The following is a 57671-nucleotide window of genomic DNA, read 5'->3' on the forward strand; positions in this document are numbered from 1 at the left end:
TTGCTATAGACCACATTTAAGTTTAAATATGAACACCCCGAATCAGACGTATGAGCAAACTAAAACCGAGCTAATTGCTTAACTCGGTTTGAAGTGGAATACTGTCAATCTATTTCAGGACAAGACACCTTAGAGCCATTCGCGGGTATCATCTGCGACCGGTGTACCTTGAGTCACATGCATGATCATGGCATGGGCAATACTGCCTTTAAATGGAATTTCCGGCAGCTGATCAAATTTAAAGAATTTCGCATCGCTAATTTCTTCTTCCTGCAATTGCAGCTCACCGCCAGCATATTCTGCTTTGAAGGCAATCATCAAATTACTCGGGAAGGGCCACGGCTGACTGGCCAGATACTGGATATTTTTCACTTTCAAGCCGACTTCTTCCAGCGTCTCGCGACGTACCGCTTCTTCAAGCGTTTCCCCAACTTCGACAAATCCGGCAATCAGACCATACATCTGGCTTTTGGTATTACGTGCATTTTTAGCCAGCAAAATTTCATCTTCACCGCGGGTAATCACAGTAATCACACAAGGTTGCACCCTTGGATACTGACGATAATGGCAAGCTGGGCAAACCATGGCATATTCAACAGCATGGGCTTCAGTCGGGGTGCCACAGTGGCTACAGAACTTGTGATTCCGGCGCCATTCCAGTAGTTGCACAGCACGGCTGGCCTGTTCAAATTGCTGAACATTCCAGAACTGTAATAATTGACGGATTGGAACCAGTTGCAAGCCTTCAGGAATTGGCTCATCTGGAAGAAGATCACGGGCAATCACCTGATCACCCGGATTCAGCAGCAAATCGCTTGCCAGAGCTTCAACTTGAGGCAGTTGAAAGTGTTGATCGACCAGCAGCTGTTGCTGCTGGAAAATATAAGCAAGTGATAATTTTTTAGACATTAGGCAACGATTTTCAGTTTCTCACTACTGTCTAATGCTACCTTAAACATGGACTGTAATACAGGCTGTTTGTTCTTTAAGTTGTCGATCATCATGTCGGCACTAGCCAATGCATCCAGCGCATGATGAATTTCTGCCGGTGTTAATGCAACCGACTGTTCAATACGGTTTTTGATAAACAGGGCAGTTGTATTGAATGCAGCTTTCACATGTTCAGCATTCAGGAACAGCATAGCACCGCCAATTTCACAGAACTGGATTGGTACAGGTTCGAGTTTGGTCAGATCTTGATCCTGCAGATAATCAGTCAGAATCTGGCTAGATAGTTCAATCAGTGCCTTGGTTTCATTCAACAAAGCGTTATGTGCTTCGTCCAGACGATCCAGCGAGATATTCATGTTATTCACACGTAGCTGCAAGCGGCTCGAAGTATGATGGCGCTCCAATACACCAATCGAGTTCATCGCGGATAGAATTACATTCATCAATTGTTGGGCAAAAGACTCATCTTTCAGAATATCTGCCTGGCTGAGTGAAGCTGCCTGACGGTTTAAGTCATGATAGGCTTCATTCAGATTCAGAACCTTGAAGATATTGGCCAAGCTATTCAGCTGAGTCTGGAGTTCCTGAGTTTTTTCAGGTGTCATGTGCTGATAGTTATATTCGATATCATTGCGGATCTGGGTCATTTCCGCAGTCACCAGTTCGCTAATGGTATGCATGGTTTCGAAGTCCGGACCATATAGGTGACGGCTGAACACCTGAAGTTGCATATCTGTCAGTAGATCATCACCAATATTCAGCTGGCTACGGATTTGCTGTGCAGTTGCATCTTCCTGACTAATACATAAGCTCAATACATTTGCCAGATCAGACAGAGAGGCTTTGAAGCTGTCGGCTGAACTAAAGTACTGCGCCATGTTGCGTTCAATACTGATTAAAGTACGTAAACGTGGTTCATTGATGAGCAGGTGATCAATATTATCAAAAGCAACATGCACCAGATGCCAGTATTGCTTGCTTGGATGATTTGCTGAAAGGCCTGCCAGATAAGTACCGACCAGTTTGATCGCTTGCAGGTCCATCTCGCTTTCTTCCTGTTTCAGCAGTTTGTTAAGAGACAGCTTGTACAGGCGTTGCACATATTTGGATTTTTCCAGACCTGGTACTTGGGGTAACTGGAAGTCAGGGGTAATCAGGTCAAGCAAAGGTTCAATATGCTGACCTTCAGTGGTTAATGGTTTACCAAGCGCTAGTTCCAGACGGTTCAGGGTATCGAGCAGGAACTGTGGAATTTTCACTTCACGCAAGCAGATAAATTCGATATAGCGTTTCAGCATGGTGGTGCCTTCACTCAATGCGATCACATCCTGAGTGTTGACCTGCGCCGGATTCCCCATAATCTTGCGCATCAGTTCTGCTGAATATTGTGCAATTTGTGCCAGATTCGGCATATCAATCAGTGCCAGTACCTGTGCACATTGTTCGAACTGATTTAATGCATCGTCAATGCCAAAAGGTAAAGTCTGATCTTCTACCAAGGTGCTTACTGCTGATTCGACTAACTTGATCGAGTTATCAACCTCATTTTTTATTATCAGTAAAGCTGTTGGATCAAAATGTATAGAGGTTTGGTAAGACATGGATCTGCACCTTTCCTTGAGTATTATCTATATATGAGCCCCGCTTTATCGGACGGGGCCTCTTTGGAATTACTATAACTGAAGAACTGTATTTTAAAAGCGAAATTACTGCTTGAAATTTAGATTTTATTTGGCAAAAAGGCAAGGCGTTCCATGCTTTTCTTCAAATTGTTTGACCCATTTCTCATGTTCGGCAAGTTCTTCATCTGATGGAAGAATCACAGGCAATTCAATTTCAATTTTTACAGTGCCTGAACTGCCGCCTTGTTCTTCGGTATGTGACAGGGCATCCATATCAAAAGAGACCTGTCCACCGGTCATGGCCAGATAAACATCGGACAGAATTTCCGCATCGAGCAAGGCACCGTGGAAGGTACGGTCACGCTGTGGAATTTCATAACGACGCACGAGGGCATCCAGGGAGTTTTTTTGTCCCGGATGCTTGGATTTGGCCATTGCCAGGGTATCGGTCACTTCACAAACTTCAGAAAGCGCGACAAAACCTGCACGCTTGAACTCCATATCCAGGAAGTTCATATCGAAGGTTGCGTTATGCGCAATAATTTCGGCACCTTGCAGATAGTCAAACAGTACCTGTGAGATTTCTTCAAACAGCGGCTTGTCTTGCAGGAACTCGTCGGTAATACCGTGGACATTCACCGAATCGCCAACCGGTTTTTTCGGATTGATATAAATATGGATTGAGCTGCCGGTAAGTTTCCGGTTAATCATTTCGATCGCACCCACCTCAATGATCCGGTCACCATCCTGATAATAGAAACCGGTGGTTTCAGTATCCAGAATCAATTGACGAGGGCCATGCAGCTCTAAGGTCGGCGGTGTAATCACAATTTGTGGATGTAGTTCGGTTGAATCTGAAGTGACTGAAGCGGATTCATCGGTATTTTCTGTTGTTTCCAAATTTTCAGTTTGTTCCATTTCTTCTTCAGCCATTTCCATGCTCTCTTCGAGTTCTTCTTCACTATCGACAAGATCCAGCCCGAAAGGGTCGTCTAGAAGCCAGTCAGGTTCAGATTTTTTTTTATTTTCAGTGATTGCAGTCACTGATTTGGATTTTTTCAAGGTTTCATCTGCGCCTTGGTTGGCCAGTTGATCGGCCATTTCATTGCCAGGATGTCCGGCATGGCCTTTGACCCAGTGCCATTCAATATCGCGGCCTTGACAGGTGGCATCCAGTTTTTGCCATAGATCCGGATTTTTAACGTCTTTCCAGTTTTTCTTTTTCCAGCCATGAATCCATTCGGTAATGCCTTGTTTGACATAATTGGAATCGGTATAAATGACCAGCTTGGCATCTTTCGGACAGAACTGGATGCCTTCGATCGCCGCGGTCAGCTCCATGCGATTATTGGTGGTATGATCTTCGCCACCACAAATTTTGTGTTCCTGCTGTTCGGTAATTATGTACGCACCCCAACCGCCTAAACCCGGGTTGCCGCGACAGGCGCCATCAACATATAGCGTGATAGTGTGAGACATAAATTAAAATCCGATCAAAAAAGAACTTGCTGATGCGGATATTGTATAACGCAAATACGCTTGATGCGTCTAGATGCACCAGTTTTTTTAATTTCTTGTAACATTTAACGTGAAATCGGGGTAAATTAATGCCTTGTGTCCACGACATGCTTCACTACAATGGCATATCTAAAAAATAAATTTATATACGAATTGTTTGGATTTCTTTATGTATAAACCAACCGCAATTTTGTGGCAGCCCGCATTACCAGCATTTTTAAAATTTTCTGTACTTGGAACGGCACTCGCTTCCTTGGGACTGACGGGCTGTTCATCTACACAAAGTGCGACCCAAAAAGCGTCAAGCAAGCAGGTTGGCTCACAATATCTAGATGCAAGCAGTTTGGATGGGCTGGAAGATTTACTTTCTGCAACGGATATGCGTGCGGTTGAAGGTGACCGTTTACTGATTTTGAAGCATGGTGATATCTGGAAACGGATGACCGTTGGTTTCAAGATGGATCTGAATACTTGGAATCCGCGTATTGATGCACAGCGTGGCTGGTTTATTTCCCGTCAGCCGTATCTGGACCGCCTGAGTGCCCGTGCATCACGTTATCTCTATTATACGGTGAAAGAAGCGGAGCGCCGTGGTATGCCTACGGAACTGGCTTTATTACCGATTATTGAAAGTTCTTATGACCCGGCGGCGACCAGTAGTGCAGCAGCGGCAGGTTTATGGCAGTTTATTCCGAGTACCGGCCGTATTTATGGTTTGAAACAAACCTCACTTTACGATGGCCGTCGTGATGTGGTGGAATCGACCCGTGCGGCTTATGAATTCTTGGGTAGCTTATATAACCAGTTTGGTTCGTGGGAATTGGCTTTGGCCTCTTATAATGCCGGTCCAGGCCGTATCCAGCAGGCGATTAACCGTAATAAGGCTGCAGGTTTACCTACCGATTACTGGTCCTTGAAACTGCCTCAGGAAACCATGAACTATGTACCGCGCTTCCTGGCAGTTGCACAGATTGTGAAAAATCCGGGTACTTATGGCGTGAGTTTGCCACCGATTGCCAACCGTCCTCACTTTCGTGAAGTGACTGTGGGTGCAGCCAATTTAAATGAGATTGCATCGATTACCGGTTTAAGCCGTGCTGAACTGTATCAGCTTAACCCGGGACATCGTGGTGACCGTATTGATCCGGAAAGTCCACGCCGTATTTTGATTCCGGCTGACTTAAGTCCATCGATTGATGAAAAACTGAAAAAACTGCAGTCGAGCTCAAGCGGCTTATGGGCAGGTACTGTCAGTAACTCGCCTAAAACGACCACTACAGTAGCTCCAAAGCCAGCTGTAGCACCAGCATCAACCAGTACCACCATCGTACCTGCCAAGCAGACACCACCGGTGCTTGCCACTACGACTGCTAAGACTGCAACAGCGACCAAAGCTCCAACTGCGACAACAACATCTAAACCAACTACGACTACACCAGCAGCAATTTCTACCACGACGACACCAAATTTAACTGCACAAACCACCAAACGGGTCAGCACACCACGTGGTTCCGAAGCACTTGCTGAATTTGCTGCAAAAAGTGAATTGCCTATCCCAAGTGCGCCACGTATTCCGGTTGCTGTGACGCCAGTTGCTTCGGTGAAGCCTATCCAGGTCGAGCCACCAATTACCGCAGCTGAACGTCAGCAAATCCAGAAAGTGGTGTCAGCAGAAGAAATTAATAAGACCGTGGATGAGCTTTTACAACCTGTGGCGACTGCAGCTGAACAGGCACAGGTCATTGAAGAGCTCAAAGCACTGGCACCTGCAGGTACAGAAATTGTTGACCCTTATGATGGCAAGATCAAACTGACTGCAATTCAGACCAGTCAGTCTATTGCCGAGCAGCAGGGCAAGGAGCTGACCAAAGGATTCTCATATCCGAAAGAAGTCGCTGTAAACACCAGTGCAGATTCAGTTGAAGCTCGACTCAATCAGGGCAAAAACTATGTAAAAACTGATTCAGAAGTCGTGGTTGTGGCACCGAAAGGTAAGCGCAGTACCTATAAGGTTTTACCGGGTGATAACCTGGCATTGATTGCAGCCAAAAATGGCGTGAACTGGCGTGATGTCGCGAAATGGAACCAGATTGATCCAAACTCTACATTATATGTGGGCACCACAATTTATCTCTATGATGCCAAGCCCGTGCAGGAAGCACCGAAAGCTAAAGAGAAACCGGAAAGCTATGTGGTTCAAGCCAATGATTCTTTGACCAGCGTTGCCAGTCAGTTCGGCCTGAGCGTCAAACAGTTGGCTGATTATAATGATCTGAGTACGACCAGCGGTTTATTTGTGGGGCAAAAGCTTTCCCTGAAAGAAAGTACCAGCAAAGCGAAAGTTGAAGACAGCAAAAAAGTCGATACTGCCAAAGTTCAGACCAAGTCCTATACCGTTAAACGTGGTGAGTATCTGAAATTGATTGCAGATCGCTACGCATTGTCGAATGCAGAACTTGCTGCACTAACTCCGGGTTTAACTGCGGGTAGCAGTTTGATGGTCGGACAGAAGATTAATGTTCCTCTTAATGAAGTTGAAGAACTGACTGCGAGCAGTAAGAAAACCGAAAAAGTCGAACAGAAGTTTGAGAACGTTAAGGTTGATCATACGCCAACAGAAAACTATCAGGTCAAACGTGGTGAAACCCTGTACAGCATTGCCAATCAAAGTAAATTGACGGTATCTGAACTGGCTGCGTTAAATGGCCTGTCTGCAAACAGCGGCTTACGCATTGGTCAAACCATCAAGATTCCAGCTGGTAGTCAGGTTCCTGACAGTTATACGGTTCAATCGGGTGATACGCTGACTGGGATTGCAGCAAAATATAATCTGTCGATGGATCAAATTGCCAACCTGAACAATATTTCTCGTAGTGCCAATCTGCGTGTGGGTCAGCATCTGAAATTATCTGGCAGTCCTGAACCTGTGCAGGAAGTGGTCACCGAGACTCAGGAAAAGAATGTTAAATCAGATACTCACATCGTGAAATCTGGTGAAACCTTAAGCTCGATTGCCCGCCAATATCATCTGCAATTACGTTATCTGGCAGACTTGAATGGTTTGAATACCAATAGCAATGTGCGGATTGGACAGCGTTTAAAAATTAATGAAGATATTCAGATCGCCAAAAAAGAGCCGGTAGTGAAAGTCGCAACAAAATCTGCATCTTCTAAGGCGACAGAATCCTATACGGTAAAATCCGGGGAATCTCTGATTGCGATTGCCAATCGTGTAGGAGTACCCGTTACTGATCTGGCGAGCCTGAACAATCTTAGTCCACGTGCCGGTTTACGTGTGGGCCAAACGCTTCAGCTTCCAAAACTTGTCACTGAATACAAGGTGAAGCGTGGCGATACCTTGATCGGCCTGGCATCCCGTTATGGTATGGCAACCAATGAACTGGCAGAAATGAATGAACTGAAACCCAATACTCAATTGCGTATTGGTGATGTGATTAAGGTTCCAAACTAATTTCTGGATCGTGAAATTGTTTAATCCCGTCCATATCTTATGGATTCTTGCTGCCCCCTGGATCATCAGTTCCAGCGGGGCAGCAGTCATTACGACGCCTTATATTGCACTGCATAGTGTACCCAAATATGCACAGGCTAAATCTCTGCCTTATGCCAATCCGCAAGCGCCCAAAGGTGGCATTCTTATTCAGGCAGCCGATGGCAGTTTTAATAATCTGAACAGCATGAATGGTAAGGGCAATGTCACTGAAGGGATTAACTATATTTTTGACAGCCTCATGTCAAAATCCCTGGATGAACCCGGCGTTTATTATCCCTTGCTGGCTGAGAAAGTCAGTTTCGACCCAAAGCAGACTGCTTATATAATTTTCCATTTAAATCCTAAGGCCAGATTCAGTAATGGTCAGTCAGTGACGGCTAAAGATGTAAAATACAGTTTTGATCTGTACCAGACCCAGTCCAATTTTGGCTTACAGATGTATCTGGCAGATATTAAAAAAACCGAAGTCCTGTCACCTTCAAAAGTTAAGATTAGTTTTAAATCTCGCCATAATCCGGAAATGGCGATGATTGTGACGCAAATGCCGATCTATTCTCAGCAGGAGTGGCAAAAGCGCAACTTCAAGGACATTAACCTGAAACCGATCTTGGGTTCTGGGCCCTATGTGATTGAACGTATTGATGCAGGACGCAGTATTTCCTATAAACGTAATCCGCATTATTGGGGTAAAGACCTGCTGGCCAATCGCGGCCGTTATAATTTTGATCGCATACAGTATCGCTATTACCGTAGTCCGGAAATCAAGTTTGAGGCATTTAAATCTGGCCAGTTTACGCTGCATGAAGAAAAACAGATCAACCGCTGGGTAAGTGATTATCGGTTTCCTGCGGTACAACAAGGCCAAATCAAAACCTATCGTTTTCAGCATCACAATCCGATTCCTACACAAAGCCTGATTTTTAATACGCGACGTCAGCCCTTTGCTGATATTCGCTTCCGGCAAGCTTTAACTCTGGCCTATGATTTTGAATGGCTAAATAAAGCCTTGTTTCATGGAGAATATCAGCGTCTGAACAGCTTTTTTAGTAATAGTGAACTGGCATCTACAAGCAAGCCGAGTGCTCAGGAGCTGGAAATATTACAGCCAAATTTATCAAAATTGCATCCGGTGCAACGTCAGGCGGTATTACAGGATTGGCATTATCCGCAATCAGATGCCTCCGGGTTTAACCGCAAAAATTTATTACAGGCGCGACAAATTTTATTGAATGCCGGTTACCGTTATCAGCAGGGGAAACTGGTGACTGCTCAAGGTCAACCTGTACAGATTGAATTTCTGTTGCATCAAGCTGAACAGCAGCGTCATCTGATGCCTTATCTACGGCATTTGAAACGTTTAGGAATTCAGGCTCACATTCGGATGGTGGAAACGGCTCAGTATTATGAGCGACTAAGAAATTATCAGTTTGATATGATTATGGATACCATGCCGCAATCGCTGACACCGGGGCAGGAACAGAAACAGTTTTGGGGCAGTGAGGCGGCACGTCAGCCTGGCAATTATAATTATGCCGGTATTCAAAATCCGGTGATTGATCGGGTGATTGATCAGGTAGTTCAGGCACAAAGCCGGGAGCAGCTGATTTATAGTACCCGAGCTTTAGACCGTTTATTGCGAGCCGGTTATTATCATATTCCGACCTATGGTACGGGTGAATACTGGTATGCTTACTGGAATATGTATCAGCAGCCTAAAATCAAGCCCAAGCTTTCTGCGGGTATTGATTACTGGTGGGTGGATGCAGCTAAAGCCAGAAAAGTGGCACCATACTTAAAATATCGCTAGATTTCCAGCTTCGGGGAGTGCCATGAGCACTTATATCGTCAAACGTTTGCTTCTTATGATTCCGACATTATTGATGGTTCTACTGATCAATTTTGTAGTGATTCAGCTTGCGCCGGGTGGTCCAGTGGAACAGGCCATCTATCAGCCACAGCATGCAAATAATTTGGCGATCGGTGGCTTGCAGTATCAGGGACAGCAAGGCCTGACGCCCGAAATGCTGGAGCAGATCAAAATTCAGTATGGATTTGATCAACCGGTTCATTTACGTTTCTGGGAAATGTTGAAAAGCTATGCCCAGTTCGATTTAGGCCAGAGTTTTTTTAAAGGTCAAGCTGTGACTGAACTGATCTGGGAAAAATTGCCAGTTTCACTGTCTTTAGGTTTCTGGAGTACCTTGCTCATTTATCTGGTCTCTATTCCTCTTGGCATCCAGAAAGCCAAAAAGCATGGCAGCCTGTTTGATCAAACGACGTCTTTGCTGCTGGCTGTGGGCTATGCCATTCCAGCCTTTATCTTTGCCATTTTGCTGATTGTATTTTTTGCAGGTGGTTCCTATCTGCAATGGTTTCCTTTACAAGGGTTAAGCTCGGAAAATTTTGATGAATTATCTTTCTTTGGAAAAATTCAGGATTATTTCTGGCATATGGCTTTGCCATTGCTGGCTATGGTACTCGGTGGTTTTGCACGGCTGACTTATCTGGTGAAATTTTCCTTTATGGAAGAACTCAGTAAACACTATGTACTGGCAGCAAAAGCGAAGGGACTACAGGAAAGGGCAGTACTCTATCGGCATGTACTGCGCAATGCAGTGCTGGTGTTGATCGCTGGATTGCCAGAAGCTTTGCTCGGTATTTTATTTGTCGGGAACCTGTTTATTGAAATCATCTTTAATCTGGATGGTTTGGGCATGCTGGGATTTGAAGCGATTCTGCAGCGGGATTATCCGGTCATTTTTGGAACCTTGTTTATTTTTACCTTATTGGGCTTGGTGCTACGTTTGATCAGTGATGTGCTGTATCGGGTAATTGATCCCCGGATTCATTTCGATTCGCGAGGATTGAAATAATGTCACCAATGCTACGCGCCAGCCTGCAACGTTTTAAAAATAATAAAACCGGATTTGCCTGCTGCATTGCCTTTGTCATTATTTTTATCTTGTCACTTGGTGCTGAGCTGATCGCTAACGATAAGCCTTTACTGATCAAGTATGAGGACTCCTATTATCTGCCAGTAATAAAGTCATATCCTGAAACGACTTTTGGGGGTGTCTTTGAAACTGAAGCCGAGTATCAGGATCCTGCGGTACAGCAGCTGATTAATGCCAAAGGCTGGGCAATCTGGCCGGTGATCCGCTTCGGCTATGACACACCCAATTTGGCACTCGATATTCCAGTACCTTCACCTCCAAGCAGGCAAAATTGGCTAGGAACAGATGATCAGGGACGGGATGTGCTGGCACGGATTCTATATGGCTTGCGTATTTCCTTGCTGTTTGGCTTTGCACTGACTTTGCTGTCGGCAGGATTAGGTGTGCTGGTCGGTGCAGTTCAAGGCTATTATGGTGGCTGGATTGACCTGATCGGGCAACGTGCACTTGAGGTCTGGAGCAGCCTGCCGATGCTGTTTATGGTCATGATTCTGGTCAGTGTGTTTAGTCCGAATATTTACTGGCTATTTGTGATCATGCTATTTTTTGGCTGGACAACACTGGTGTCGATGGTGCGCGCTGAATTTTTACGGGCCAGAAATCTGGAATATGTCTGGGCAGCGAAAAGTATTGGTGCAGGGCATGGCCGGATCATGTTCAGGCATATTTTACCCAATGTGATGGGTTCCAGCCTGTCACAACTACCTTTTATGCTGACTGCCAATATTAGCGCACTAACTGCACTGGACTTTTTAGGTTATGGTTTGCCACCCGAAACCGCTTCTCTAGGTGAATTATTACTGCAGGGTAAAAATAATCTCAATGCGCCGTGGTTGGCTTTATCCGGGTTTCTGACTTTAGCCATTGTCTTGTCTTTACTCATCTATATCGGTGAAGCCATCCGGGATGCTTTCGATCCCAAAATTTAAAATGATTTTTTAAGACTGATTTAATATCTACAAATAAAATTTGTATCCATTTGACAATATGAATTGTCAATTATGGCAAGTTAGGTTATAACACATACAAAATAAGATAAACATTTCAGGAAAGTACATGACACAATTGGCCGATTCCATCCAGATCCGTAATACCCAGTTTAAAAACCGTATCATTAAAGGTGCCATGAGTGAGGCGTTGGCCAATGATGCAGGCCAACCCAATCAGGCCCATTTAAAGTTATATGAAGCTTGGGCCAAAGGTGGTTTAGGCTGTGCGATTACGGGTAATGTCATGGTGGATTTTCGTGCCAAGAATGAACCCGGTGTAGTGGTAGTAGAAACTGAACGTGACCTGGAAAAGTTAAAAGCTTGGGCGAATGTCGGCAAACGTCATGGCATGGTGCAACTGGTACAGTTATCTCATCCTGGACGTCAGTGCCCAAAAGGCTTGAATAAAGAAACCGTAGCACCTTCAGCTGTACCTTTTAGTCCAGCATTGGCGATGAGTTTCGGTACGCCACGTGAACTGCGTGAAGATGAAATTTTAGATATTATCCAGCGCTTTGCGACTTCAGCTGCCATTTGTGAAAAGGCGGGATTTGAAGGCGTACAGCTACATGGTGCACATGGTTATCTGATCAGCCAGTTTTTATCACCACTGACCAATAAACGTCAAGACCAGTGGGGTGGCAGTATTGAAAACCGCAGCCGATTCTTGCTAGAGGCTTATAAGGCAGTGCGTGCAGCAACTTCAGAGAATTTTATCATTTCAGTGAAATTAAACTCGGCAGACTTTCAGCGCGGTGGCATTAGTGAAGAAGACGTTATTTATGTTTTTAAGGCGATGGATGCAGCCGGGATCGATATGATTGAAGTTTCTGGCGGAACCTATGAAGCACCTGCAATGGCCGGGGTAAAAGCAGAGAAACGTAAAGCATCAACGGTTGCCCGCGAAGCCTATTTCCTAGACTTTGCCGAAAAGATCCGTCAGGAAGTTAATTGTTATTTAATGGTGACGGGGGGCTTCCGTACCGCAGTGGGTATGAATGCAGCCCTTGACAGCGGCGCATGTGATTTTGTCGGTATTGCACGTCCATTTGCGGTCGAGCCTGATCTGGGTAACCGTCTGGTGGCTGGACAGGATGTACGTTATGCAGTTGAGAAAATTAAAACCGGTATTCCAATGATCGATAAAATGGCGATTATGGAAATCATCTGGTATGCCGCACAATTTAAAGAAATTGCCAAAGGTAATCGACCAAATCCAAAACTGTCGCCTTTAAAGGTATTTTTAAATTACGTAAAAGGTAATGTGAAAGCTGTGATTAAAGGTCAGATCAATTCACGTAAATCGGCTTAATTTGTATAATGCATTGAAGCAAAAACAGGGCATATAAAATGCCCTGTTTTTTTATGAATGACCTTTTTAAGAATAAGTCATGGCTTGAGTCTGAAAAGGGAAGAGCAACTGAGAAAGCTGACGTGTTGCCCACAAGCCCACTTCCTGATGATGCATATGCGGTGCCACATAAGGAATCAACAGATCAATCTTCTGTTCGGCAGCAGCACAGCGATTCAGACGGCTTTTCAGTTGATGGATCTGTTGCTGGTCGATACGGTTCAACACCGGTTCCATCTGGTTATGTACTTGAGATCTGCTACGTGATGACAGACGAGCAGCAAAAGTCTTACCTTGAATCCAGTCTTTGATAATCTGTTTTTCAGTCGCATTAAATACACCAAACATTTTGCCATCTGGATCATCAATCATTTTCCAGAACCGGCTTTGTTCTACAGGTGCATCTTTTACAATCCAGCCTTTTTCAATCATGACTTTCAAGAAGTCTGCAATCTGTGCCGGATCGGATAACCACTCATTAATGGTCTTGCCACTAAACTGGCATTTCTGGTTATGGATATATTGTCCAATCAGCGCTTTGTTCTGAAATACTTTCAAAGCTAGTTTTTCAGTATCCAGTTGCTTGATGATCTGGGTAGAACTTTTACCAATGTCATTCAGCACATAACCTTTTTTAATCAGGTCTAGATACTGGGCAGGATCTTCAGCGAGTGCATACTGATCTAAATAGGCTTGCAGCGATTTTTGTGCATGACCGTTGTGAGCATTATCAATGGTAATGTGTACATTGAAATAATGTGGATCAATACCGAGTTCAGACAGCTCATAATTGGTAATTAACAGGTGTAAGGGCAGCTGCTCATAACCCAGATTGAAACCAATTACTAACGGCAGATATTCTGGCGGCGCATAGGCCAAAGCCAGCTGCACGGCTGCTTGTTCATAATAGCTGGCATCCAGTTGCTCAGCATAGCTGTTCAGCTCATAATGATTCAACAAGTCCTGATACATGGTGACATGATTGGCACGGGTATGACCCATGCCTAGTTCTTCCAGATAGATATAAATCAGGTCTTTGGTTTCCGGACGATTCCAGTTTTGCACAGTTGAATACAGCCATGAGCCGTCTACCAGTTTTACAGGTGCGACTTTGGCCAGGAACTCAAATGCATGTGACACAGTCGGGAAGTATTCACGTCCTTGCTGCTGTCTACGCCGCTCTACATAGGACTGGAAGATTGCGCAGGTTTGGTGGTGCTGTTCCAGAAAATGTTGCTCTACATGTCTGGGTTGATCCAGCCATTCCAATCCAGCCACATCAACTTGCTGGATTAAATCTCTTAAATAGTTCTCAGCCTGTTCGGTCTTTACTGCCGTCGAAATCTGTTGATCTTGAAAGAAGTTGACCCAATCTTTAAAGTTATTAAATTGATGATTATGATTTTTAATAGATGATTCAGGCGAACTTAACTTTGTACTGACGAACATAATCTGATCCTTGCAGATATATTATGCTTTCTACCTTAACGGCATGCTTATACCACCGGTGTTGATTTTTTGTTCGGATTTATAGTGCGATTGCTGTAAATGAAAATGAATAGATAACGAGTTGAAGAGAAATGTAAAAGAATAAGATTTTTGAATGAATTATTTATAAACAAATAAAATTGCAATCGAGACAATTTGATCAAACGTTAAAAACAGGAATGAAGGAACAAGCAAAAAAACAAATAATAAAAAAGCCCAAGTCATCATGCTTGGGCTTTTTTATGAGAAGTTAATTAAATTAACTATCTCGAATATGGCGTCCCTACGGGGATTCGAACCCCGGTTACCGCCGTGAAAGGGCGATGTCCTAGGCCTCTAGACGATAGGGACAGTGTAGAAGTGATATTTTAAACCAGAACTTTGGATTTGAAGTAATGGCGTCCCTACGGGGATTCGAACCCCGGTTACCGCCGTGAAAGGGCGATGTCCTAGGCCTCTAGACGATAGGGACTTAATAAAATATTACTTCTGAAATTGGCGTCCCTACGGGGATTCGAACCCCGGTTACCGCCGTGAAAGGGCGATGTCCTAGGCCTCTAGACGATAGGGACGTTTCAGAGGTGGGCGTATATTAGGGTGAAAACAGGGGGGTGTCAAACGCTTTTCCAGAGTTTTTTGGAATTTTTCTTTTGAGTGCATAAATTTAAAACAATATTAGTAGAATACTTGAAAAATGCAGGATTTAGGCCGGATTTTTAAGCAATTCCAGAATGGCTTCAACAACCTGTGGATGTAGTAAATAGCCAGTAATGTCATGTGGACGGTGAATATGTGTACGAATGCCATGATTGATGATTTCAGGTTCAAACTTGAATGGCGGTTCGGTAAGCGGAATGGCGGTGAGATAATCATCCGTTGAATAGAAATTGATCCAGTCGCCTTTAATTGCCTTAGGTCGTGCCACCGGCTGTGCCAAGCTGGATTGAATCACCTGAAAGGCTAATGGCGAACCTAAAGTAATAAAACGCTGTACATTCAGTTCAGGGTGCTGGATAAGATGATTATAGGCAATCACACTTCCTAAAGAATGAGCAATGACAATGCAGGGTTTGCGACCACTCAGTTGTCGGGCAATCCGTTCATGTACTTCTCTCATGAAATCAGGGTTATCGAGATAAAGATAAGTTTCAATCAGAAATCTCTGCAATAGAGTGCGATGCAGAGTGGGAAAATAATTGAGTAATAAGGCAAAATCCCGAAGCGCCACATTCTTGCCGAGGGCGGTAAAATAATTGAATTTCTGTCTGAAATCCATGGTATCACTTGGGCTGGGTTGGGCGAAATCGGTAATTGTGGGCCTACGCCAACCAGGACGTGGAACAGGGGGAGGAAGCTGAGGTTGAGCAGGCTTACGAAAAGGAAAGCTAGGCCATTCCTGGAGCATCAGGGTGCCAGCTTCTAGAATATTACGGACGTTATAACGTGAAAGCAGATCGCCATAAAATGGAATACGAATGTGGCGTTTTAAATAACTAAATCTGGCATCTTGTTGATGTTTGCGCATCCCTTTTTGAAGTATATGGAGCCAGCGCTGGCGGATGGAGGCAGCGCTATGATGTTGCTGATTCATTCCATGAATAAAAATAACTTTCATCGACACCCCACTGAGTTCGATAGAATTATATTTACAGTATAGAAAATATTAACGTAGCAAAAGCAGCGCTTTTTGTGGTGTTAATGTGTAAATTATCTTTGATAAAACAATAATTAACAGACATATGTATATTTATAAAAGAGTAATAAATGATCCAGAAAATGAGTAGGTATGGATATAGAATTTGAATCAGCAGAAAAATAGTACAAAGGAAATAGTAAAATTAAATCTGTAAATTAAGATGCTTTTTAGAGCATTTCCAGCAGGGCTTTGATGACTTCCGGATGCTGGACATAGCCATCAATATCATGCGGATGATAAATTGAAGTACAAATCTCCCGATTGATAATTGCCGGCTGAAACTGAAAAGGGGGTTCTGATAATGGAAAGGCAGTTAAAAAGTCATCACTGCAATAAAAATTAATCCAGTCACCTTTAATAGCTTCTGGCCGATGAACAGGCTGGGGCAAATGTTCCTGAATGACCCGGAAAGCCATTGGTGATCCCATGCTGATAAAACGCTGTACATTCAGTTCCGGGTGCAAAAGCAGATAATAATAGGCAATCACACTTCCTAAAGAATGAGCCATCAGGATACAGGGTTTATCGCCATGCAGTTGCTGGCCAATTCGCTGATGCACCTGCTGCATGAATGTGGAATTTGCCAGATAAGAATAGGTTTCAATCAGAAATTTTTTGATCAGCGTATCATGCAGGCGAGGGAAATGATTCAGTAAAATCACAAAATCCCGTAATAGAGTATTCCGGCTTAATATACTAATAAACTTCAGCTTCTGGTTAAAGGTCATGGCATCCTCAACCTTTAGCTCGGGAATTTCACAAATTTCAGGTGAATATTGATTGAGATGGGGTGGTGGCTGGGATTTAACTGGAGACTGGAAAGGAAAGCGAGGCCAGTCTTGCGGCATTAAGGTGCTGGCATTTAGCACATTATGTAAATGATGACGGGACAGTAAGTCGCCATAAAAAGGGATACGGATATGCCGTTTCAGATAAGCAAAATGTGCCTGTTGATGTGACTGTTCCAGACCGCGTTTTAGCAGACTCAGCCAGCGTTGACGCAGGGAGGCAGAGCTGAATTTCTGCTTGTTCATGCCATGAATATAAATAATTTTCATCGACACACCACGCTGGCTGCCTAGAACATTTTCAGTATAAATAAAAAAGAGCAGCCGAAGCTGCTCTTTTGGTCATTTTAATGTTTAAGCATTTTTGTGATAGAACTTGTAGTAGCTGGCATAGCACAGTGCGATAAACAGCAAGCAGCCAAAGAAACTGATACGCATGCTCGGATCAAACACCATACTGATACAGGTAATCAGACAGAACAGAAAACCCAGAATCGGTACGATCGGGAATAATGGCGCAGCAAAATCAAGATCCTTCGCTGTTTTACCCTGTTTGTACCATTCACGGCGGAAGTTGAACATGCTGAGACAGATGCTCATCCAGACCACTACCATGGTAAATGCTGCAATACCTAGCAAGTTAGTGAAGATAGTTTCCGGTGCGAACTGTTCAGACAGCAAACCAGGCATACCGCCAATCATGGTGACAATGACTGCAATATAAGGTACACCACGCGCATTTAGGCGTGAAAATACCGCTGGTAACTGTTTGCTGTAAGACAATGACCACATCATACGGGATGCAGCAAATAGACCTGAGTTAGCAGCAGATAGCAATGCTGTGATAATCACAAAGCGGATAATATCTTCGGCATAAGGAATACCGATATGCTGGAATACTGTCACGAATGGGCTGCTACTGACACCTTCAGCTGCCAGACCTGCTTCCTGATGCGGAAGAAGGGAAGTCACCACAATAATCGTACCTACAAAGAAAATCAGTAAGCGGAAAATTGCAGTATTAATCGCTTTTGGTACATTTTTGGCCGGATCTTTTGTTTCACCCGCAGCCACACCAATCAGTTCTGTGCCAGAGAATGCAAAGTTTACAATCAGCATGGTGGTGAAGATTGGGAACAGACCTTCGGGGAACCAGCCTTGAGCTGTCAGGTTACTGAATAGCGGAGCAGTTTCCTGTCCTTGGTAGCTTACTACACCAAAAATAGCGAGTAGGCCAAGCAGGATAAAGGTCACGACAGTAACGACTTTCACCAGTGCCAGCCAGAACTCGGACTCTGCAAACCAGCGGGTAGAAATCATATTCAGTGCGAATACGAAAGCACCAAAAATCAGTGTCCACATCCACATAGAGCTATTCGGGAACCATTCCTGCATTAATAAAGCTGCAGCGGTAAATTCAGTTCCCAAGGTCACTGACCAGGTCAGCCAGTATAGCCAGGTAATGGTGTAGCCAGTCCCCGGTCCAATATAGCGTTTGGCATAGGCGCCAAATGAGCCAGATTCGGGCATATGAACGGCAAGTTCACCCAGACATAGCATAACCATGTAAGCGATGATCCCGCCAAGGAGATAAGCAAGAATGGCACCTACAGGCCCCGTTTGTGCAATGACTTCACCCGAACCTAGAAATAGGCCTGTTCCGATTGCGCCACCAAGCGAAATCATGACCAGATGTCGAGTACTCATAGCGCGTTTTAAAGGCGCAGAATTGCCCTGATGCGTAGCATCATTCGGAGATGAGTGCATAGGAGTCAAAAAATAAAAGAATGAAGCGGGTTATTGTAGTGAAAAACTACAAATCTGCAACGTATTAATATGGATTATGTATAAGACTTGATCGTGAGCGATCAGATAATGGCGTCCCTACGGGGATTCGAACCCCGGTTACCGCCGTGAAAGGGCGATGTCCTAGGCCTCTAGACGATAGGGACGTTGCGAGGTGATGGCTATATTAAGGACTAAGCCGGACTTTGTCAAAAGAGTTTTTACTAAAATGTATTTAACAGTTTAAACATTAGGCAAAACAAAAACTTTATTTTATTAAGATATTATTTTCTGAACGGATTTACCTGATATGAAAAAATAAACCCAATCGGAATTGGGTTTATTAAAGAAATTATTTCAGTTCAAAAGTTTAGAACTTAAGCTTTTTGATGATAAAGCCAGTAATAACTTGCATAACATGCTGCCATAAACAATAAACAGCCAATAAAACCAGAGAGCATTTCAGGGTCAGCTGCCATACTCAGACCGGTTGCAGTACAAGTTACAAAACCTAGAGTGGGAACTAAGGGGAACCAAGGTGTACGGAATTTTAGTTCAGAGACGCTATGACCAGACTTCAGCCATTGGCGACGGAAATTAAACTGGCTCCAGCAGATACTCATCCAGACAATCACCATGGTAAAAGCGGCCACGCCCATCAGGTTTTTAAAGATGACATCTGCACCAAATTGTTCAGAGAGCAGACCAGGCAAGCCGCCAATCATGGTGACCCAAACTGCTACATAAGGTACGCCGGATTTGCTGACTTTGGCAAATAGTCGCGGTAACTGGTTTTGTGAAGACAATGCCCACATCATACGTGAAGCTGCATAGAGTCCAGAGTTTGCAGTAGAGAGCAGCGCAGTGATAATTACGAAACGAATGAAATCTTCGGCATAAGGAATACCCATCTGGGTAAACACGGATACAAACGGACTGCTGCTTAAGCCCCCATGACCACCGACCTGTAGACCGGCATCGGTATAAGTCAGTAACGAGCTGATCACAATGATGGTGCCAACAAAGAAAATCATCAGACGCCATACCGCAGCATGAATTGCTTTCGGTACATTTTTCTCAGGATTTTCGGTTTCACCGGCAGCGATCCCGATCATCTCGGTACCATTAAAGGCAAAGTTCACGATTAGTAATGTGGTGAATAACGGAATTAAACCATTTGGCAGCCAGCCATGTTCAGTCAGATTGCTGAACAGCGGTGCGGATTCATAACCTTGGAATGGAATAAAGCCAAAGATACAGCCAAAGCCCAGAATAATGAAAATCAGTACAGTCGCAACTTTAACCAGTGACAGCCAGAATTCTGATTCGGCAAAGGTACGGGTTGAGCTTAAATTGGAGAGCAGTACACCTGCAGCAAAGATCAATGTCCATAACCAGATCGAAGTTTGCGGGAACCATTCCTGCATTAGAATCGCAGCTGCAGTGAATTCGGTACCCAAAGTGGCTGACCAGCCGAGCCAGTACATCCAGGACACCATATAGCCTGTACCCGGCCCAATATAATGGGTTGCAAAGGCACCAAAAGAACCAGACACGGGTAAATGTACGGCCAGTTCACCGAGGCAGAGCATTACCATATAGGCGATCAAGCCACCAATAATATAGGCCAGTACTGCGCCCAAAGGTCCAGCTTGTGAAATCACTTCACCGGAACCCATAAACAGGCCGGTACCAATAGCGCCACCAAGGGAAAGCATGATCAGATGACGTGTGCCCATGGCACGTTTTAACGACGGAGTTTGACCCTCAACAGACGAATGCTGTGAAGGTGGAGAGGGAGATTGCATAGCTCAATTAAAAGGAGAGATTTAAAAAAAGTATTTTAGTTTTAATTATGTGAAATATCACATAAATTGGAATTTCCTCATAAAGTTCTTCTTTTAATTTAAAAAATAAATATTTGCAAAGCCTCTTAAAAACTAGTGATCGGGAGTCTGGTATTGCTCAGTCGGTGTTTTTTCAGCAGGCGTAGTTTCTGCTCGGTTCTCAGCAGTTTTATCATCGCGACTGATCACATAAATATAAAGCGCTGAAGGTGCCAGAATAAGTAAAACAAGCAGGATTTTCTTTAGCATGGGAAAATTGATCAAAACCTAACATCAACTTGATTATAGCCTAAGCAAACGAGAAAGGGCACCAAACTCAGTCATGCGAAATTTATAACAATAGTATTGAAAGCAATAATAAGAAAAAGAGTTTTCTTGGAAAAAATGAAAGAAGAAGGGGATAAATAAGATGGCGTCCCTACGGGGATTCGAACCCCGGTTACCGCCGTGAAAGGGCGATGTCCTAGGCCTCTAGACGATAGGGACGTTTAGAAGATGGCGGTATCTTATTGATCCGCCACCAAAGTGTCAAGCAGGTGAGGTGCGAGTTTGTTTAAAATATAGCAAAACAGTTCCGCAGTCTTTTGCGTATCGTATAACGCAGAGTGTGCTTCTTTGCCATCAAACTCAATACCGGCCTGAATACAAGATTTAGCCAGAACCGTTTGACCAAACATCACCGCACTTAACGTCACGGTATCAAACACAGAAAAACTGTGGAACGGGTTCTGGTTTTTGGTTCCGGTACGGGCAATTGCTGCCTGTACAAAGCCCAAATCAAAATGCGCATTGTGACCGACCAAAACGGCATGCGTACAGTTTTGCTGACGACGCACTTCATTGACCGATTTAAAAATACGTTTTAACGCGGTTTTTTCATCTTCAGCCATTGCGATCCGCATCGGATTTGACGGGTCAATCCCGATAAATTCCAAAGAGCGGCGATCCAGGTTGGCACCTTCGAAAGGATTGATATGTGCGTGGTAAGCTTCACCGGGCACAAACTGGCCATCTTCATTATAAACAATAGGAATGGCCGCAATTTCTAACAAGGCATCAGTCTGTGCATTAAAGCCTGCTGTTTCAACATCGACAACAACAGGCAAAAATCCACGGAAACGCTGACCAATGACTGGAAGAGTTTCATTTGTCACATTTTTCTCCATTGAATGGTTTTTCCTGCATATAGCGGAACGATTTGTTCACCATCCAAGTAGTCTAGACTTTCAGGAATCACTTGATCTTCTTTGACCAGCGTAATGGTTTTGGTATTACGTGGGAGGCCGTAGAAATCTGCACCAAAGTGGCTGGCAAAACCTTCTAGGCGGTCGATTTTACCTACTTGATCAAAGGCCTGAGCATATAACTCAATTGCAGTCGGAGCACTATAGCATCCTGCGCAGCCACACGCATTTTCTTTGGCATTTTTTGAGTGCGGTGCACTGTCGGTGCCTAAGAAAAATTTAGGATTACCGCTCGTTGCCACTTCAAGCAACGTTTGCTGATGCGTCTGACGTTTTAAAATTGGCAGACAATAGAAGTGCGGCTTGATCCCACCAACCAGCATATCATTACGGTTAAACAGTAAATGCTGTGGGGTAATAGTCGCAGCCACATTACGATCCTGTTCCAGTACGAAATTAGCTGCCTCGCTGGTAGTAATGTGTTCCAGAACCAGTTTCAGTTTCGGGAACTGTTTTAGTAATGGTGCTAAGACTTCATCAAGGAAACGTTTTTCACGGTCAAAAATATCGACATGATTATGCGTCACTTCACCGTGCAGCAATAAAGGCACCTGATGCTCTTCAAGCTGTTCAATGACTGAATATACTTTACGAATGTCGCTTACACCGCTATCCGAGTTGGTGGTTGCGCCAGCAGGGTAAAGTTTAATAGCATTGACATGCTCAGAATCTTTAATCTTTTTGACTTCACTTGGAGAGGTATTATCTGTGAAATACAGCACCATGCGTGGATCAAAATCGCTACCTTCAGGAACATGCGCCATAATACGTTCACGGTAGCTTAATGCTTCTTCCACAGTTTTAACCGGTGGAACAAGGTTCGGCATACAGATGGCGCGGGAAAACTGTTTAGCTAGATCAGGAACGGTGCGTTGCAGAGCGTGACCATCACGCAGGTGGGCATGCCAGTCGTCTGGCTGGAGAAGGGTAATCGTATTCAAGGCGAATTCAATCGGAGAAATAAAACAAATGATAATGCATCTATGCCTAAAATGGTAACGAGAAATATATACAAAATAAGGGATATCTATAAATTAATTTATAAAAGTATGATATTTTAAAATTAATAAAAAAATTACATAAATACTTGGCAATGGAATACAAGTACAATCTAGCAAAATTGCAAGATGAAAAAGAAAAAATAGAAGAATTAATCACACGGCAAAGTCAGCGTGTAGGCTCGGTTTTCCCTCAGAATCTGGAACAGGAGTTCTGGAGCAAAAACCTGGAGCGAGCACGTAAACATGTCGAAAAATATGTCTGGGCAGGTGTACTGACCTATTTTATTTTTCTGCTGGTCATGGTTCCGACCGACTACTGGATTATCGATTCACAATATTTCGTACAAGATTTTGTGCGCTGTATGCTGGGGCTGATCAATGGTAGTCTCGCTTTACTTGCTTTTTATTTCTTCTCCTGTCTGCCTAAAATCAAACACTTTTTTCCGCAGGCTTCCATGCTGCTGATGTTCTGGATGATAGTCTCGACCTCTTATCTGACCATGTCCATTCAAACAGTAAGCTTGCAACATCAGTCGATGGCGATCATCACCATTATCTACATCCTGGGGTATATTCTGACCGGAGTAAAACCTTTACAGATGTTAATCACGGGGTTGTTTGCCGCACTTTGTACGGTCTGGCTGTTATCCATGTTATCGATCGATTTTAATGCACTGGTCTTGGGGCGGATTCTAATTGGCAGTAGCCTATTGGGATGTGTGATTAGTTATATGCTTTTTGCCCGTGAGCGAATGATTTTTCTATACACCATGCGGGCCAGAATCAGTGAGAAAATTCAGCGGATTCATACCACAGAATTACTGCATTTAAGTCAGCATGATGAGCTGACCAAAATCTCCAATCGACGAACTTTTGATGAAACACTGGATATCTTCTTTGAACGTTCTCGTCGTAATCAGCATGCTTTAGCGATTTTATTTATCGATGTCGATCATTTTAAAAACTATAACGATTTCTATGGGCATCAAAAAGGGGACGATGTCATTTCCAGTATTGCCTTTACCATTAAAAATGCGATCCGGCATATGGATTTCGTAGCTCGTTATGGTGGCGAGGAGTTTGTGGTACTGCTTCCAGAAACTGATGCTCATGGTGCTTATGCAGTGGCTTCTAATATTTTTAATGCGATTGAGCGTCTGGAAATTCCGCATGAGAAATCTGGTGTGGCTGATCACATCACCATCAGTTTGGGCATCACTGTGTATCGTGGTGAAGACTTTATTGATAAGGATGCCTTATTGGGAATTGCCGATCAGGCGTTGTATCGGGCCAAACAGTTGGGTCGAAACCAGATTTATTATCAGTCAATCCGCACTGCAAACCCGAACAGCGTGAATACCTAAATTTAATCCATTAAAAAAACCGCTCAAATGAGCGGTTTTTTTGACGTTAAAACAAACTTATTTGTTTTTGTCTTTTAATTGAGGTACTGCAGAACCTGTACCTACTGCAAGTAAGCCAGAATCTGTATAGATACCCAGTTTCGCACGTGTATCTGTGATATCCAGGTTACGCATAGTCAACTGACCGATACGATCCGCTGGAGAGAACATAGAATCACCTTTCTCCATAGTTAAACGCTCAGCTTCATAAGTGAGGTTAGGAGATTCAGTGTTCATGATGGTGTAGTCATTACCACGACGCAGTTCTAAAGTCACAGTACCAGTGATAGCTTTAGCTACCCAACGCTGTGCAGTTTCACGAAGCATCAATGCTTGAGAATCGAACCAGCGACCTTGGTACAGAAGACGACCCAAACGAAGGCCGTTGATACGGTATTGTTCGATCGTATCTTCGTTATGAATACCAGTGACCAGACGTTCATAAGCGATGTGAAGAAGGGCCATACCCGGAGCTTCGTAGATACCACGAGATTTCGCTTCGATGATACGGTTTTCGATCTGATCCGACATACCTAGACCATGACGGCCACCAATACGGTTCGCTTCAAGAATGAACTCAACCGGATCTTCGATACGTTGACCATTGATTGCAACAGGGAAACCTTCTTCAAAAGTAATCGATACTTCTTCAGGTTTGATTTCAACTTCTTCTTTCCAGAATGCAACGCCCATGATTGGATCAACGATTTTGATACCGGCATTCAGGTATTCAAGATCTTTGGCTTCGTGAGTCGCACCCAACATATTTGAGTCAGTTGAGTAAGCTTTCTCTTTTGACATTTTGTAGTCAAAGCCATTGTCGATCAGGAACTGTGACATTTCTGCACGGCCGCCTAGTTCGTCAATGAAAGTCTGGTCTAACCAAGGTTTGTAGATTTTCAGGTTAGGGTTAGTCAACAGACCGTAGCGGTAAAAACGCTCGATGTCGTTACCTTTATAAGTAGAACCGTCACCCCAGATGTTCACGTCATCTTCTTTCATTGCAGTTACCAGCATGGTACCTGTTACTGCACGGCCAAGAGGAGTCGTGTTGAAGTATGGAACGCCACCGGTAGAAATGTGGAACGCGCCACATTGAATTGCAGCAATACCTTCTAATGCAAGCTGTAAACGGCAGTCGATCAAACGTGCTTTTACTGCGCCATAAGCTTCAGCTTTTTTTGGAATCGCATCGTAATCGTCTTCGTCTGGCTGACCCAAGTTTGCTGTATAAGCATAAGGTTCAGCGCCTTTTTGTTTCATCCACAAAAGAGCTGCAGAAGTATCTAGACCGCCAGAAAAGGCAATACCAACTTTTTTGCCTACTGGGACATTCTGCAAGATAGTTGCATTATCAGACATTGTTCATCCTAATGATATGAAATAGGCACGCCAGAAGTGGTGGCCTGAAAAAACACATATTGCGTCAATTGTATCATTATTTTATTTAGGTTTGCTTTAGAAAAGAAAAACTCGTTTCAAAATCTTGATTCAATAGGCTTAAATAATCATAAAATTACCGTATTTTTGACAAACGCTTAAAAAATAGGAAAATCTGGGAAGATTCAATAACATCATTAAGAAAAAACATCTTCAGGATAGCCCTCATGAGCCCGAATATTCCTCCTTTACCTAATCTGCAACCGGTTGCCAAAAATGAAACCCTGTCGATTGTGCATGGAATCTATGCCGGTTTGCTGGTTTTTAGTACGGTTGCATTTTTATATCTGGAATATCAGCAGTCGACGATTTCCATGTTGAGTCTGGGTATTGTGTTGCTACTTTTAGCTGTGCTGATTGTTTTGAACATTCAGGCCTGTCTCAAGGTCAAACAGGGCAATGGTTCAGGACGCACCTTGTCCAGAATTATGGCGATCCTGATGCTGCTCAGTTTTCCCATTGGTACAGTACTCGGCGTAATTGCGTTATGGAAATCCAGTAAAAATCAATGGCAGCAATAAATCCATCACTCAGGTACGGCATGAATATCACAATTGGTATTTGTGCCTGAGAAAGCGGACCTGATAGTCATAAAAAGCCTCTGAAAATCAGTTAAAGTACATTGATAAGATTTAAGCTTTTAGCCAAATAAGAATCAGGGATATTTTATGACAACGACGCGCTATGCAAATATTTTAAAACCATTACATCTGGGTTTCACCACGATTAAAAACCGTGTGGTGATGGGATCAATGCATACGGGCTTGGAAGATCGTTTTTATAATTATCCTAAACTGGCCGCTTATTTTGGTGAACGTGCCAAAGGTGGTGTGGGTCTCCTGATTACTGGCGGGATTTCACCGAATCGTCAGGGCTGGTTATTGCCTGCTGGCGGAACCATGAATACCTTGGGCGATGTTGCACCGCATCGACTGGTTACGCATGCCGTGCATAAGCATGGGGCCAAGATTCTGTTGCAGATTTTGCATGCCGGACGTTATGGCTATCAGCCTTTTGTGGTATCTGCCAGTCCGATCAAATCGCCAATTTCACCTTTTAAACCACGTCAGATGTCTGAAAACCAGATTCTGGATACGATTCAGGACTATGTTAAAACTGCAAAACTGGCTAAAAAAGCGGGTTATGACGGCGTGGAAATCATGGGCTCTGAAGGGTATTTGATTAACCAGTTTTTAAGCCGTCATGTCAATCAGCGTACTGATCGCTGGGGCGGAGAAATTGAAAACCGCATGCGTTTTGCAGTGGAAATTGTTAAAGCGATTCGTGCTGAAATTGGTGAAAGATTTATTATCTGTTTCCGTTTGTCCTTGCTAGATCTGGTGCATGATGGCAATACTATGCAGGAAGTGATTACCGTCGCTAAAGCATTAGAGAAGGCTGGAATAACTTTGCTGAATACCGGTATTGGCTGGCATGAAGCGCGTATTCCGACAATTGTCACTTCTGTTCCTCGTGCTGCATTTGTAGATTACACCGCAGAAGTCAAAAAGCATGTTGCTGTTCCAGTTATTGCATCGAACCGGATCAATATGCCAGAAACGGCTGAAGCGATTTTGGCATCGGGTCAGGCAGATATGGTGCAAATGGCACGCCCGTTATTGGCAGATGCATTCTGGGTGAATAAAACTGCAACGAATCGTGTTGATGAAATTAATACCTGTATCGCCTGTAATCAGGCCTGCCTGGATCATACCTTTAAAAATAAACGCGCTACCTGTCTGGTGAATCCACGTGCCGGCTATGAAACCGAACTGGTCTATGTCAAAACCAAAAAGCCTAAAGGGATTGCCGTAGTAGGTGGTGGAGTGGCAGGTTTATCCGCAGCCACAGTCGCAGCCAGCCGCGGTCATGATGTGACTTTATTTGAAGCCACTAATGAAGTGGGGGGGCAATTTAATCTGGCCAAAGTGATTCCAGGCAAAGAAGAATTCCACGAAACCATTCGCTATTTCAAAGTGCAGCTGGAAAAAACTGGGGTAGATGTCCGTTTAAATACCCGAGTGAATCGGGAACAACTGGAACGCGAAGGTTTTGATGAGGTTATTGTGGCTACGGGCGTTGTTCCGCGTGAATTAAAAATTACCGGTAGTGATGCACCTCAAGTCCTGTCTTACGCTGAAGTATTGCGCGGCGCACCAGTAGGAGATCGTGTCGCGGTCATTGGTGCCGGTGGAATCGGTTTTGACATATCGGAATTTTTATTAAAGCCACCGCATCAGCCGCAACCGCAGCCTGTAGATGAATGGAAACGGGAGTGGGGTGTAGATCTGCATGCAAACTATGTAAGTGAAGGCGGACTGCAGCCAGCAGAAGTGGAGCCACCTGTACGTGAAATTTATCTGTTGCAGCGTAAAACTACTGCTTTAGGAGCAGGCTTAGGTAAAACCACGGGTTGGGTTCATCGTGCCCAATTAAAAAAACATGGCGTACGCATGTTACGCGGTGTGCACTACAAATCGATTACGGATGAAGGTTTGTGGATTGAAGTGGATGGGCATGATCAGTTGCTGCGTGTAGATACGGTCGTCGTTTGTGCTGGTCAGGAGTCAGTCAAAGATGTCATGCCTTCAGAGGATCAAAAGACTTTAGCGAATTACCATATTATTGGTGGAGCAAAGCTGGCTGCTGAACTAGATGCCAAGCGTGCAATTCGTGAAGGGGCAGAATTGGCAGCAAAATTGTAAGGATTTGATGAAACTATATGCAGTTGATGAGATTCACTGTAATTTTCACTTGTCAGTCGCCTAAAAGCTCCGTATTATTGCGCACATGGAAGCGTGGCAGAGCGGTTTAATGCACCGGTCTTGAAAACCGACGAGGGCTTATACCCCTCCGTGAGTTCGAATCTCACCGCTTCCGCCAGATACGAAAAACCCCGATCATTGATCGGGGTTTTTTATTGCCTAAGTTTTATTGAGTGGGAAATTGTCTGATTTTTTAGATAAAGCAGATAGATAACAAGCTAATTGATCTAATTTCTAAGATATTTTCTTATTAAAAAAATAAATGAATAAAAACGAATGCATATAGCTTTAATTTCTAAAATTTAATCTCAGGCAATTAGCTTAAGCCTAAATTCAAAAAGTATGATCCAAATTTTTATCTGACAAGAGGATATAAAAATTTAAAGCTTATTTCATTGCCGTTATCAGTTTATTAAATAGAACATTTTTCATTATTAATTCGCTGAATGACTGAAACAGCTGAAAGTCGACTAGGATAGTAGGATAATTTTTTGTTCTTTTCGGCTTTCATTTATGTCGAATTTTAAAGTGCGAGTTAAAAATGGCAACTGAACCTCTGAACCCTAAACGTCCACTTTATATTCCCTACGCAGGTACTGCATTACTTGAACTCCCATTGCTGAATAAAGGCTCAGCTTTCTCTGTAGAAGAACGTATTCATTTTAATTTACATGGACTTTTGCCCCAAGTAATCGAATCGATTGAGGAACAAAGTCAGCGTTCGTATCAGCAATACTGCTCATTCAATGATGCAATCAATAAGCATATTTACCTACGTAACATCCAGGACACCAACGAGACGCTTTTCTATCATTTGATTGAAAATCACTTAAGCGAAATGATGCCGATCATCTATACGCCAACGGTAGGAGAAGCATGTCAGCATTTTTCCGAGATTTATCGCCGTCATCGCGGGGTTTTTATTTCTTATCCAGATCGGGATCATATTGAGCACATCCTGCATAACGTGAATCGAAGAAATGTCAAAGTGATTGTGATTACGGATGGAGAGCGCATTCTTGGTTTAGGCGATCAGGGCATTGGCGGAATGGGCATTCCGATTGGAAAGCTGGCTTTATATACGGCCTGCGGAGGCATTAGTCCGGCTTATACCTTGCCAATTACTTTGGATGTAGGCACGAACAATGAGCAGTTGTTGAATGATCCGATTTATATGGGATGGCGTCAGCCTCGTATCACCGGTGATGAATATTATGAATTTGTCGAAATGGTGATACAGGCAATTCAGCAAAGATGGCCAGATGCACTGATTCAATTTGAAGATTTTGCCCAGCATAATGCCATGCCTTTACTGGAAAAATATCGCGATCGAGTATGTTGCTTCAATGACGATATTCAGGGTACGGCAGCTGTGGCAGTAGGCAGTTTGATTGCGGCTTCCTATGCGTCAAACAAACAATTAAAAGATCAGACCATTGCTTTCTTGGGAGCAGGTTCAGCCGGTTGTGGGATCGCTGAACAGATTGTGGCAAAAATGGTGGCAGAAGGCCTGACTGATGCTGAAGCGCGTAAGCGGGTTTTTATGGTGGATCGCTTCGGCCTTATTACTCAAAACCAGCCAAACCTATTAAATTTTCAGAGAAAACTGGCTCAAGAACCAGAAAATATTGCTGAATGGGGAAATGCCGAAGAGATTATTTCTCTATTGGATGTCATCAAATATGCAAAACCCACAGTACTGATTGGGGTATCTGGACAGCCGGGATTATTTAGTAAAGAAGTAATCACGACCATGGCTGAAAATTGTGAACATCCGATCATCTTTCCTTTATCGAATCCTACTTCTCGCGTAGAAGCTGTTCCAGCCGATATTATTCAATGGACCAATGGAAAAGCCCTGATTGCTACAGGTAGCCCATTTGCACCCGTTAATTATCAGGAACACATTTATACTATTTCTCAATGTAATAACTCTTATATTTTCCCGGGAATTGGACTAGGCGTGATTGCTTCAGGCGCTACACGAGTCACGGATAATATGCTGATGGCATCAAGTAATGCCTTAGCAGAATGCTCTCCAAAACTTCAAGACCCAACCGCCAATTTGTTGCCAGATCTGGATCAGATTCAGCATATTTCCAAGATTATTGCTCTAAGGGTTGCACAAGCTGCGGTTGAGGATGGCGTCGCTCCAAAAGTTGGTTCTGAGGTGCTGCAGAAAGCCATAGATGCGAATTTCTGGATACCGGAATACCGGGAATATAAGCGTGTGACCTTTTAATATTATTAGGGAAAGGGCAGTTTAAAATTAAGTAAAGCAGAGCGATGACATTGTTATTTCTCTGCTTCTTTGTTTGCAGGAAACGAAAGTACACTAAAATGTAAAAGTTTAACTCACTCAAGCAATATGGATTTATTTTATCAAGTCGTTGAAATTAAATAAAATATAATGAAAATTCTGTAAATAATAAAATAATATTTATAAAGTAATTAAATATATATATAAGAAAACTTGATTATTTTAAATCTTCCTGTATACTGGCCTTAACTAGAAAAAAGTCTTGTTGCAAAAAATCTTCCTTAAGTATCGTCGTTTTATTCATAATCCTTCGTTTTATCCAGATTTTAAGTTCCATTCTTTATTATTTTCAAAGTTACAACTGGTCATTCAGATGACTAAAAATTATTAAAAATTAGTAGGTTTTATTATGTCAAACTCAAATATTGTTAAAGGTACTGTAAAGTGGTTCAACGAAACTAAAGGTTTCGGTTTTATTCAACAAGAATCTGGTCCAGATGTTTTTGCTCATTTCAGTGAAATTGCTAGTTCAGGTTTTAAAACCTTAATGGAAGGTCAGCAAGTTGAATTCAGCGTAGTTCAAGGTCAAAAAGGCCCAAATGCTGTAAATATTACTGCGCTATAAGTCTGTAGAATAAAAAAGCACGCATCAGTGCTTTTTTATTGTTTTAAATAAAAGTTAAAAAGCTTTTTCTAGATTGGAAGAAGTATAAAAATAGGATACAAGTTGTTAAAAATTAATGAATTAATTGCAAAATCTAAAAATGGTACAGAAATTATTGTTTCTTTGATTCCCTTGAATAAAATGCAAAATACACGTCAAGGTTTTAAGGAAATTGAAGTAGGTAAAAGAGTACTGCTTCAATCAGGAATCGAAGTTGACCTGAATCTAGACGGTCGTACATTTTATACATCTTTAAATCAATTATTTAAATTAAATCATAAAGTTATTTAATATTTAAATTATATATTGGCTAACCAATTTCTAGCCGATCTCTCTTATAATCATTACTAAAGGTTTATTTATGCTTAAGCAAAATATTAATGTGAAAGATCAATTCGGTGTTCAATACGTGATTCAGGCTACTGTTGACCCTGATTTTGTTCATACCCAATCGGATTCTAACGTTAAGCATATTACGGTTGAAGGTGAAAATATTCGCCCAAGTTTTGAAATGTTTTTTCAAAGCACCATCAGCGGCAAAATTTTCAAAATTATTTAGTGGTCATATGACATGACCAAAAGTGAATATAAAAAATCCTGGTATCTTGCCAGGATTTTGTCTTTGAAATTATTCACTTCTTAATTAAACCTATTCATCGTCTTATAAATAAACCCTGAATTAATAAGCACATTTTAGTTCACACTTAAATCGACTTAGCCATCATTTCAGTGATCTATATTTTATATCTTCTACTACTTATGCTTTTAGGCATAAAACTATCATGAATCTATAAAAAATCTAATACACATCAAATCAGAAAGCCAATCAGAGTTAAAACCCGTCAAGGTTATTATGAGTTTCGTTGGTATGAACTTAAGTCATATAAATGACTGAGGATATACAGCTGGTTTAAGGTGGTGAGCAAGGGCAGTTCAGTTTTAGTTTTGCTAGGACATTCAGAAGCTAAGTATTTAATCTTTTATTTTTGAATATTTAATACTCTATAGATGATCATAAAGTCAGGAGTTTACTCTATGAATAAATGTATAAAATTACTCGCCAAAAAAAAATTAAGTATTACTTTTCTAGAGAGTGCATCAGCAGGTTACCTGGCTTACCGATTTTCCCAAAATAAATATTCGGGTGATATTTTATATGGCGGACTGGTCTGTTATGACATGGGTGTCAAAGAGAATATTTTAAAAATCAAACCTGAATTTATTAAAAAATATACTCCAGAATCTATGGAAGTCACGCAGGAAATGGTCAGAAAAGCCAAGAAAATGTTTTATTCTGATATTTATATTGCCTGTACAGGACTATTAAAAAGAGGCGGGACAGAAACTAAAGAAAAGCCAGTAGGAACTTTTTTCTATGTGATTTCTTATAAAGATGAGCTCTATAGTTTCCGCTTTCTTTGCAGAGGAAAACCGAGAGAGAAATTAAAAAAACTGGCGAGAAATATTAATCTGAGCTTAATTGAAATCCTTGAAGGCAGTCGAGACAAGAAAAATAAATAGCTATTTATTTAGTTCTCACTGATCGCTAATACACGGATCATGAAAATGTTCTGCTATAAAAAATCCCAGCCGAAGCCGGGATTTTTTTATATTAAATTGGTCAATTAGTAAGGATAGTTAGGGAGAGGGCCGTTTGCTGGAATGGTGAGCCATTGTCCTGTTGCCAGGCGATTTGAACCGCCATCTGGTTGCGCATAGAAATACAAAGGTGCGGTAGGCAGATTAAGCATGGCGACTGAAGCATGTGCGGTTGCAGTTAAAGGCAAGCCATAAAGTGCATAGAAATCTTTAAGATCATAGCCCATGATTTTTGAACTGAGTACATAAATCAGGTCAGGGCGGCTCATGTTTTTCGCATTAAATGCACCTAGTCCCAGTTTATTCTTATCTGCTTGAGAAGCTTTACTTAAATCGATCTGGTTATATAAACGTTGTGCCGTATTCAGTAGGCGTATTAACTCAAATACACCCTGAAGATCAGGTCGCGATTTACCTTGATGTAAACGGGTATAGTTCATGGCCATCTGGATATGGAAAGCCTGCATCGATACATGATAGCCATCTTGCTATAAGCGTTTTTCCATGGCGGCACGTTGTACCTCACCTGACAGACCAAGACTTCGTGTATCCTTGATATTGGCATATAAAGTTGGGTGACGGAAATTGCTGGCATTACTGTCCTGAGCATATAGATGATATTTACGCATCATGCTTAGGCCTGCCAGAATGTTGTTATTACATTCCACTACGCAACCAATAGTTTTCCCGGTTTCAGTGGAAGGGAATACCATGGTTAAGACATCCTGAACAGTATTATGTCCCAGTTCATGCACCCAGCCCCAACCGGTATCAATACCAGTTGACCCATCTGATGGATTTCCTGAGCACAGGAAGCCACAGGTCGCAATCCAGCCCACAAAATGTTGAACACGGGGCACGATGAACTGTGCCGGTACAATCCCAGCCTAATTCATTACAACGCTGTGCCGTACTGCTATCCAGCGGCATGTTGTTATAACCGTTAGCAATGTGGTTACTGTCAAAGATTACGCCCTTAATCTGATCCACATAGGTACGTGCCGATCGATCACCAATGGCTTTTAAAGCATAGTCATTGGTCTGTTGAATTTCACCACCAACAAATTTAAAAGTGTTCCAGCCGAAGTTTCTACTTTGCAGGATGCTGGTGGCCTCGCTAATATCCGCTTCAGTGATCGTTTGAGTAAAATCATAATGCGCATATTTTGCTGCGCCTTTGATTTTTAAGGTCACCACCGAGCCTGCTTTGGCATTGCTGTAATTCAACATCAATGGTCCACCGAACGGGCTGATAAAGTCATTGCTTTGGCTGGCATCTAATTTCACGGCGAAACTATTGGGACGGCGAGGACGTTTATAGCCGCCATCATCAAAGGGATTGCCCCAGGCACGTAAATAGCTGGTCTGGACTGAAAGCTGCGCACCCTGAGCATCAACAATCTCAATACTGACAGGTTTGCCCGGAATGCTGGCACGACCAATTGTGGTAATTCCACTGCCTTGTGGAATGGTCACGGTAATGGTTTCGGCTTGCGCACTGACAGCCATGTTTTGTGCAGATGCTGGCATATAATCGCCAGCACCATTTGGATTCACCAATGTGGTTTTGCGTTTATAGTCCGTCCAGGAATCACTGGCATAAGTACGCATAAAAGTTAGAGCATCGCCATTTTTCGACAGTCCGCTGTAATTCACGCCTGGACGCCAGAGATCTGCCAATAACACCAAGGCTTTTAGAATCTGATTATTATTTTTTGCGCTAAATGCAGTAATGCCTTGTGCATTTAAATTTTGTAGATTGGTAGAAGCTTTATTGATTGTTTGAATCAACGGATTATTGGCATTTAAATCCCCTAAACGTACCGCACCTGGTGACTTGAAATATTCCAGCATTTGGATCGTACTATCAATGTCATTCACTTTATTCCATTGATCTGTGATGGAACGTCCTGAAGACATGAGTAAAGTATCTTGGCCACGCCAGTAATTATTATTGGTTTCAATCTTCAATGCCGAAAAGATTTTTTCCATCGGTGTAGTAACGTTATAACCCATTGCCTGGAAATATATTGGCTTACCTGCCTCCAGATATTCCTGAATCAAGCTGGATTCAAAATTATTGGCGCCAATATTACTGCCTAAAATCATCAGGTCAGCATCTTTCCAGCAGGTATTGGTTTGATCCAGTACATTACATTGTAGAAAGGTAACTTTAACCCCTAAATGCTGGGCAAAATAATTCTCTATCATGCTCAGGTTGGTTTGTGCCAGACCATTTACGGTAAGTTTTAGTTCTTGTTTAGGCTGTGCTTGTGTTTTCCCAGTTAATAGCCAGCGAAAACCATTGTTGAGCACGGGTGCAAAATCTACCATGTCAGGATTATTCGCTGAGATCCCCCCAAGCATATTCTGGCCAAAAGCCAGCGCACGGCCTTTACCGATTTGTGATGCGACTCCCAAACCACAGCCTTTATTCGCCTGCTGACTTAAATTCCAGCCGCAGGCTTGATCTGAAACTGCGATTGGTAGAGCTGCGCTTAAATCATAAGGATAAAGATTAATCGAAGCAGTTGGCGTAAATTGCAGTTGAGGTTGCAAAACTTTGCCATTCGAACTGGTATAGAGTGAGGTAATTAAACCCTTTTGCCATGTTTGTTGTTGCTTGGCGAGCTGCAGGGCCTAGTCTAGCAATGTAGCGGAATCTTGCTGAATCAAAGGTCGGGCATCACCTGTACTCAATGCCTTATTAATCCGGGTGGTTGTTGGCGTTTGTGGATTTAAAGGTGGTGTAATGCCATCAGGTGTTTCTACAGGTGAGGGGGATGATTCCTCGTTATCAGATGGATTAGTTGTTGATGGTGGATTAACAGCAGAATCTGGTGTTTCTGCAGGAGAAGATGGTCCGCTACTGCCATCTCCACCACAGGCAATCAGACTCATCGATAGCGATAAGGCTAGTAAGGCTGTTCTCAACCTCAAATAATTTCTTTCCACAATTTTCCCCAAGGTATAACCAAAAAGACGACATTATTTTTAAAGTTGTCGTAAATATCAGATGAGAATTATAGAAGTAAGTGGCGGTAAAATAGAACTAATATTTAATTTAAGTATATGTTTTTAATGATAAATAATCTTAAATGTGATGTGGGTTGATTTAATTTTTATTTGTTTTAATTAGGCCGCAGTTTAAAAATGGCCTCAACCCGAGCTGAAATTTCATGTTCTATCAGTTTTGACTTTGAACTTGAGCAGAGCCAGCGCAATTCTTTCTACATGTTGATAAGCAGGTTGCTCTAACTCTTCACCAAAAATATCCGGATCAATTTCCTCATAAGACCAGTTAATATTTTGATGCTGTTTCATCAAAGCTTCCAGATGCTGTAAGAAGCGATTGCCATCCTGACAAATAGTGACGCCAGTATATAAAAATAGACGTCCATCTGGACTGAGTCGTTGTAAACCCTGTTTAATAATCTTAAAAGACAATTCATTACCATCCAGTTCATTGCCACCATGACGGTATTGCCGTTGATCTGGATCAATTAAATAAGGGGGATTGGCAAAAATCAGGTCAAACTGACCTTCAAGACCAGAAAATAAATTACTCTGCACAGGATGAATCGAATTAAAACCTGAAAAATCAATATTAATCTGGCTATAGAGAAGGGCTTTCGGATTCAGATCTGCGACAAAGATTTCCTCATGATCTGGAAAATGTTTAGCTATATGAATTGCAGCAGCAGAAGTGCCACAGCATATTTCAGCCGCCCGTTTAAAAGAATTGGCCTGGCAAGATAAATACTGCTTTAAATGATAGGCAAAACGGTAAGTATCAGGACCAAAAAAAACAGCGTCCTGTTGGGTGGTGGGAAAGGCTGAGTGAATAAATAATTCGTCTTCGAGTGAAGCGACTCTGATCAGACTTTTATATGTATTATCCTGAACTTCCAAAAGCTGATGTTCTAACAATAATGAAAAAAGAACAGGATCAAGATCGGTAATTGTAAATTCCAGATTCCAGCCAAAGATATCCTGTAAGGTTTTATATTTATTTTTTTCGCTTCTTTTACGATCCAGAATCCGTTGATGGGAAAGTGGCGTAATGGCGGTAAACTGATATTGCTGCTGTTTTAAAAAGTCTAATAAAAAGTGCAGAGCTTGTTGCTGGCTGCTTTGGATTTCTAAAATCTGGTTCATTAGATGTGCTCTTCGGTTTATTCAGAATAAATGAAAAGGTGCATACACCTGTTTAATCTATACAAGATAATGACCAGAACAGCCATTCGCTATATTGATTCAATCAAAATGGATCAGCTCAATCTTCGCCCAAAATTTACTGTTGTTCGGTAAAAAACTGATGTGAATTGGTTTAATTTGTATAGTGGTATATTGAAGCCCAAATCCTTATAAAGAATGAATCACTTTTATTTTTATATGTTTTCTATAAAAATGCCGACTGATCAAAATGATGAGTCGGCATAGACTGAATATAAATAGAAGTTTTAATGAGTAGCTTCTGGTAAATCAAACCAGATCACCTGAGCATCTTCAATTGCTTTAATTTCTGCGTCATCCATAAAGGCAATCGCACCACCAGCTTCAACTGTATATTCCGAAATTTGTACTGAACCAGAAATCACATGTACATAATTGATATGCTGGGTTGCCTTAATATCTAGACTTTGACCTTGCTGGATCACTGCGGTTTTGACTTCTGCATTTTGACGAATGTGCATGGGTGCATTGTCATTTGGTCCACAAATTAAATGCCATTGATTTGGTTGTTCTTTTGCGTCCAGACGAATTTGCTGATAATTTGGCTGAGCATCATGTTCATTCGGAATGATCCAGATTTGCAGGAGATGCACCTGTTCATCGCCCTGGTTCATTTCACTATGACGTACACCGGTTCCAGCACTCATCAGTTGCCATTCACCTGCTGCAATACCGCCATGATTGCCCATACTGTCCTGATGAGTAATCGTGCCTTTCAATACACAGGTCAGGATTTCCATATTGTCATGCGTATGGGTACCAAAGCCCTGATGTGCATCAATCAGATCATCATTAATAACGCGTAAGGCACTCACGCCCATATAGTTCGGATTGTACCAGTTGCCAAATGAGAAGCTGTGTTTAGACTCCAGCCAGCCCATTTTTACATGACCACGATTTTCACTTGGATGTAGAAAAGCTTTCATGAATTTATCTCACTTTAATTTTTAACTTGAGATCATCATAACGTTGTTTTAATTCTTAAAAAATTATAAACAGGCGACAGATCATTGCATTTTTGCAACGATGTAAGAGAAAGCAGGTATAAAAAAGCCCACTCGTAAGCAGGCTTAGGTATTTAAATAAAGATTATTCAAGGAAACGCACTGTTACACCTGATTTCACTTTAAGGCCTAAATCATTCGCATCCCAGTTAGTCAGACGGATACAACCATGTGACGCAGTTTTAGAGATTGCAGATGGATTTGGCGTACCATGAATACCAAATGATTTTTTGCTTAAACCGATCCAGATATTACCTACAGGACCGTTTGGACCAGGTGGTAAAGAAAGTGGTTTCTTGTTGTTGCCTTGAACAAAGTTAGATGGTGAGTAGCTATACCATGGGTTTTTCGCTACGCCAGTCACTTTATAAGTTCCTGTTGGCGATGGAGTACTCGAACTGCCAATCGTTGCAGGGAAAGAAGCGATCATCTGGTTACGGCTATTGAACAGATAAAGCTGCTTAGCACCTTTATGCGCCACAATTAAATGAATATCTTCAGGAACTTCATTGCGGATATTGGCAACAATCAGCTTTTCCCCAGCTTTTTTGAAGGTAGCTTTTGGATTTAACTTTTTCAAAAAGTCTTCATCCATATGGAATTTTTCACCCAGCATTTCAGTTACGCGAGTGTAATACAGACCTTTCATTTTTGCCTGTAAGGCATAGTCAGAAGGAATAGACTCGGCATAAGGACCTTTCAGGTCTTCTTCAGTGATGGTGTATTCCACAAAAGCAGGCTTAGAACCCTGTTTAGCCAATAGGGCATCCCAAGTTTCCTGAGTCAATGTACCGGTTGGTTTAATACCATTCATTTGCTGGAAAGATGCGATCGCTTTCAAGGTATTTTTACCGCTAGTACCGTCAATCGCACCTGGAGAAGCATGGGCATTATTTAACATGACATGCGCACGTGCATATACCGGAAATTGGCCTTTACCAATATCTTCATACCAGCTTGCATTATTAAGGCCGTCTAAAGTCCAAGATGCTTTCGCAGCAGCAGAATTCGTCGCTGCTTTAGTCGTGGTTGGAGCAGCACCGATATCGGCAGTCTGGTCTTCAGTATCTTGTAATACATCTAATGCTTCAGAAGCTTTCTTCAGATCTTGTTGTTCTTGAGCACTAATTCGAGTTTCTGCTTGTGCTGCCGAAGCTTCAGTTGCTAAAGGATCAATCGGATCCTGAACCGCAACATCAGTGACAACTTGGGGGTTTAATGGTTGTTCAGCAGTAGACGCAGCGAAAACAGTACCTGCGAAAATGCAACCTAGACTCACAGCGAGCATTGTGCGAACTAACATGTAACTCAACCTTAAAAATATTTCGTTAACTATGTGAAAAAACACTATAAGTATTACAGAAAAAATGTGGAGATGCAGTAGTTCTTTTGTGTAATTCCTCACATTTGATCACTTAACATGATCGGTTTTTAAAGTCATGAGAAGTTATTCAAAATGCAGCCATTTTGTTATGATGTGGGCAATATCAAAGATAGATAGGAAAGTGAATGACGACCTTAAAAAATGATCGTTTTCTGCGCGCATTGTTACGTGAACCTGTAGATACTACCCCTGTATGGATGATGCGTCAGGCAGGCCGTTATTTACCAGAATATCGAGAAACACGTGCCAAAGCAGGGGATTTCCTTTCTCTTTGCAAAAATACTGAATTTGCCTGTGAAGTGACTTTGCAGCCTTTACGCCGTTATGAGCTGGATGCAGCCATTTTATTTTCTGACATTCTGACTGTACCAGATGCTTTAGGTCTGGGTCTTTATTTTGAAGCAGGTGAAGGTCCGAAATTCCACAAAACTGTGCGGACTGAACAGGATGTGGCTAATTTATCCAAATTTAATGCCAAGTCTGACCTTGATTATGTAATGAATACAGTATCGACTATTCGTTCGGCTTTGGGGGGGCAAGTACCATTGATCGGCTTCTCCGGCAGCCCGTGGACCTTGGCGACGTATATGGTTGAAGGGGGTTCCAGTAAAGATTTCCGCTTCACTAAAAACATGATGTACGCACAGCCAGAAGTTCTGCATGCTTTATTAGAACGTTTAGCAGATGCTGTGACTGAATATCTGAATGCCCAGATCGATGCCGGTGCTCAGGCAGTGCAGATTTTCGATAGTTGGGGCGGTGCACTTGCGCATCGTGAATATATTGAATTTTCACTCAATTATATGCAGAAAATTGTGGCAGGTTTGCAACGTGAAAAAGATGGCCGCAAGATTCCAGTGATTCTGTTTACCAAAGGTGGTGGCCAATGGCTAGAGCCTATGGTCGCGACCGGTGCAGATGCTTTTGGTCTGGACTGGACCACGCCGCTCAATGTTGCACGCCAGACTGTTGCAGGTCGTGCTGCGCTACAAGGCAACCTGGATCCGGCAACTTTATATGGCATTCCGGACGCGATTGCTAAAGCGACCAAGTTGATGCTGGATGATGCCTATGCCAACGGTGAAAAAACCGGTTATGTAGCCAACTTAGGTCATGGCATTACCCAGTGGGTGGATCCAGCCAATCCTAAAGTATTTATTGATACCGTACATGAGTACAGCGCTAAATATCTTTAGGATGTAAACCTTGATCGACTTTTTTAAATCAGGGTTTGAATTTACCTATAAGGCAGCTTCGGCTGCCTTATTTGGGATTCTGCTCCTGCTTGCTTTTGCACAAACCGCATCAATGGGTAGTGAACTTTTTTATGGTTTCTACCGCTATGACTATCTATTATTTTTTGCTTTACTGATTCAGATGGTATTGCTCTATACCAAACTGGAATCTTGGGCCGAAGCCAAAGTAATTGCCTTGTTCCATATCATGGCGATGGTTATGGAAATTTTCCTGACCCATCCGGCGATTGCATCCTGGCAATATCCACAACCTGCAATTTTTAAAATACTGACGGTGCCTTTATTTGCCGGCTTTATGTATTCGGCTGTCGGCAGTTTTTTTGCACGTTCCTTACGCTTATACCAAGTCTCATTTGAAAAATTGCCGCGCTTTAGCCACATGCTGGCCTTGGCAGTCTTGTCCTACATCAACTTCATGAGCAAATTCTTTATTCCGGACTATCGCTTGCTGTTATTTGTCTGGAGTGTAGTGATGTTCTGGAAAACCAGAATTCGATTTCAGTTGAATCAGCATGCTTTTCAGCTGCCGATGTTGCCTGTCCTGTTGATTTTGGCTTTCATTATCTGGGTGGCTGAGAACATCAGTACCTTTTATCAGATCTGGCTATATCCAAGCCAGGTAGAAAAATGGCATATGGTCGGTTGGGGCAAGCTCGGTTCCTGGTATTTACTTTTATTGCTCAGTCTGGTGCTGGTATTAAAGATTCTAGGACAGCGTAATTCTCAAGGTAACTGGAGTCTAAAAACCCGGTAAAACTATTCTGTTTATCTTTATGTAAATCAGACAGTTTTTTCATTGCGCCAAATTAGACTTCCCGCTACTCTCCTGAATGTGTAATGAAGATTACATCATTAGCGTAATAACAAAAGATGCATGAGAATAACCGGAGAATAAGTATGTTAAAAAAGATTATGCTCGCTGTGGTATTGGCAACGGGTTCTGGTATGGCGATGGCGGATAGAGATGTAGGTTGTGGTATTGGTAGCCAGGTATGGGCAGGCCAGTCAGGCATTATTCCTAAGCTGCTTGCAGGTACAACAAACGTCCTGTTTACTAACCAGTGGCTGGGTATTACTTTCGGTACTTTAGGATGTAGCCAGGGCGGTACAGTAACGGCTCAAGTCGTGACTTTTACCAATGAAAATGCTGAGGCATTGGCACGTGATATGGCCGTAGGTGAAGGTGAAAGCCTGAATGTACTGGCTGAACTGCTAAATATCAAGGCAGAAGACAAAGCACGTTTCTTCACTGTATCTAAGCAGAATTTCTCTGAAATCTATTCAGAAGAAAACCAGAATACTTTACAAGTGTTAAGTACTCTACAAACAGTCATGGCTAAAGATGAAGTATTAAAAGCTTATATCTAAGTATCGCTGTAAAAACCCTGCTGTCCTGGCAGGGTTTTCTTATAAATAAAAACTGAAAAGAACCGTAGACTGAATGAAATATGCTTTTTTGCTCTCAGCCTTGCTGTGGAGTCCGCTAAGTTTTGCATCCGAAATTTCTCCAGATATTCAAGCTTATCTAGAACAAGCCACACAAAAAAAATTGCACCAGACTTCGACCTGGAAGCGTTTGATGTATGCCAATGCTGAAGGAAAAAGTGAAGTCAGTTATGCTGGCTATTTTCTGGCAAAGCCGGGCAAGACAGATCTGCAGCTTGAATTAAAGCAAAATATACAGGCATTGTTTGAGCCCGCAGAACCCAATCAGTCTGTACGATGTAAATTCCCGGCACGTAGTCAGTGGTTAATGCAACAGCTGAATATTTCTGAACAGCAATTGCCTGAAGCGAGTTGCCCGGATTTTGAGCGCTGGATGAATGAAGTCAAGCCTTATCAGGCGACCCTGATTTATGCCACCGATTATATGGGTAATCCCAGCTCCATGTTTGGTCATACTTTGCTGCGTCTGGACCCAAAAGACCAGCAGCAACTTAATCTGGTTTCTTATGCGGTCAATTATGCTGCCACAGTCGACAGCAATGATAACTGGTCCTTTGCCTGGAAAGGGCTGACCGGCCAATATCCGGGTGAATATTCCTTGATGCCGTATTACCGCAAAGTCAAGGAATATGGTGACTTTGAAAGCCGTGATTTATGGGAATATGAACTTAATCTGACGCCTGAAGACACCGGATTTCTGGTGAAGCATCTCTGGGAAATGCAACAGGTAAGTTTCCCTTATTATTTCATTAATGATAACTGTGCCTATCGTCTATTAGGGCTTTTTGATCTGGTGCGTCCTGAACTGAACTTGCAGCAGCAATTCGATACCGCCGCGATTCCGGTCGAAACTTTAAAAGTTGTGGAACAGCAGGGACTGATCAGGAAGAAAATTTATCGTCCGGCGCTGGAAACTCAATTGCTGGCTCAAGCCCGGCAACATGGCAAATCCTTGGCAAAAACTGCGCATCAGGTGGCTTATGCAGAAACCTCTGAAATGGAAGCCATGCTGCAACATTATCCGGCTGAAGACCAAGCCAAGATTCTGGAAATGGCCTACGACCATTTATATCTGGATTTTCTTCGTCAAGAAGTTGATGAATCTTTTGCCCAGCCGCGCTTTCGCAAATTATTGGGCTTAAGAAGTCAGTTGGCGATAGACAAACAGCGTCAGCAGCCAGAGCGTCCAAAAATAGATCCGGTTCAAAGCCATCATGCCCGAAATATCGTTCTTGAAACTGGGCAAGTACAGGGTGAGACTTTTGTGCAGTTGGGGCATCGTCAGGCTTATCACGACCTCATGGATCCGCAAGGCGGGCTTCGTACAGGAACCCAATTATTATTCCTTGATGGTGCATTGCAGTATCGTGATGACCGCGTGAAGCTGGAGCATCTGGATCTACTTACAGTAAATTCCTATAACCCAATTAATGCGTTTAAAGCGCCGTTATCTTGGGGTTTTAGTTTGGGCTGGAAACAGGAAGCACTGGATCAGCATGGCCAGTTTAGTACCGAGCAGCAGCATGGCGTAGCCAATTTTCAGGTCCAGGGGGGCTATAGCTGGGCAAATGAAGCACGTGAACATCTCTGCTATGTGCAGCTACAAAATCATGTGCAGGCCGGAAAGGCGCTAGACAAAGGATGGCGTATCGGTATGGGGCCAACGGTGGGTTGCCAGAATATCTGGACGAATCAGGTTAATAGTCTGGTACAGGTAGAATTACCATACTGGGAAGATTCTCATCAGTGGCAACTGAAGTTGAAAAGCCAGTTGCAATATGCATGGAATACACAAAATGCCATTCGGGCGGGCTGGGAATATCAGCAACAGGACTCGAAAGACTGGGAAAAATGGAGTCTGGGCTTAGTCCATTATTTCTGATTTGGCGAACATAACATCGAATATTGAGTAAATTAATTTTATAGATCAAATGACTTGTATTTGAATGTTTAAAATAAATTCATGTTCGGAGACTTCTACCGATATTATCAAAGATTGTATTCAGTAATTGGGTTAAAATGCCTGAATATTGTTGTATTTGTCACATAATATCACTGCGAATCGCAAAGTATCGGGAAAAGTTATATGAATAATGAGTGTATGGCTATGCTGGCGGAGCAGTGGGAGCAGATCTGTCAAAATTATTCATCAGATGATTTGCTACACGCATTTCAGTTTATTCAAGACCACTCTTTGGTACTGGTAGAAGAATTCTATAAAAATATGCTTCTGGAAGAAGAAGCATCTCAGTATTTTACTGATGAGCTGATTCAGCAGCGTTTACGCGATACTTTACATCAATGGCTTTCAGAAAGTTTTAGTGTAGCGCTGAATAAGCGTTATGCAGAGGCTGTGCAAAAACAGAATATCGTTGGACATGTGCATGCACGCGTCGGGATTCCATCCTGGCTGATTATGCGCGGTGTACGAGAAATTCAGCGCAAAATGTTTGAATTGCTGAGTTTAAATCCGCAGCCGAACATGCTTACTACCTGTAGTTATATTGTACAAATCATGGGATTTGCCACAGAAATTATGTGTCGTTCCTATGAGGCGAAATCCGTCCAGAATCAGGAAATGAAGCACAGTTACCGGGTATTTTCTGCAATGCAAGATGTCGCGGTACAAAAAGATAAACAGCGCAGTTCATTGCTGGATTGGGAAAATGAGCTGATGTTCAAGGTCTTTTCTGGAACTACAGGCATTAGACATCAAATGCTGTCCAAGTCAGAATTTGGCTTATGGTTTATTCATAAGGCGTCTTATGCCTTTACCGGTTCTGATCAGGTCGATTTAATTATCGAGCGAATTTATCAGATCGATACGCTGAATCAGGCAGTGCTGGAATGTACTGAAAAAGATCAGATGCTGAATCTGATTCAAAGTATTCGTGACTTAAACCGTGAAATACAGCACTTGGTCGATCAATTATTCCAGGTTGCAGATTACATCGAATCTGGAAATGACTCTCTAACCCAGTTATTGAATCGCCGTTATTTAAATACCATTATTTCACGTGAAATCAATTTCTCTCGTGATAACCAGACACCATTATCCTTGCTAGCGATTGATGCCGACTTCTTCAAAGCCATTAATGATAAATATGGTCATGCAGCCGGCGATCTGGCCTTAAAATTTATTGCTGATGCCTTACAGAAATATATTCAGGGCAGTGACTATGCGTTCCGTGTCGGTGGGGAAGAATTCCTGCTGCTGCTGGTGGATTCCGATGAAAGACGCGCGCTGAACATTGCTGAAAATATCCGTACATATGTAGAGCATGGCCTGATCAGTACGGCTCAAGGACAGCAATTTAGACTCACGGTTAGTATCGGCTGCGCGTTATTTGATGGTCATCCGGATTACCAAAGATTCCTGGATGCCGCAGATGCTGCACTGTATATGGCTAAAAATACAGGGCGTAACCGGGTCTATCTGGCGCAACCTTCTCAAATTCAGGGCGCACAAAAAGCGTCTGTCTAATTTAAAATTTGCTGCTGAATCGCAGCCTGAAATTGCTGTTTTTGCCGTACATATTCGGGATGGACTTTGGCTTTATCCCATTTTTGTTTAAATATTTTCGCTGCAGCAGCTTTAACCGGATCTTCAGAACTGCGCGGCAATTCCTCACGCCCATGCGCACCACTTAAACTCTTTTTATCATCTGGAACCGGACCATCGTATTTTTTGCCGCCTTTATGATTGGCATAACGTCGGGCGCGGGTATAACCCATTTGTAAAAACTTGCGTGCCATATCGGCCCCGACGAAATCTTCCTGTTTTAAATATTCCAGAAATAGGGCATAAATTTTTTCACTACTGGCTTGGGCTTTTTCAGCATCTGCAAAACGCCAGTGGGGCAGAATTTCCGACTTATAAGGTTCTACTAAAAGCACGCCTTGCTCACCGCGTCCAATCCGGTATAAGTCCGGCCGTTTACGGAAATCAATTTTTTTAAAATCCAGACTATAGTCAAAACTATTTGAATGAACACGTGAAGGGCGTTTAGGCGGATCAGGCTGTTTTCTACTCATGGCTGTTTCCAGAATTTATACACTTGGATCATGCAGCTTTCTAAACAAAAGATCTGTATTTAAACATGGCAGGAAATGTAGTCAGGAAATTAATTATGCAGCATCAATTTGTTTATTTTTAAAACTAGGGAAGTTAAGTTAATGAGACAACTTTTTGAAAAGAATGTAGGGATAAAATTTTAAGAAATTGAATGAATACGTAGAAAAGTTAAGGAATTGATTGCAAAATTCCTTAACTGATGAAGATATTGAATTCGTACTTATCTTTTAACTTTCTACTACGACATAATATTTTTTAACGGCTTCAACCACTTCAAAAGTGCCAATAAAACCGGGTGGAATAATGCCGGCTTCACCTGCCTTGATTTCAACAAAGGATTGTCTTTGAGCATCATGTAAACGGACGATCCCTTCGATTACCTGAAAGAATTCCTGTTTATTCTCGGCAAATACGATATTCCAGGCACCCACTTCACATTGCCAGATTCCGCAATCCATATTGGGATGTTGATAGGCACTCTGGGTCAGGCGTTTAGGATTGCCTTTAACCAGCCGGTCTGGCCGTGGATAATCGATACTTTCTTCAGCCTGGCCTAAACCTTGACCCGCAATCCAAATAGATGACATTTTCGTAACCTCATCGTGTAAAAAAGCCCCAATATCAATTGAGGCTTTCATGTATGAATCTATATTAATAACTTTCTGGTACAGCGCCTAAAAACTCACGGCGGACTTCTTTATCGGTTTTAAAGTCACCGATAAATGACACCGTACGCGTCGTCGATTCCTGTTTGCCAACACCACGCATCATCATACACATATGTGCTGAATCAATCATCACAGCCACACCACGTGCATTGGTGACTTCAGCAACCGCTTCTGCGATTTGCTGGGTCAGATTTTCCTGAATCTGCAAACGACGGGCAAACATTTCAGTAATTCGGGCAAATTTAGACAGCCCCAATACGTTGCCTTCAGGTAAATAGGCAATATGTACACGGCCATAAAATGGCAATAAATGGTGTTCGCAGAGTGAATAAAATTCGATATTTTTCACTAAAACCATTTCACGGTTATCTGATGGAAAAACTGCACTATTGGTTACTTCTTCCAGAGTCTGGCTATAACCTGAGGTTAAATACGAAAACGCTTTCGCAGCACGCACGGGCGTATCTTTGAGACCAGGGCGATTGAGATCTTCACCAACGGCAGTAAGAATGTTTGCGTAAGATTGCTGCATAGTCATATGACGTATTCACTTAAACTGAGAATGAACAAGGACGGCATTGTAGCAGAAATCTTTTACAATGCCTTATTTTGGGGGTAAATCCGCTTACTGTTTAAACTTTGGATTTTTTTCTGCACGTTTTAGCAAAACTAAAACTGCGCCAGTGCCACCCTGTTTTTCAGGCGCACTGACAAAGGCCAGAACATCACGGTGCTGACGTAACCAGCCGTTGACATAAGTTTTTAAAATCGCTTCCGGCCCTTTGCCATGTACGATCTTGATCACGTTCTGGTTTTCATCTTTGGCGATCTGGATAATCTGAAGCACAGCCTGACGTGCCTCTTCGACCGTACAACCATGCAGGTCGACAGCTTCGAACCAGCGCAGATTGCCTGCTTTTAAATCTTCAAAAACCTTATGCTGCAAGGTCGCAATGCGGTAGCTTAAGCTCGCTTGACTGCCAACCGGATTGAGCATGGCTTGAGTATCAGACAGGACGGTTTCATCGGTATGCATGGGGCCTTCGGCAGCAGCACGCTTGGCCAAAGTTTGCGCATCGACTTTTTTCTTGGGAGATTTTTCTATTTTCGCAATATTGCCGGCATCAATTTTTTGTACGCCTTGCATCTGCTTGCGAAATAGATCGAGGTCTTCCTCCTGTTCCTGCTCCGCTGTTTTCACGACAGGGGCAACAGGTTCAGCCTTAGGCTGAGGATGACTAATTTGCTTTTTAAGATCTTTGAGTAAATTGTACTGATCTTTAGAAAGCGAAGAATCGTGTTTGCTCATAATCTGGAAACGGGGGAGATACTGAATTTGGTAAATTATAGTCTTAAATAACTGAAAGGAGAAATGAATTGCACTAAATACAACATATCCCAAACCCAGCATTAATTTCTCAATAGTTTTCTAAGATTGTATAGCTTGATGAACTTTAAATAGAAAATAATTCATGAATATTCTCCTTTTATCATCTTAACAGTTGCCTCGATGGAACATCTCTCTTTAAATATAAATCAATCAAACCTGGAAAATAAAAAAATGAGTTATTCAGGCAGTTGTTTGTGTGGCGATGTCCAGTTCAAAGTAAATACGAATATTCAGGCCATGTATCATTGTCACTGCAGTTTATGTCGTAAACAGAGTGGTACGGCCGCGAATGCAGCAACTTTAGTTCATCAGCAATATTTTGAATGGACCTCAGAACAGACTTCAATTTCCTGCTATCAAAAAGAGACCGGATTTCGTTCTCATTTTTGTCAACACTGTGGCTCGCCTGTACCGAATCAGGTAGGTACAATTGCATTGATCTGGATTCCTTTAGGGCTTCTGGATCAAGCACCCAAAATTCAGCACAGACTGAGTTTTTGTCTGAACTCGAAGGTGGATTGGGCAGATGAAATCAAGGCGGATAAGTCCTATTCTGAACTGCCAGAATTTGAAAAATTAATCTCTTATTTTGATCATTCAACTCAGTATTAAATGAATTTGGTTAATAGAAATAAAAAAAGCCCCATGCTGAGATGGGGCTTTTTTTATACTTAATATTTTAAACCGATTCAGGCTCACCGAATAAATCACGGAAAGCATGATCTGGACGTGGCTGTTTCATGAAACTTTCACCGACCAGGAAGGCATGAATATCATGTTCCTGCATCATCGAAACATCAGCAGGGGTCGCAATACCGCTTTCAGTGACCAGCAGGCGTGAAGGATCCAGTAATTTTTTCAGACGTAGTGATGTATTCAGGTCGACATCAAAAGTTTTTAAATTACGGTTGTTCACACCCAGCAGACAACGATCAGGCAGTTTTAAAGCACGTCCTAATTCTTCTTCATCATGCACTTCAACCAGTACATCCAGATTATGCTCAAATGCGGTTTTAGACATTTCCTCTAACTGCTGATCAGACAGACAGGCCACGATCAGCAAGATACAGTCTGCATGTAGGGCACGCGCTTCAATCACGCCATAAGGATCGATCAGGAAATCTTTACGCAGCGCAGGCAAGTCACAGTATGAACGGGCAATCTGAATATTTTCATCAGCACCCTGAAAAAAATCCACATCAGTCAGTACAGATAAACAGGCAGCGCCGGCATCCTGATATTGTGCCGCAATTTCTGCAGGATTGAAGTTTTCACGAATCACGCCTTTGGACGGAGAAGCCTTTTTAATTTCAGCGATTACACCCGGACGTTTAGACATTAAAGATTGAGCAAAACCACGTACAGGTGTCGCGCCTTGAGCTAACTCTTCTATATCCTTATAGCTTTTCTGCTTCAAACGAAGAGCGAACTCTTCTTTCTTACGATCAACAATTTTACCCAAAATTGTATTTGCAATATTAACCATGATTCAAATTCCTGACCGTATTAAGCTTCATATTGTTTGATGGTTTTGGTGAATTCAGACAGCACGCTCATTTTTTCCAGTGCCTGGCCACCATAAATAATATCGTGTGCCAATGCCACACCTTGCTTATAGCTTGAAGTCAGGCCTGATACATAAATACCAGCACCGGCATTTAGGGCAATCATATTGGCAGCCTTATGACCGATCTCAGATTTCTTCTTGCCTAAGGCATCTTTAATCAGAGCCAGACTTTCTGCTGAACTTTCAATAATTAAGCCAGTTAAGGTTTGCGATTCAATGTCGACCTGTTCAGGAATGATTTCCCATTCAGTGATTTCACCGTTTTTCAGCTCAGCCACATGCGTCGAAGAAGCCAGACTGATTTCATCTAAGCCATCACGTGAATGTACGACCATGACATGTTCAGCACCGAGCTGTTTCATGACTTCTGCAATTGGGCGGCAAAGTTCATTGGAAAATACCCCGATGACCAAACGTTTTACGCCGGCCGGATTCGTAAGCGGGCCGAGCAGGTTGAAAATACTGCGAATACCCAGTTCTTTACGTGGACCAATCGCATATTTCATGGCTTTGTGATGATTCGGTGCGAACAGGAAGCCCACACCAATATCACGGATACAGCGTTCGGTTTGCTGCATATTCAAATCAAGATTAATGCCTGCCTGTTCCAGTAAATCTGAAGAGCCTGATTTGGTAGAAACACCACGGTTACCATGTTTGGCAATCGTTGCACCAGCTGCTGCAATTACAAAGGCTGAAGCGGTAGATACGTTAAACAGGTTTTGTCCATCACCGCCTGTACCGACGATATCCACCAGATGAGGGACATCACTGACATCAATTTTGGTTGCCAGTTCACGCATGACACGTGCTGCAGCAGTAATCTCGTCAATACTTTCGCCTTTCAGGCGTAGACCCATGAGCAGAGCACCGATCTGGGCATCGGTTGCTTCGCCAGACATAATGGTGCGCATCACGTCTTCCATTTGTTCCTGAGTCAGGTGAATGTTTTTAGTAATATTGCTTAAAGCTTGTTGAATATTCATGACTTGCGTTTTGCTCATTATGCGTAAATTTCAAGAAAGTTTTTAAAGATCTGATGACCATGCTGGCTCAGGATTGATTCCGGATGGAACTGCACACCTTCAATCGGTAGTGTCTTATGTTTAATCCCCATGATTTCTTCCATAGAGCCATCTTCTTCATTGGTCCAGCAGGTCACTTCCAGGCATTCTGGTAAAGTGGCCTGATCAATCACCAGCGAGTGGTAACGCGTTGCAGAGAAAGGATTCGGCAGGTTGCTAAAAATGCCTTTGTCGCTGTGATACATATCAGACAAGCGACCATGCATGACGCGTTTGGCACGAATAATATCGCCGCCAAAAGCCTGACCAATACTTTGATGCCCCAGACAAACACCGAGCAGGGGAATCTTACCGCCAAAATGCTGAATGGCAGGAATCGAAATTCCCGCTTCACTTGGCGAACATGGACCAGGACCAATCACCAGATACTTAGGTTGCCATCGCTCAATATCCTCCAATGTCACGGCATCATTGCGGACTACTTTTACTTCTTGATTCAGTTCGCCAAAATACTGGACGATGTTATAAGTAAAGGAGTCATAGTTGTCGATCATTAGAAGCATGAGCTTAACCTATTGAAATTATTGCACTTAACTGTGCTAAAGTGATCCAGATTGAGCTTTATCGGGACTTGTTGCAAGTCTAGGGAATACACGACTAAATCGTTGATTTCATTGTGTGAAAATAAAGCACGCCTCATCATAGCAAAAAATAGCCACATCGGGCGCAATAATTTTTCAATTTTCAGCCGGGTGAGTACCTCCCAGCCTTTTAAATATTTTAAATGTGCGTATAAGTAATTAACTGACGAAAAGTAAGTTTAAATAAATATTGCAGTTATTATTTTTTTAAATTAAAAATAAATAGGTTTTAAATTATTAAAATAATTATGCTGAAAAAAACATCATTTGAATAATAATGCATGGGATAAATCAAACAATAAGATCGACAATTTGAATAAAAGTGACTCAAAATAGTGATCTTTTTAAGTACATAAACCTACAGATCACGCTTTGTAACTGATAAAACTTAACCAGAATTAAACGAAATCGAATATTTTTTAAACTAAATTAGCATAAAAACGCAATTCCTCACTGAAAAGTGCTCCTATTCTTACCTAATATGAAATCATCGCACTATTTAGGTGCGCTAAAAAAATACCTGCAACAAATCTCAGGAAGAATGCTTGAATATAGTGCATTTAGTTTAAGTCACAGTATAATAGCGACAAGGTATTTTTATCTTCCTATGTTTTCTTATAAAGATTTCAAGATTTTAGATATACTTTTAAAAGTTGGTACGCTAATTGCTTAATAGATACCAACTTCTAACACGCACTTTGCGAGTGCAACAAAAAACATCGGAGCAAAATGAGCATGGCGAACAAGGTCCTTCAACTCATACAAGAAAGTGGCGCGAAATGGGTCGATTTTCGCTTTACTGATACCAAGGGTAAAGAACAGCACGTTACTTATCCAGCAGACAGTATTGATGAAGATACGTTTGAAGACGGCAAAATGTTTGACGGTTCTTCAATCGCAGGTTGGAAAGGCATCGAAGCATCGGACATGATCTTACGTCCAGATGCAGAAACAGGTTTCATCGACCCGTTCTTTGCAGAGCCAACTGTTGTTGTGACTTGTGACGTTATCGAACCATCAACTGGTCAAGGTTATGAACGTGACCCACGTTCGATTGCTCGCCGTGCAGAAGAATACCTGAAATCTACAGGTATCGGTGATACTGCATTCTTCGGTCCAGAACCAGAATTCTTCGTATTTGACGAAGTGAAATGGGACATCGACATGTCTGGCGCGCGCCACACATTGATCGCTGAAGAAGCTGCTTGGTCTACTGGTAAAGATTACGAAGCAGGTAACTCAGGTCACCGTCCACGTGTTAAAGGTGGTTATTTCCCAGTTCCTCCTGTTGATTCTCATCAAGATATGCGTGCAGACATGTGTGCAAAAATTGAAGAAATCATGGGCCCAGGTCGTGTAGAAGTACATCATCACGAAGTTGCATCTTGCCAGTTAGAAATTGGCGTGAGCTTCAACACAATGGTTCGTAAAGCTGACGAAGTACAACAGTTCAAATATGCTGTTTGGAACGTTGCGCACCAATACGCTAAAACTGCAACCTTTATGCCTAAACCAATGGTAGGCGACAACGGTTCTGGTATGCACGTTCACATGTCGATCTCTAAAGATGGCAAGAACCTGTTTGCTGGTGATGAATATGCAGGCCTTTCAGAAATGGCATTGTACTTCATCGGTGGTGTGATCAAACATGCTCGTTCATTGAATGCGATCACTAACCCATCTACAAACTCATACAAACGTTTGGTACCTCACTTCGAAGCACCGATTATGCTTGCTTACTCAGCGCGTAACCGTTCAGCTTCTATCCGTATTCCTTATGTTTCTAGCCCTAAAGGCAAACGTATCGAAGCACGTTTCCCTGATCCAATGATGAACCCGTACCTAGGTTTCGCTGCATTGTTGATGGCGGGTATCGACGGTATCCAAAACAAAATTCACCCAGGTGAAGCTGCTGACAAGAACCTGTACGATCTTCCTCCTGAAGAAGAAGCGAAAATCCCTACAGTGGCACACAGCCTTGAAATGGCACTTGAATCTCTTAAAGAAGATCATGACTACCTGCTTAAAGGTGGCGTGTTTACTAAAGAAATGCTTGATGCTTACATCGAACTTAAGACTGAAGATGTACGTCGTCTGAACACGACTACTCACCCAGTTGAATTCGACATGTACTACAGTCTGTAATTCTGATCTGAATTTCATTGTAAAAAAGACCCGCCTTTGTGCGGGTTTTTTTGTATGATGCTGTTATTGATCAAAGATATGAAGTTATGGCACAACGTAAAAGACATACCGGCTTTTTTCCCTGGATTGATCCTCAGGATCATAGTAAAGGCTTTAAACTGAATTTTTCTGAAGTGACCTATGTAGAAGTTGCGCGTACATCTGAAGGTTATAAGCAGGTCGAGTTTGTGGCATTACGTCATCCTGAGCTGGCTTTGGACTATGACTACCCACAAAGTTTTTATCTCACCACAGATGGCATGATTTTGAAAAAGCTGCCAAATGGAAAATATGAAGTGATTGCAAAGACAGATAATGCCTAATCGTGAAGTTGATAACGTTGTGAGTGTAAAATTTAAAAATCCACATGGACCGCATATACCTGCTGCGCTTCGAGAATGGCTGTATGCCTCGGGATCATTGACGCAGCAGTTAACAGATCTGGCCGGTGGACAGTTTCGGGTAGAACCACAGCAGGAACATTTTCAGCGTCTGGAATTTGTAGATTCCCGTTGGATGCAGATGCCACATCAGCATACGTCCTGGGTGCGGGAAAGCTATTTATATGGCTGTGAAGAGCAGCCTTGGGTCAAAGCAAAAAGTATATTTCCGATATTAAGCTTGCAAAAACGTGCGCGGATTTTTCAGCACATTGGATCGAAGCCGATTGGCTGGCTATTATTCCAGCGGACCAATCCACAGTGTGAGCGACGTGTGATTTATCTGGAAGAGGGCTGGACCCGCCAGAGCTGCTATACTTGGCATGGTTGTAAATTTATTGTACAAGAAACATTTTTACCGGCATTTGAACACTTTATACAAAATCAACAGGCTTAACTTGATATGGCAACTGCACAAGCAATTACCTGGCGTGAACGTCTGAGCGCCTATTATTATCTTTGTCGTTTTGATAAGCCAATTGGCACAGAGCTGGTCTTTTGGCCGACCATGTGGGCGCTATGGGTCGCAGCAAAAGGTGTTCCTGATCTCAGTATTCTGGTGCTGATGATTCTAGGTGTAATTTTTATGCGTGCAGCGGGCTGTGCCATTAATGACTTTGCCGACCGTAAAGTGGATGCGCATGTCGAGCGTACCAAAACCCGTCCCTTAGCCACCGGTATTATTAGTGCTAAAGAAGCAGTGATGGTCTTTCTGGTGCTCGTCACAGCCAGTGCCTGCCTGTTATTTTTCCTGCCGATTGAAACCTTTTACTGGTCATTTGGCGCGTTATTTTTAGCGTTCATTTATCCATTTATGAAACGCTATACCCATTTGCCGCAGGTATTTTTGGGAGCTGCGTTTTCCTGGTCCATTCCTATGGCCTATACCGCGGTCGGGCAGACACCGGACTTAACCTGCTGGTTACTGTATTTTGGCAATCTGGCTTGGACTGTGGCGTATGACACGCAATATGCAATTACCGATCGTGAATACGATTTAAAGATTGGAGTAAAATCCACAGCCATTTTATTTGGTCAGCATGATATTCAGATCATTAGTACCTTACAGGCTCTAAGTCTGGTCTTGATTGGCTCGGCGTTATGGATTGAGGATTTGCTTGTTCCATTTGGCCTGATGGGTCTGCTCGCAGTCGCAATTGATTTTATTTACCAATGGTCAAAAACTCGAGATAAGGACCCGCAGCGCTGTTTCTGGGCCTTCCGGCATAACCGTTGGGTGGGGCTGATGATTTTCCTTGGAATCTTTGCCGCGCTTCTGTAACTGCACCTTGTCGATTCATAACAAAAGCATCCTATAAGGGTGCTTTTTTTTATGCTTAATTCAAGATTCTTCATGAAAATCATAAACAACAATAAGGGATTAGAATATGAATAATGTAGTGAAAAACGGTTTCAAAAAAACCTGTCTGGCACTGGTATGTTCCATGTCATTGTTTATGACTGCGTGTAATGACGATGACAATGATTCGTTCCGACCACAGGAAAGGGTATTTTTAAGTCAACAATCTTATGATGAGGATACCTTGCCTGAAGCATCGGATATTCAAGTCATACGCTATAATATGCCAAACGTAAATGGTGAACGGGCTGAAGCGACAGCCATGGTATTTTATCCAAATACGCCTCAACCATCAAGACGGATGGAGGGTGGTGGTTTGGGAACATGGCACGGTGGGTAGCGGTGATTCTTGTGCACCAAGTAATAACCAGCTGAATAATAATTTTAGAGGATTGGCCAGCAGCTTGCTTGCACAGGGATATGTGATTGTTGCACCCGATTATGAAGGATTAGGTACTCGGGGGATCCATCCTTATTTAAATTTAAAAAGTGCGGCACAATCGGCTATCTATGCAGTAAGAGCCTTTAAAGAACAACAAGGAAATCGATTTAATGGTGCTTGGGTTTCAGTGGGACAATCCCAGGGAGGACACGCATCACTTGCAACAGCCCAGTTTGCCGATGAAGATCCAAATTATAAGGCGGCAGTTGCAGCAGCTCCGGCCTCAAGTCTGGGCTATATTATCAGTGAAGTAGCACCGCAAGCGCTTAGTGCTTTGGTTGAGGCTGGACAAGATAATGCTGCGAAAGCGGTCTATGCAGAATTATTGGCATATGCGGCTTATGTGGCTGTAGGGATTAAAGCTTATGAACCAGGCTTTAACTATCGCAATATATTTTCAAGCCGTGCAGCGATTGTGGCTGAAAAGGCAGAAGGCACGACTGGAGAAAATGGACTTTGTTTAGGGCCACTGATTACTGAATATATGCAAGATATTGATGATTATCTGGTGAATAATCCGGAAAAAACAGTCGTGGACTATCCGGGATTAGTAGAAAACTTCCAGAATAATTCGTCGGTTGAAAAGTTCCTTGAGAATAATCAGCCTGCAACTGAAAAAATTAATGTTCCTGTGATGATCATTCAAGGTACTGCAGATATGGCTGTTCCGTATCCAGTAACAAATACTTTACAACAGGGCTTGAAAGATATGGGAACCACAGTGAATTTTGTAGAGGTAGAGAATGCTTCACATACCGAGGCCATTGTACAAAGCAGAACCCAGCTGCTGACCTTTATTAATACCTATATGCCTTCAGGTATTTCTGTCAATCCTTGATCCTAAAAGGAGCTTCGGCTCCTTTTTATTCCTTGTGATGCTAGGCCTTGAGCAATCATTTAAGTTTGTTATAGTGGCTTAAGATTATAGGTTATCAGTGTAGGCTCGTTATGTCGGAACAGACAAAACCCCGTAGTATCAAAAAACTGCTTATCTTTGGAACCTTGGCTTTGTGTGTTCCAATTTTTTTGGTGACCATGGCATTTCTGGCAGTTAATAGCGATGCGAAAAATCAGGAAAAATATAAACAGCAACAGGCTGACATGATTGCCCGGATTGAAGCACGCGAAGCGGCTGAAAAATCAAAGGTAGAGCAGGAGACTCAAGCAACTCAAGCTGCTTCCGAAGCTGAAACAAATTCCTCTCATTAAACTATTTATCTCAAATCTCTTTGAAGCTGCCGGATCGTTGGAATTTCAGTGTAGCGGATGACTGTGTAGCCGGCAGCAATCAGCATCGCATCGCGTTCCGCATCTTCCTGTTCCTTGCCAATATGGCTAGGGTCATCCAGTTCTATAATCGCCACTACATTATATTCCCGGTCCATCACCACAAAATCGGTCACTTTACGGTTGAACTTGCTGCGCATTTTCATATTGTCATGTGTGATCAAAGCACTAAATGCGACCTGTGCCAGAATGTGATGGTGCGGAAAAGCATCTTTCAGGCGAGTAAACATCTTGCTTTCGAAAGCTGTAATGACACGCTTGGGATAGAATTTCTTCTGGCAGGTAAACAGATGGGGGAAGAGCAGGCAAATTAAGGCAAAGCTTGCCAGACAGCCAATCACAAAGAATATAAACTGACTCAAATCAAACACGGATCATAAAAGAGAA

At 42.6% G+C, this 57671-nt stretch carries 51 protein-coding genes, 6 tRNA genes and 1 pseudogene; 26 read left to right on the forward strand and 32 right to left on the reverse strand.

Features of this window, described 5'->3' with window-relative positions; genetic code table 11:
- Nucleotides 1-129: 129 nt before the first annotated feature.
- From nudC to dnaQ, 3 genes are all read right to left on the reverse strand, one after another.
- The gene (nudC, locus tag FTU72_RS06005) at nucleotides 130-909 is read right to left on the reverse strand and encodes an NAD(+) diphosphatase (protein ID WP_180052531.1); all 780 of its coding nucleotides are present in this window, start codon (nucleotides 907-909) and stop codon (nucleotides 130-132) included.
- Nucleotides 909-2552, reverse strand: a complete 1644-nt coding sequence (locus FTU72_RS06010) for a chemotaxis protein (protein WP_180052532.1) — start codon at nucleotides 2550-2552, stop codon at nucleotides 909-911. Before FTU72_RS06010 ends, nudC begins: the two co-directional genes overlap by 1 nt.
- Nucleotides 2553-2678: 126 nt before the next feature.
- Nucleotides 2679-4052, reverse strand: a complete 1374-nt coding sequence (gene dnaQ, locus FTU72_RS06015; RefSeq protein ID WP_180016854.1) for a DNA polymerase III subunit epsilon — start codon at nucleotides 4050-4052, stop codon at nucleotides 2679-2681.
- 208 nt (nucleotides 4053-4260) lie between these two features.
- On the opposite strand from dnaQ, the gene FTU72_RS06020 reads away from it, so the two are divergent.
- From FTU72_RS06020 to FTU72_RS06040, 5 genes are all read left to right on the forward strand, one after another.
- Nucleotides 4261-7563: a LysM peptidoglycan-binding domain-containing protein gene (locus tag FTU72_RS06020; protein WP_180052533.1), complete on the forward strand. Its 3303-nt coding sequence runs from the start codon at nucleotides 4261-4263 to the stop codon at nucleotides 7561-7563.
- 16 nt (nucleotides 7564-7579) lie between these two features.
- Complete coding sequence (locus FTU72_RS06025; RefSeq protein WP_180052534.1) at nucleotides 7580-9412, forward strand: extracellular solute-binding protein; 1833 nt, start codon at nucleotides 7580-7582, stop codon at nucleotides 9410-9412.
- 22 nt (nucleotides 9413-9434) lie between these two features.
- Nucleotides 9435-10478, forward strand: coding sequence for an ABC transporter permease subunit (locus FTU72_RS06030; RefSeq protein ID WP_180052535.1), 1044 nt, complete (start codon nucleotides 9435-9437; stop codon nucleotides 10476-10478).
- Nucleotides 10478-11488, forward strand: a complete 1011-nt coding sequence (locus tag FTU72_RS06035; RefSeq protein ID WP_166138250.1) for an ABC transporter permease — start codon at nucleotides 10478-10480, stop codon at nucleotides 11486-11488. Before FTU72_RS06030 ends, FTU72_RS06035 begins: the two co-directional genes overlap by 1 nt.
- Nucleotides 11489-11615: 127 nt before the next feature.
- Nucleotides 11616-12860 (forward strand): NADH:flavin oxidoreductase/NADH oxidase family protein, encoded by a 1245-nt coding sequence (locus tag FTU72_RS06040; RefSeq protein WP_166138247.1) that lies wholly within the window; start codon nucleotides 11616-11618, stop codon nucleotides 12858-12860.
- Between the two features lie 66 nt (nucleotides 12861-12926).
- Here the strand turns inward: FTU72_RS06040 and FTU72_RS06045 are convergent, their stop codons facing one another.
- The 13 genes from FTU72_RS06045 to pyrC form a co-directional block, all read right to left on the reverse strand.
- The gene (locus tag FTU72_RS06045) at nucleotides 12927-14348 is read right to left on the reverse strand and encodes an iron-containing redox enzyme family protein (RefSeq protein WP_180052536.1); all 1422 of its coding nucleotides are present in this window, start codon (nucleotides 14346-14348) and stop codon (nucleotides 12927-12929) included.
- 314 nt (nucleotides 14349-14662) lie between these two features.
- Nucleotides 14663-14738: transfer RNA gene (locus tag FTU72_RS06050), tRNA-Glu, on the reverse strand.
- Nucleotides 14739-14783: 45 nt separating this feature from the next.
- Nucleotides 14784-14859: transfer RNA gene (locus FTU72_RS06055), tRNA-Glu, on the reverse strand.
- A 24-nt stretch (nucleotides 14860-14883) separates the two neighbouring features.
- Nucleotides 14884-14959, reverse strand: a tRNA-Glu gene (locus FTU72_RS06060).
- A 131-nt stretch (nucleotides 14960-15090) separates the two neighbouring features.
- Nucleotides 15091-16002 (reverse strand): alpha/beta hydrolase, encoded by a 912-nt coding sequence (locus FTU72_RS06065; RefSeq protein ID WP_180052537.1) that lies wholly within the window; start codon nucleotides 16000-16002, stop codon nucleotides 15091-15093.
- Nucleotides 16003-16250: 248 nt separating this feature from the next.
- Nucleotides 16251-17141, reverse strand: a complete 891-nt coding sequence (locus tag FTU72_RS06070) for an alpha/beta fold hydrolase (protein WP_180052538.1) — start codon at nucleotides 17139-17141, stop codon at nucleotides 16251-16253.
- 84 nt (nucleotides 17142-17225) lie between these two features.
- Nucleotides 17226-18638 (reverse strand): amino acid permease, encoded by a 1413-nt coding sequence (locus FTU72_RS06075; RefSeq protein WP_125278932.1) that lies wholly within the window; start codon nucleotides 18636-18638, stop codon nucleotides 17226-17228.
- Between the two features lie 109 nt (nucleotides 18639-18747).
- Nucleotides 18748-18823: transfer RNA gene (locus FTU72_RS06080), tRNA-Glu, on the reverse strand.
- Between the two features lie 210 nt (nucleotides 18824-19033).
- Complete coding sequence (locus tag FTU72_RS06085) at nucleotides 19034-20464, reverse strand: amino acid permease (protein ID WP_159123358.1); 1431 nt, start codon at nucleotides 20462-20464, stop codon at nucleotides 19034-19036.
- A gap of 132 nt (nucleotides 20465-20596) precedes the next feature.
- Nucleotides 20597-20752: a hypothetical protein gene (locus tag FTU72_RS06090; protein WP_004782839.1), complete on the reverse strand. Its 156-nt coding sequence runs from the start codon at nucleotides 20750-20752 to the stop codon at nucleotides 20597-20599.
- 161 nt (nucleotides 20753-20913) lie between these two features.
- Nucleotides 20914-20989 (reverse strand) — tRNA-Glu (locus tag FTU72_RS06095).
- Nucleotides 20990-21009: 20 nt separating this feature from the next.
- Complete coding sequence (rnt, locus tag FTU72_RS06100; RefSeq protein ID WP_034704922.1) at nucleotides 21010-21669, reverse strand: ribonuclease T; 660 nt, start codon at nucleotides 21667-21669, stop codon at nucleotides 21010-21012.
- Nucleotides 21654-22688: a dihydroorotase gene (gene pyrC / locus FTU72_RS06105; RefSeq protein WP_004782837.1), complete on the reverse strand. Its 1035-nt coding sequence runs from the start codon at nucleotides 22686-22688 to the stop codon at nucleotides 21654-21656. Before pyrC ends, rnt begins: the two co-directional genes overlap by 16 nt.
- A gap of 152 nt (nucleotides 22689-22840) precedes the next feature.
- Here pyrC and FTU72_RS06110 point away from each other — a divergent pair, with 152 nt between their 5' ends.
- Nucleotides 22841-24112, forward strand: coding sequence for a GGDEF domain-containing protein (locus tag FTU72_RS06110; protein ID WP_180052539.1), 1272 nt, complete (start codon nucleotides 22841-22843; stop codon nucleotides 24110-24112).
- Between the two features lie 57 nt (nucleotides 24113-24169).
- Here the strand turns inward: FTU72_RS06110 and argG are convergent, their stop codons facing one another.
- A complete protein-coding gene (gene argG / locus FTU72_RS06115) occupies nucleotides 24170-25513 on the reverse strand; it encodes an argininosuccinate synthase (protein WP_005234795.1) in 1344 nt (447 codons plus the stop codon).
- 245 nt (nucleotides 25514-25758) lie between these two features.
- Here argG and FTU72_RS06120 point away from each other — a divergent pair, with 245 nt between their 5' ends.
- The 8 genes from FTU72_RS06120 to FTU72_RS06155 all read left to right on the forward strand — a co-directional run bounded on the left by FTU72_RS06120 (nucleotide 25759) and on the right by FTU72_RS06155 (nucleotide 32801).
- On the forward strand, nucleotides 25759-26112 hold the full coding sequence (locus FTU72_RS06120; RefSeq protein WP_180052540.1) for a hypothetical protein: 354 nt from the start codon (nucleotides 25759-25761) through the stop codon (nucleotides 26110-26112).
- 147 nt (nucleotides 26113-26259) lie between these two features.
- Nucleotides 26260-28296 (forward strand): NADPH-dependent 2,4-dienoyl-CoA reductase, encoded by a 2037-nt coding sequence (locus tag FTU72_RS06125; RefSeq protein WP_180052541.1) that lies wholly within the window; start codon nucleotides 26260-26262, stop codon nucleotides 28294-28296.
- 87 nt (nucleotides 28297-28383) lie between these two features.
- Nucleotides 28384-28474 (forward strand) — tRNA-Ser (locus FTU72_RS06130).
- A gap of 423 nt (nucleotides 28475-28897) precedes the next feature.
- A complete protein-coding gene (locus FTU72_RS06135) occupies nucleotides 28898-30598 on the forward strand; it encodes an NAD-dependent malic enzyme (RefSeq protein WP_034704912.1) in 1701 nt (566 codons plus the stop codon).
- A 427-nt stretch (nucleotides 30599-31025) separates the two neighbouring features.
- The gene (locus FTU72_RS06140) at nucleotides 31026-31241 is read left to right on the forward strand and encodes a cold-shock protein (protein WP_004782814.1); all 216 of its coding nucleotides are present in this window, start codon (nucleotides 31026-31028) and stop codon (nucleotides 31239-31241) included.
- Between the two features lie 102 nt (nucleotides 31242-31343).
- On the forward strand, nucleotides 31344-31571 hold the full coding sequence (locus tag FTU72_RS06145) for a hypothetical protein (protein ID WP_004782813.1): 228 nt from the start codon (nucleotides 31344-31346) through the stop codon (nucleotides 31569-31571).
- Between the two features lie 70 nt (nucleotides 31572-31641).
- Nucleotides 31642-31839 carry a hypothetical protein gene (locus FTU72_RS06150; protein WP_034706083.1) on the forward strand — a complete coding sequence of 66 codons (198 nt, stop codon included), beginning with the start codon at nucleotides 31642-31644 and terminating at the stop codon, nucleotides 31837-31839.
- A gap of 476 nt (nucleotides 31840-32315) precedes the next feature.
- Nucleotides 32316-32801, forward strand: a complete 486-nt coding sequence (locus tag FTU72_RS06155; RefSeq protein WP_034706081.1) for a CinA family protein — start codon at nucleotides 32316-32318, stop codon at nucleotides 32799-32801.
- 104 nt (nucleotides 32802-32905) lie between these two features.
- On the opposite strand, the gene FTU72_RS16370 is transcribed toward FTU72_RS06155, so the two are convergent.
- The 7 genes from FTU72_RS16370 to FTU72_RS06175 all read right to left on the reverse strand — a co-directional run bounded on the left by FTU72_RS16370 (nucleotide 32906) and on the right by FTU72_RS06175 (nucleotide 39422).
- Nucleotides 32906-33346: a hypothetical protein gene (locus tag FTU72_RS16370; RefSeq protein WP_257220246.1), complete on the reverse strand. Its 441-nt coding sequence runs from the start codon at nucleotides 33344-33346 to the stop codon at nucleotides 32906-32908.
- Between the two features lie 21 nt (nucleotides 33347-33367).
- The gene (locus tag FTU72_RS16375) at nucleotides 33368-33739 is read right to left on the reverse strand and encodes a hypothetical protein (RefSeq protein ID WP_257219738.1); all 372 of its coding nucleotides are present in this window, start codon (nucleotides 33737-33739) and stop codon (nucleotides 33368-33370) included.
- Nucleotides 33651-35516, reverse strand: coding sequence for an ImpA family metalloprotease (locus FTU72_RS16380; protein WP_257220248.1), 1866 nt, complete (start codon nucleotides 35514-35516; stop codon nucleotides 33651-33653). The genes FTU72_RS16375 and FTU72_RS16380 overlap by 89 nt, the downstream gene beginning before the upstream one ends.
- A gap of 3 nt (nucleotides 35517-35519) precedes the next feature.
- Entirely contained in the window at nucleotides 35520-35834 is a 315-nt protein-coding gene (locus FTU72_RS16385) for a hypothetical protein (protein WP_257220247.1), read from the reverse strand.
- Nucleotides 35835-36056: 222 nt separating this feature from the next.
- Nucleotides 36057-37037 carry a class I SAM-dependent methyltransferase gene (locus FTU72_RS06165; protein WP_180052542.1) on the reverse strand — a complete coding sequence of 327 codons (981 nt, stop codon included), beginning with the start codon at nucleotides 37035-37037 and terminating at the stop codon, nucleotides 36057-36059.
- Between the two features lie 305 nt (nucleotides 37038-37342).
- The gene (locus FTU72_RS06170) at nucleotides 37343-38041 is read right to left on the reverse strand and encodes a pirin-like bicupin family protein (protein WP_180052543.1); all 699 of its coding nucleotides are present in this window, start codon (nucleotides 38039-38041) and stop codon (nucleotides 37343-37345) included.
- 163 nt (nucleotides 38042-38204) lie between these two features.
- Entirely contained in the window at nucleotides 38205-39422 is a 1218-nt protein-coding gene (locus tag FTU72_RS06175; RefSeq protein ID WP_180052544.1) for a L,D-transpeptidase, read from the reverse strand.
- A 206-nt stretch (nucleotides 39423-39628) separates the two neighbouring features.
- Here FTU72_RS06175 and hemE point away from each other — a divergent pair, with 206 nt between their 5' ends.
- From hemE to FTU72_RS06200, 5 genes are all read left to right on the forward strand, one after another.
- Entirely contained in the window at nucleotides 39629-40699 is a 1071-nt protein-coding gene (gene hemE / locus FTU72_RS06180; protein ID WP_180052545.1) for a uroporphyrinogen decarboxylase, read from the forward strand.
- Nucleotides 40700-40709: 10 nt separating this feature from the next.
- The gene (locus FTU72_RS06185; protein WP_180004230.1) at nucleotides 40710-41513 is read left to right on the forward strand and encodes a DUF817 family protein; all 804 of its coding nucleotides are present in this window, start codon (nucleotides 40710-40712) and stop codon (nucleotides 41511-41513) included.
- Nucleotides 41514-41656: 143 nt separating this feature from the next.
- Nucleotides 41657-42127, forward strand: a complete 471-nt coding sequence (locus FTU72_RS06190) for a DUF3015 family protein (RefSeq protein WP_004782788.1) — start codon at nucleotides 41657-41659, stop codon at nucleotides 42125-42127.
- 73 nt (nucleotides 42128-42200) lie between these two features.
- Nucleotides 42201-44087, forward strand: a complete 1887-nt coding sequence (locus tag FTU72_RS06195; protein WP_180052546.1) for a DUF4105 domain-containing protein — start codon at nucleotides 42201-42203, stop codon at nucleotides 44085-44087.
- Between the two features lie 204 nt (nucleotides 44088-44291).
- On the forward strand, nucleotides 44292-45689 hold the full coding sequence (locus FTU72_RS06200; RefSeq protein WP_180010811.1) for a diguanylate cyclase: 1398 nt from the start codon (nucleotides 44292-44294) through the stop codon (nucleotides 45687-45689).
- On the opposite strand, the gene FTU72_RS06205 is transcribed toward FTU72_RS06200, so the two are convergent.
- The 4 genes from FTU72_RS06205 to FTU72_RS06220 all read right to left on the reverse strand — a co-directional run bounded on the left by FTU72_RS06205 (nucleotide 45686) and on the right by FTU72_RS06220 (nucleotide 48257).
- Nucleotides 45686-46240: a DUF4385 domain-containing protein gene (locus FTU72_RS06205; RefSeq protein WP_180052547.1), complete on the reverse strand. Its 555-nt coding sequence runs from the start codon at nucleotides 46238-46240 to the stop codon at nucleotides 45686-45688. The genes FTU72_RS06200 and FTU72_RS06205 overlap by 4 nt on opposite strands.
- Before the next feature lie 267 nt (nucleotides 46241-46507).
- Nucleotides 46508-46867, reverse strand: a complete 360-nt coding sequence (locus FTU72_RS06210; protein ID WP_159124404.1) for a cupin domain-containing protein — start codon at nucleotides 46865-46867, stop codon at nucleotides 46508-46510.
- A gap of 64 nt (nucleotides 46868-46931) precedes the next feature.
- On the reverse strand, nucleotides 46932-47480 hold the full coding sequence (gene folE / locus FTU72_RS06215) for a GTP cyclohydrolase I FolE (protein WP_180052581.1): 549 nt from the start codon (nucleotides 47478-47480) through the stop codon (nucleotides 46932-46934).
- A 93-nt stretch (nucleotides 47481-47573) separates the two neighbouring features.
- A complete protein-coding gene (locus FTU72_RS06220; protein WP_034590020.1) occupies nucleotides 47574-48257 on the reverse strand; it encodes a Smr/MutS family protein in 684 nt (227 codons plus the stop codon).
- A gap of 252 nt (nucleotides 48258-48509) precedes the next feature.
- Here FTU72_RS06220 and FTU72_RS06225 point away from each other — a divergent pair, with 252 nt between their 5' ends.
- The gene (locus tag FTU72_RS06225; RefSeq protein ID WP_179992054.1) at nucleotides 48510-48950 is read left to right on the forward strand and encodes a GFA family protein; all 441 of its coding nucleotides are present in this window, start codon (nucleotides 48510-48512) and stop codon (nucleotides 48948-48950) included.
- A gap of 67 nt (nucleotides 48951-49017) precedes the next feature.
- Here FTU72_RS06225 and trpC read toward each other — a convergent pair whose 3' ends face one another.
- The 3 genes from trpC to FTU72_RS06240 are packed head-to-tail and all read right to left on the reverse strand — an operon-like array spanning nucleotide 49018 to nucleotide 51493.
- On the reverse strand, nucleotides 49018-49824 hold the full coding sequence (trpC, locus tag FTU72_RS06230; protein ID WP_180052548.1) for an indole-3-glycerol phosphate synthase TrpC: 807 nt from the start codon (nucleotides 49822-49824) through the stop codon (nucleotides 49018-49020).
- 20 nt (nucleotides 49825-49844) lie between these two features.
- Nucleotides 49845-50891 carry an anthranilate phosphoribosyltransferase gene (gene trpD / locus FTU72_RS06235; protein ID WP_034590018.1) on the reverse strand — a complete coding sequence of 349 codons (1047 nt, stop codon included), beginning with the start codon at nucleotides 50889-50891 and terminating at the stop codon, nucleotides 49845-49847.
- Between the two features lie 17 nt (nucleotides 50892-50908).
- Nucleotides 50909-51493, reverse strand: coding sequence for an aminodeoxychorismate/anthranilate synthase component II (locus FTU72_RS06240; RefSeq protein ID WP_004782771.1), 585 nt, complete (start codon nucleotides 51491-51493; stop codon nucleotides 50909-50911).
- 807 nt (nucleotides 51494-52300) lie between these two features.
- Here FTU72_RS06240 and glnA point away from each other — a divergent pair.
- From glnA to FTU72_RS06270, 6 genes and pseudogenes are all read left to right on the forward strand, one after another.
- A complete protein-coding gene (glnA, locus tag FTU72_RS06245) occupies nucleotides 52301-53716 on the forward strand; it encodes a type I glutamate--ammonia ligase (protein WP_171064793.1) in 1416 nt (471 codons plus the stop codon).
- Between the two features lie 86 nt (nucleotides 53717-53802).
- Nucleotides 53803-54078, forward strand: coding sequence for a hypothetical protein (locus FTU72_RS06250; RefSeq protein ID WP_004782767.1), 276 nt, complete (start codon nucleotides 53803-53805; stop codon nucleotides 54076-54078).
- Complete coding sequence (locus FTU72_RS06255) at nucleotides 54071-54592, forward strand: chorismate lyase (RefSeq protein WP_218947507.1); 522 nt, start codon at nucleotides 54071-54073, stop codon at nucleotides 54590-54592. The genes FTU72_RS06250 and FTU72_RS06255 overlap by 8 nt, the downstream gene beginning before the upstream one ends.
- A gap of 6 nt (nucleotides 54593-54598) precedes the next feature.
- Entirely contained in the window at nucleotides 54599-55477 is an 879-nt protein-coding gene (gene ubiA, locus FTU72_RS06260; RefSeq protein ID WP_180052549.1) for a 4-hydroxybenzoate octaprenyltransferase, read from the forward strand.
- 106 nt (nucleotides 55478-55583) lie between these two features.
- Nucleotides 55584-56835 (forward strand): annotated as a pseudogene (locus FTU72_RS06265) (alpha/beta hydrolase family protein).
- Nucleotides 56836-56945: 110 nt separating this feature from the next.
- A complete protein-coding gene (locus tag FTU72_RS06270) occupies nucleotides 56946-57206 on the forward strand; it encodes a hypothetical protein (RefSeq protein ID WP_166137104.1) in 261 nt (86 codons plus the stop codon).
- Nucleotides 57207-57211: 5 nt separating this feature from the next.
- On the opposite strand, the gene FTU72_RS06275 is transcribed toward FTU72_RS06270, so the two are convergent.
- On the reverse strand, nucleotides 57212-57655 hold the full coding sequence (locus FTU72_RS06275) for a DUF2726 domain-containing protein (RefSeq protein WP_180052550.1): 444 nt from the start codon (nucleotides 57653-57655) through the stop codon (nucleotides 57212-57214).
- Nucleotides 57656-57671: the final 16 nt, after the last annotated feature.

The organism is Acinetobacter sp. YH12137 (genome assembly GCF_013418535.1).
Taxonomy (GTDB): domain Bacteria; phylum Pseudomonadota; class Gammaproteobacteria; order Pseudomonadales; family Moraxellaceae; genus Acinetobacter.

Bases quoted from the DNA above. Each gene is read 5' to 3' on its own strand.
- nudC (WP_180052531.1), bottom strand. From the start codon at position 909: ATGTCTAAAAAATTATCACTTGCTTATATTTTCCAGCAGCAACAGCTG.
- FTU72_RS06010 (WP_180052532.1), bottom strand. From the start codon at position 2,552: ATGTCTTACCAAACCTCTATACATTTTGATCCAACAGCTTTACTGATA.
- dnaQ (WP_180016854.1), bottom strand. From the start codon at position 4,052: ATGTCTCACACTATCACGCTATATGTTGATGGCGCCTGTCGCGGCAAC.
- FTU72_RS06020 (WP_180052533.1), top strand. From the start codon at position 4,261: ATGTATAAACCAACCGCAATTTTGTGGCAGCCCGCATTACCAGCATTT.
- FTU72_RS06030 (WP_180052535.1), top strand. From the start codon at position 9,435: ATGAGCACTTATATCGTCAAACGTTTGCTTCTTATGATTCCGACATTA.
- FTU72_RS06035 (WP_166138250.1), top strand. From the start codon at position 10,478: ATGTCACCAATGCTACGCGCCAGCCTGCAACGTTTTAAAAATAATAAA.
- FTU72_RS06040 (WP_166138247.1), top strand. From the start codon at position 11,616: ATGACACAATTGGCCGATTCCATCCAGATCCGTAATACCCAGTTTAAA.
- FTU72_RS06045 (WP_180052536.1), bottom strand. From the start codon at position 14,348: ATGTTCGTCAGTACAAAGTTAAGTTCGCCTGAATCATCTATTAAAAAT.
- FTU72_RS06065 (WP_180052537.1), bottom strand. From the start codon at position 16,002: ATGAAAGTTATTTTTATTCATGGAATGAATCAGCAACATCATAGCGCT.
- FTU72_RS06070 (WP_180052538.1), bottom strand. From the start codon at position 17,141: ATGAAAATTATTTATATTCATGGCATGAACAAGCAGAAATTCAGCTCT.
- FTU72_RS06075 (WP_125278932.1), bottom strand. From the start codon at position 18,638: ATGCACTCATCTCCGAATGATGCTACGCATCAGGGCAATTCTGCGCCT.
- FTU72_RS06085 (WP_159123358.1), bottom strand. From the start codon at position 20,464: ATGCAATCTCCCTCTCCACCTTCACAGCATTCGTCTGTTGAGGGTCAA.
- FTU72_RS06090 (WP_004782839.1), bottom strand. From the start codon at position 20,752: ATGCTAAAGAAAATCCTGCTTGTTTTACTTATTCTGGCACCTTCAGCG.
- rnt (WP_034704922.1), bottom strand. From the start codon at position 21,669: ATGGAGAAAAATGTGACAAATGAAACTCTTCCAGTCATTGGTCAGCGT.
- FTU72_RS06110 (WP_180052539.1), top strand. From the start codon at position 22,841: ATGGAATACAAGTACAATCTAGCAAAATTGCAAGATGAAAAAGAAAAA.
- argG (WP_005234795.1), bottom strand. From the start codon at position 25,513: ATGTCTGATAATGCAACTATCTTGCAGAATGTCCCAGTAGGCAAAAAA.
- FTU72_RS06120 (WP_180052540.1), top strand. From the start codon at position 25,759: ATGAGCCCGAATATTCCTCCTTTACCTAATCTGCAACCGGTTGCCAAA.
- FTU72_RS06125 (WP_180052541.1), top strand. From the start codon at position 26,260: ATGACAACGACGCGCTATGCAAATATTTTAAAACCATTACATCTGGGT.
- FTU72_RS06135 (WP_034704912.1), top strand. From the start codon at position 28,898: ATGGCAACTGAACCTCTGAACCCTAAACGTCCACTTTATATTCCCTAC.
- FTU72_RS06140 (WP_004782814.1), top strand. From the start codon at position 31,026: ATGTCAAACTCAAATATTGTTAAAGGTACTGTAAAGTGGTTCAACGAA.
- FTU72_RS06150 (WP_034706083.1), top strand. From the start codon at position 31,642: ATGCTTAAGCAAAATATTAATGTGAAAGATCAATTCGGTGTTCAATAC.
- FTU72_RS06155 (WP_034706081.1), top strand. From the start codon at position 32,316: ATGAATAAATGTATAAAATTACTCGCCAAAAAAAAATTAAGTATTACT.
- FTU72_RS16370 (WP_257220246.1), bottom strand. From the start codon at position 33,346: ATGCAGGCTTTCCATATCCAGATGGCCATGAACTATACCCGTTTACAT.
- FTU72_RS06165 (WP_180052542.1), bottom strand. From the start codon at position 37,037: ATGAACCAGATTTTAGAAATCCAAAGCAGCCAGCAACAAGCTCTGCAC.
- FTU72_RS06170 (WP_180052543.1), bottom strand. From the start codon at position 38,041: ATGAAAGCTTTTCTACATCCAAGTGAAAATCGTGGTCATGTAAAAATG.
- FTU72_RS06175 (WP_180052544.1), bottom strand. From the start codon at position 39,422: ATGTTAGTTCGCACAATGCTCGCTGTGAGTCTAGGTTGCATTTTCGCA.
- hemE (WP_180052545.1), top strand. From the start codon at position 39,629: ATGACGACCTTAAAAAATGATCGTTTTCTGCGCGCATTGTTACGTGAA.
- FTU72_RS06190 (WP_004782788.1), top strand. From the start codon at position 41,657: ATGTTAAAAAAGATTATGCTCGCTGTGGTATTGGCAACGGGTTCTGGT.
- FTU72_RS06195 (WP_180052546.1), top strand. From the start codon at position 42,201: ATGAAATATGCTTTTTTGCTCTCAGCCTTGCTGTGGAGTCCGCTAAGT.
- FTU72_RS06200 (WP_180010811.1), top strand. From the start codon at position 44,292: ATGAATAATGAGTGTATGGCTATGCTGGCGGAGCAGTGGGAGCAGATC.
- FTU72_RS06205 (WP_180052547.1), bottom strand. From the start codon at position 46,240: ATGAGTAGAAAACAGCCTGATCCGCCTAAACGCCCTTCACGTGTTCAT.
- FTU72_RS06210 (WP_159124404.1), bottom strand. From the start codon at position 46,867: ATGTCATCTATTTGGATTGCGGGTCAAGGTTTAGGCCAGGCTGAAGAA.
- folE (WP_180052581.1), bottom strand. From the start codon at position 47,480: ATGCAGCAATCTTACGCAAACATTCTTACTGCCGTTGGTGAAGATCTC.
- FTU72_RS06220 (WP_034590020.1), bottom strand. From the start codon at position 48,257: ATGAGCAAACACGATTCTTCGCTTTCTAAAGATCAGTACAATTTACTC.
- FTU72_RS06225 (WP_179992054.1), top strand. From the start codon at position 48,510: ATGAGTTATTCAGGCAGTTGTTTGTGTGGCGATGTCCAGTTCAAAGTA.
- trpC (WP_180052548.1), bottom strand. From the start codon at position 49,824: ATGGTTAATATTGCAAATACAATTTTGGGTAAAATTGTTGATCGTAAG.
- trpD (WP_034590018.1), bottom strand. From the start codon at position 50,891: ATGAATATTCAACAAGCTTTAAGCAATATTACTAAAAACATTCACCTG.
- FTU72_RS06240 (WP_004782771.1), bottom strand. From the start codon at position 51,493: ATGCTTCTAATGATCGACAACTATGACTCCTTTACTTATAACATCGTC.
- glnA (WP_171064793.1), top strand. From the start codon at position 52,301: ATGAGCATGGCGAACAAGGTCCTTCAACTCATACAAGAAAGTGGCGCG.
- FTU72_RS06250 (WP_004782767.1), top strand. From the start codon at position 53,803: ATGGCACAACGTAAAAGACATACCGGCTTTTTTCCCTGGATTGATCCT.
- FTU72_RS06255 (WP_218947507.1), top strand. From the start codon at position 54,071: ATGCCTAATCGTGAAGTTGATAACGTTGTGAGTGTAAAATTTAAAAAT.
- ubiA (WP_180052549.1), top strand. From the start codon at position 54,599: ATGGCAACTGCACAAGCAATTACCTGGCGTGAACGTCTGAGCGCCTAT.
- FTU72_RS06270 (WP_166137104.1), top strand. From the start codon at position 56,946: ATGTCGGAACAGACAAAACCCCGTAGTATCAAAAAACTGCTTATCTTT.